The organism is Vibrio sp. TH_r3 (genome assembly GCF_033101115.1).
Classification (GTDB): domain Bacteria; phylum Pseudomonadota; class Gammaproteobacteria; order Enterobacterales; family Vibrionaceae; genus Vibrio.
The window spans coordinates 1-44,625 of sequence record NZ_JAWMPW010000027.1 but is presented as its reverse complement, the minus strand read 5'-3'; the positions used below and the strand labels follow the sequence as shown (position 1 = coordinate 44,625).

Annotated in this window: 37 protein-coding genes; 10 read left to right on the top strand and 27 right to left on the bottom strand. The window is 37.4% G+C overall.

Annotated elements, in window-relative coordinates; all coding sequences use genetic code 11:
* Positions 1–592 precede the first annotated feature (592 nt).
* From R3X26_RS16470 to R3X26_RS16400, 15 genes are all read right to left on the bottom strand, one after another.
* Positions 593–1,597, bottom strand: coding sequence for a glycosyltransferase (locus R3X26_RS16470; protein WP_317718427.1), 1,005 nt, complete (start codon positions 1,595–1,597; stop codon positions 593–595).
* The gene (locus tag R3X26_RS16465; RefSeq protein ID WP_317718426.1) at positions 1,590–2,519 is read right to left on the bottom strand and encodes a hypothetical protein; all 930 of its coding nucleotides are present in this window, start codon (positions 2,517–2,519) and stop codon (positions 1,590–1,592) included. The genes R3X26_RS16470 and R3X26_RS16465 overlap by 8 nt, the downstream gene beginning before the upstream one ends.
* Before the next feature lie 13 nt (positions 2,520–2,532).
* Positions 2,533–3,456 carry a glycosyltransferase family 2 protein gene (locus R3X26_RS16460; RefSeq protein WP_317718425.1) on the bottom strand — a complete coding sequence of 308 codons (924 nt, stop codon included), beginning with the start codon at positions 3,454–3,456 and terminating at the stop codon, positions 2,533–2,535.
* The gene (locus R3X26_RS16455; RefSeq protein ID WP_317718424.1) at positions 3,446–4,021 is read right to left on the bottom strand and encodes a hypothetical protein; all 576 of its coding nucleotides are present in this window, start codon (positions 4,019–4,021) and stop codon (positions 3,446–3,448) included. The genes R3X26_RS16460 and R3X26_RS16455 overlap by 11 nt, the downstream gene beginning before the upstream one ends.
* Before the next feature lie 11 nt (positions 4,022–4,032).
* Positions 4,033–5,313, bottom strand: coding sequence for a hypothetical protein (locus R3X26_RS16450; protein ID WP_317718423.1), 1,281 nt, complete (start codon positions 5,311–5,313; stop codon positions 4,033–4,035).
* Positions 5,306–6,214, bottom strand: a complete 909-nt coding sequence (locus tag R3X26_RS16445) for a glycosyltransferase family 2 protein (RefSeq protein ID WP_317718422.1) — start codon at positions 6,212–6,214, stop codon at positions 5,306–5,308. Before R3X26_RS16445 ends, R3X26_RS16450 begins: the two co-directional genes overlap by 8 nt.
* On the bottom strand, positions 6,196–7,434 hold the full coding sequence (locus tag R3X26_RS16440; RefSeq protein ID WP_317718421.1) for an oligosaccharide flippase family protein: 1,239 nt from the start codon (positions 7,432–7,434) through the stop codon (positions 6,196–6,198). Before R3X26_RS16440 ends, R3X26_RS16445 begins: the two co-directional genes overlap by 19 nt.
* 1 nt (position 7,435) lies before the next feature.
* Complete coding sequence (locus tag R3X26_RS16435) at positions 7,436–8,365, bottom strand: NAD-dependent epimerase/dehydratase family protein (protein WP_317718420.1); 930 nt, start codon at positions 8,363–8,365, stop codon at positions 7,436–7,438.
* A 10-nt stretch (positions 8,366–8,375) separates the two neighbouring features.
* A complete protein-coding gene (gene rfbC, locus R3X26_RS16430) occupies positions 8,376–8,927 on the bottom strand; it encodes a dTDP-4-dehydrorhamnose 3,5-epimerase (RefSeq protein WP_317718419.1) in 552 nt (183 codons plus the stop codon).
* 4 nt (positions 8,928–8,931) lie between these two features.
* Positions 8,932–9,813, bottom strand: a complete 882-nt coding sequence (rfbD, locus tag R3X26_RS16425; RefSeq protein ID WP_317718428.1) for a dTDP-4-dehydrorhamnose reductase — start codon at positions 9,811–9,813, stop codon at positions 8,932–8,934.
* Positions 9,813–10,700: a glucose-1-phosphate thymidylyltransferase RfbA gene (gene rfbA / locus R3X26_RS16420; RefSeq protein WP_317718418.1), complete on the bottom strand. Its 888-nt coding sequence runs from the start codon at positions 10,698–10,700 to the stop codon at positions 9,813–9,815. The genes rfbD and rfbA overlap by 1 nt, the downstream gene beginning before the upstream one ends.
* Complete coding sequence (gene rfbB, locus R3X26_RS16415) at positions 10,700–11,797, bottom strand: dTDP-glucose 4,6-dehydratase (RefSeq protein ID WP_317718417.1); 1,098 nt, start codon at positions 11,795–11,797, stop codon at positions 10,700–10,702. The genes rfbA and rfbB overlap by 1 nt, the downstream gene beginning before the upstream one ends.
* 255 nt (positions 11,798–12,052) lie before the next feature.
* A complete protein-coding gene (locus tag R3X26_RS16410) occupies positions 12,053–13,036 on the bottom strand; it encodes a Wzz/FepE/Etk N-terminal domain-containing protein (protein ID WP_317718416.1) in 984 nt (327 codons plus the stop codon).
* Between the two features lie 141 nt (positions 13,037–13,177).
* Positions 13,178–15,781: an SLBB domain-containing protein gene (locus R3X26_RS16405; protein WP_317718415.1), complete on the bottom strand. Its 2,604-nt coding sequence runs from the start codon at positions 15,779–15,781 to the stop codon at positions 13,178–13,180.
* Between the two features lie 62 nt (positions 15,782–15,843).
* Positions 15,844–17,163 carry a capsule assembly Wzi family protein gene (locus R3X26_RS16400; protein ID WP_317718414.1) on the bottom strand — a complete coding sequence of 440 codons (1,320 nt, stop codon included), beginning with the start codon at positions 17,161–17,163 and terminating at the stop codon, positions 15,844–15,846.
* A 364-nt stretch (positions 17,164–17,527) separates the two neighbouring features.
* On the opposite strand from R3X26_RS16400, the gene R3X26_RS16395 reads away from it, so the two are divergent.
* The 4 genes from R3X26_RS16395 (at position 17,528) to R3X26_RS16380 (ending at position 21,987) form a co-directional block, all read left to right on the top strand.
* Positions 17,528–17,833 (top strand): hypothetical protein, encoded by a 306-nt coding sequence (locus R3X26_RS16395; RefSeq protein WP_317718413.1) that lies wholly within the window; start codon positions 17,528–17,530, stop codon positions 17,831–17,833.
* A gap of 204 nt (positions 17,834–18,037) precedes the next feature.
* Positions 18,038–18,739, top strand: a complete 702-nt coding sequence (locus R3X26_RS16390) for a YjbF family lipoprotein (protein WP_317718412.1) — start codon at positions 18,038–18,040, stop codon at positions 18,737–18,739.
* Between the two features lie 3 nt (positions 18,740–18,742).
* Positions 18,743–19,588 (top strand): capsule biosynthesis GfcC family protein, encoded by an 846-nt coding sequence (locus R3X26_RS16385; RefSeq protein ID WP_317718411.1) that lies wholly within the window; start codon positions 18,743–18,745, stop codon positions 19,586–19,588.
* 2 nt (positions 19,589–19,590) lie between these two features.
* Complete coding sequence (locus tag R3X26_RS16380; RefSeq protein WP_317718410.1) at positions 19,591–21,987, top strand: YjbH domain-containing protein; 2,397 nt, start codon at positions 19,591–19,593, stop codon at positions 21,985–21,987.
* A gap of 109 nt (positions 21,988–22,096) precedes the next feature.
* Here the strand turns inward: R3X26_RS16380 and R3X26_RS16375 are convergent, their stop codons facing one another.
* The 5 genes from R3X26_RS16375 to R3X26_RS16355 form a co-directional block, all read right to left on the bottom strand.
* Positions 22,097–23,002, bottom strand: a complete 906-nt coding sequence (locus R3X26_RS16375; RefSeq protein WP_317718409.1) for a helix-turn-helix transcriptional regulator — start codon at positions 23,000–23,002, stop codon at positions 22,097–22,099.
* Between the two features lie 269 nt (positions 23,003–23,271).
* On the bottom strand, positions 23,272–24,015 hold the full coding sequence (locus R3X26_RS16370) for an EAL domain-containing protein (protein ID WP_317718408.1): 744 nt from the start codon (positions 24,013–24,015) through the stop codon (positions 23,272–23,274).
* A gap of 14 nt (positions 24,016–24,029) precedes the next feature.
* Positions 24,030–24,365: a helix-turn-helix domain-containing protein gene (locus tag R3X26_RS16365; RefSeq protein ID WP_317718406.1), complete on the bottom strand. Its 336-nt coding sequence runs from the start codon at positions 24,363–24,365 to the stop codon at positions 24,030–24,032.
* 739 nt (positions 24,366–25,104) lie between these two features.
* Entirely contained in the window at positions 25,105–25,848 is a 744-nt protein-coding gene (locus tag R3X26_RS16360; RefSeq protein WP_317718405.1) for an EAL domain-containing protein, read from the bottom strand.
* A gap of 16 nt (positions 25,849–25,864) precedes the next feature.
* A complete protein-coding gene (locus R3X26_RS16355; RefSeq protein WP_317718404.1) occupies positions 25,865–26,197 on the bottom strand; it encodes a hypothetical protein in 333 nt (110 codons plus the stop codon).
* 482 nt (positions 26,198–26,679) lie between these two features.
* Here R3X26_RS16355 and R3X26_RS16350 point away from each other — a divergent pair, with 482 nt between their 5' ends.
* Both R3X26_RS16350 and R3X26_RS16345 read left to right on the top strand, forming a co-directional pair.
* Complete coding sequence (locus tag R3X26_RS16350; protein ID WP_317718403.1) at positions 26,680–27,552, top strand: patatin family protein; 873 nt, start codon at positions 26,680–26,682, stop codon at positions 27,550–27,552.
* A 265-nt stretch (positions 27,553–27,817) separates the two neighbouring features.
* On the top strand, positions 27,818–28,294 hold the full coding sequence (locus R3X26_RS16345; protein WP_317718402.1) for a hypothetical protein: 477 nt from the start codon (positions 27,818–27,820) through the stop codon (positions 28,292–28,294).
* Between the two features lie 95 nt (positions 28,295–28,389).
* Here R3X26_RS16345 and R3X26_RS16340 read toward each other — a convergent pair whose 3' ends face one another.
* Complete coding sequence (locus R3X26_RS16340) at positions 28,390–29,304, bottom strand: LysR family transcriptional regulator (protein ID WP_317718401.1); 915 nt, start codon at positions 29,302–29,304, stop codon at positions 28,390–28,392.
* A gap of 182 nt (positions 29,305–29,486) precedes the next feature.
* Between R3X26_RS16340 and hisC the strand changes: the two genes are divergently transcribed.
* From hisC to R3X26_RS16325, 3 genes are all read left to right on the top strand, one after another.
* On the top strand, positions 29,487–30,590 hold the full coding sequence (hisC, locus tag R3X26_RS16335; protein WP_317718400.1) for a histidinol-phosphate transaminase: 1,104 nt from the start codon (positions 29,487–29,489) through the stop codon (positions 30,588–30,590).
* 19 nt (positions 30,591–30,609) lie between these two features.
* A complete protein-coding gene (locus R3X26_RS16330) occupies positions 30,610–31,380 on the top strand; it encodes a transporter substrate-binding domain-containing protein (protein WP_317718399.1) in 771 nt (256 codons plus the stop codon).
* A gap of 322 nt (positions 31,381–31,702) precedes the next feature.
* Positions 31,703–33,334 carry a diguanylate cyclase gene (locus R3X26_RS16325; RefSeq protein WP_317718398.1) on the top strand — a complete coding sequence of 544 codons (1,632 nt, stop codon included), beginning with the start codon at positions 31,703–31,705 and terminating at the stop codon, positions 33,332–33,334.
* Between the two features lie 26 nt (positions 33,335–33,360).
* Here R3X26_RS16325 and R3X26_RS16320 read toward each other — a convergent pair whose 3' ends face one another.
* From R3X26_RS16320 to R3X26_RS16300, 5 genes are all read right to left on the bottom strand, one after another.
* Positions 33,361–34,626: a HAMP domain-containing sensor histidine kinase gene (locus R3X26_RS16320; protein ID WP_317718397.1), complete on the bottom strand. Its 1,266-nt coding sequence runs from the start codon at positions 34,624–34,626 to the stop codon at positions 33,361–33,363.
* 106 nt (positions 34,627–34,732) lie between these two features.
* Complete coding sequence (locus R3X26_RS16315) at positions 34,733–35,401, bottom strand: response regulator transcription factor (protein ID WP_317718396.1); 669 nt, start codon at positions 35,399–35,401, stop codon at positions 34,733–34,735.
* A complete protein-coding gene (locus tag R3X26_RS16310; protein WP_317718395.1) occupies positions 35,395–38,550 on the bottom strand; it encodes an efflux RND transporter permease subunit in 3,156 nt (1,051 codons plus the stop codon). The genes R3X26_RS16315 and R3X26_RS16310 overlap by 7 nt, the downstream gene beginning before the upstream one ends.
* Before the next feature lie 5 nt (positions 38,551–38,555).
* The gene (locus R3X26_RS16305; RefSeq protein ID WP_317718394.1) at positions 38,556–39,800 is read right to left on the bottom strand and encodes an efflux RND transporter periplasmic adaptor subunit; all 1,245 of its coding nucleotides are present in this window, start codon (positions 39,798–39,800) and stop codon (positions 38,556–38,558) included.
* The gene (locus R3X26_RS16300) at positions 39,797–41,164 is read right to left on the bottom strand and encodes a TolC family protein (RefSeq protein WP_317718393.1); all 1,368 of its coding nucleotides are present in this window, start codon (positions 41,162–41,164) and stop codon (positions 39,797–39,799) included. Before R3X26_RS16300 ends, R3X26_RS16305 begins: the two co-directional genes overlap by 4 nt.
* A gap of 361 nt (positions 41,165–41,525) precedes the next feature.
* Here R3X26_RS16300 and R3X26_RS16295 point away from each other — a divergent pair, with 361 nt between their 5' ends.
* Positions 41,526–42,863 carry an MATE family efflux transporter gene (locus tag R3X26_RS16295; RefSeq protein ID WP_317718392.1) on the top strand — a complete coding sequence of 446 codons (1,338 nt, stop codon included), beginning with the start codon at positions 41,526–41,528 and terminating at the stop codon, positions 42,861–42,863.
* 124 nt (positions 42,864–42,987) lie between these two features.
* Here R3X26_RS16295 and glpT read toward each other — a convergent pair whose 3' ends face one another.
* Positions 42,988–44,355, bottom strand: a complete 1,368-nt coding sequence (glpT, locus tag R3X26_RS16290) for a glycerol-3-phosphate transporter (protein WP_317718391.1) — start codon at positions 44,353–44,355, stop codon at positions 42,988–42,990.
* Between the last annotated feature and the right edge of the window lie 270 nt (positions 44,356–44,625).

The following is a 44,625-nucleotide window of genomic DNA, read 5'->3' as shown; positions in this document are numbered from 1 at the left end:
AAAAATGATCTACAACTTGATCGTTTCTTAATAAAATATTACTTGACCTAAATCAGGTTTGCTACTCTTAGCTATTGGACACAGAGTAAAAAGCTACCTGCAATAGCAGGTAGCTTTGACACGGCCCCCTAAAAGGGGGCTACTGAGAGTTAAGTTGGATTCTAGTAATCTCTTAGCGCTCTGCTTTACACATAAGTCAAAGTGTCGCACTTAGATTTAACCAATTAAATATCAATATTGCTCAATACCTTTCAACATCAGAAAATAATTGCTACTTTTAGCTTTATTGCCTTTCGGGCTTAGCCCAAAAGGACGATCACCACCTTCTGAAGAAGGTGGTTTAATAATGACAATAAAAAATTCTTTATAAATCAATGCAACTCATGATTTTTCCCTGCTTGTTCACCGAGTTGCCGAAACGCACTCCAACCGATGATATGTCGGATCTCATACCGTGGAACATTGAAATCGGTGAAGCTGACTAAGGCTTCACTGGTTCATTAATCGCTTACGCAGTGAACAACCTTAGTTTTCGTCGGGTGCATCTCTAGACCACAATCAAGGAAACGTTGTGATAGTTTTCTATTTTTTCTTAATGACTACTTAAATAAATCTTATTTAAATTAATTATATATTTATCATATGAGTATTTATCGCTAATGGAATAACAATAGTCATCAAAGTAGGAAGGGGAACTTTTTAAGACATTTGAAATACTTTCAATTTTATTAGCTATTTGAATTGAAGATTCACCTTCAGTAATCAATAACTTCTCATTATTGACAACAGATGAAAGTCCGGACACATCAGACGATAAAGTTACTTTATTTAAACTGGCGGCCTCTACAACAACCATACCAAAACCTTCCCACGAAGACAGTAAAATACAGAAATCAGATAGGTTAATATAATCTGAAACATTATCTACATTTCCATGAAAGTTTATCTGTTCATTCAAATCCAATTCGCTACATAAACTCATACAGGATTTTAGAGTTGGGCCATCTCCTAGAAAATGAAACTTATAATTTGAAGGAAGATATGCTACGGACTTGATTACTAAATCTTGTTTTTTTTGTTTTGAAAATGATGCAATCATTACAACGTTGACATCATCTTTTTTATTTTTAAATCTAGCTTTTTTATATTTAAATCTTGAGAAATTAGGAACTACCTTAAAGTTATCATTGCCCCCCAACCATTCACACAAACTATCATGAACAGAGTCAGAAATACAAATTACATTTTTTGCCCTGACGTAAAGCACTTTCTCTATATATTTAAAAAATTTAAAATCCCTCCTCCTATTATAGGTATTATGTTCATGTATTATTACCTTATCTCTTGGTATTATTATCGAAAAATAAAAGGCTGGAAACAAGTGAAAATGGAAAAAATCATACTTATATCGATTAAACACCAAAAAAAAGAAGAATCTAAAGTATGCCAATAGCTTATCGACAATATTAGATGTCTCTCCGTTGAAAATAGTAAACTTTTCATGATTGGCTTCATTGCATAAGCAGTCTACGATTTTTTCTGCACCACCATAAATATAAGTTGAATTGATACAGTGTAAAATTCTCATATCACTCATAATCGGTAGCTCTTACTACAGATTTTGTTGCACCATGCTTTAAAGCTCTTATAATGGTTTTAAAAACATCAAACAATGATTCATCTGAGTTTTTATAATAAAAAAACAAACCCTTAGAAAGCGAATGCAAAGGGTAAGTAACAATTGAGACTATATAGTTTTTCATATTCATTTTTTTAATATATAACATTTTAGCCCTTACAGCCCAGTAAATATGAGCTGACGAGAATCTGTCATGTGAACCATTTTCGTTATGTATTAACCTGACATTTTTTAACAACCTCTTTTCTATATTATGTTCCGACAATCTCTTATTCAGGAACCATTCCTCTCCTCTAAAGAAGAAATCACTTAAACCAGAAATTATAGAGTGATTAATTGACTTACGAGTGAAGAACATGCAACAACCACTAAGGTGTTCTGTTTTGACTTGAGTATTGTCTGGAGATGACTCAAAAATATCAAGTGAATTATGATGGTTCACTATCCAAGGCAGAGAACCAAAACTGCCTCCTAACGACCATGGTGTATTATCTGGGTTATATATACTAGGACCAAATACAACACCATCATTAAGAGATATTTCTGACTCTAAATTTTCAAAGAAATTTTCTGTGAAAATTACATCATTATTAGTCAAAATTAAAACATCATACTTACTATCATTTAAGAAACTATTAAATGATAACTTCCAAGTTGGAGCAAGCCCAATATTTCGATTAGGCTTTAATATTTTTATTGAGAGATTTTCTAAATCATGTTCTTGAAAAAATCCATTCTCATCCAAACTATTTGAATTATCAAATATTAGTAATTCAAAATTAAACTCATTCTCGAACTTTGCTTTTTTGTAAATTTGTTCGAATAACAGAGATGTATCTTCATTTGAGTTATAGTTTGCTGTAGATATTAAAAAGTTCATATTTTAAAAGTTCCTATTCATAAATTTTTTTTGCTAAAACCGATTTTACTAAACCTCTCATCAATGACTTTGAAAGATTAATTTTATTTCTAACTAAAAATATTAAAAATAAGAATTTCCTCTTACCTTTTAAGTTAATAAAACTATTAATTAATTTGGCTTGCTTGTGTGTTAATTTGGATTCATAAAAATTATAAAAATCAACGAAAAGCTGAAATGACTTATTTTCTACTATAAAATCTATGTTTAGAGACTTTTTAAATAGAGATGTAAAATCCTTTCTATGATACCCTTTTACATTAGATCCGTGTTGCCTATATAAAAAAAGTGGTTTTGGCAAATAAAAAATCGACCCAAATGAAGCAGCAAATAACGTTGCAACTTGATCATGCATATGCCAAAAAAACTTATCGCTGCTTTCTTTTAAAGAGTTGCTTAATGCCTTATTCATTAAAATAGCACAACCCTGTACACCACCATTAGATATCAACATATCACCAATCGATGATATACTAAGTTTCTTATCTGTTATATTACCAGTTTCATTCAATTTTGAGTCTACTATCAACCCAGAGGAATAAACAATAGACGGTAAATTTTCATTAAAATTTTCTTCAGCAAAATTAACTAAAGTTTCAACCTTCTCTGGAAACCAGATATCATCTTGATCTGAAAATAAAACATAATCTGAATTAGAGTTTAACAATAAACTCTTAAAATTTTCACCAACACCTTTAGACATTTTATTATCTTCAATAATTTTAACTCTGGAATCTTTAGAAGAATATTCTCTTATTATATTAACTGTTTCATCAGTAGAGCCGTCATCTCGAATTAATAAACTAATATTTTTAAAACTTTGTCCTAAAATAGAGTCAATTTGTTCTCTTATGTAACCTTCGCCATTATAACTTCCTAGCAACACATCAACTTTCATTTATATTCTCTTTTAAAACTCTGGCAGGAATTCCACCTATCACCACATTATCAGGAAAACTTTGTGTGACCACAGAATTAGCAGCAACTACAACATTACTTCCTAAGTTTACTCCGGATAATATTTTGACATTATCACATATCCAACAGTTGGAGCCTAAAACTGTCTTTCCTTTTGAAGTAACTTTACGATATTTCGGAAGAATATCAAAATACTTCATTCCATAACTATGGCTATGATCTGTGATTAATACATCACTTCCAACTAGACAGCCAGATGAAATAAAGACTTCAACCGAAGATGCTATATGAATATTTGAACTAAAAGAGACATCATCCCCAATATATATTTTCCCATCCTTATGAGACTCAAGCCAAAAGAAGTTTCCCAATAAAACATTTTTCCCGAAAGTTATATTTTTAGTTCCAGAAAAAACGCCACTAGATCCAACTCTTAGTTTGGATGTGCTAAATGTATAAGAGTAATATAAATTTCTTATTTTTCTAAACTGGGATATAAAAATCTTAGATAATAAAATTAGTTTTCTTTCATTTCTTACATTCATTAAAATCAACTCTAATTTGGATGGTTATAAAACTTTCTCATTCGAAATATATCTATAAGAATAGAACAAAAAACCAATGACTTTAGATACGTAGGACTTATATATGCCACTATTTTTACATGCAGACCAAATGATATTATGAAGAGAACCATAAAAATTATAACCTTTACAAATAAACTTCTTTTAATTAAAAGCATCCTATATAAAATCAATGTGGTCATTAAAGTTATTAGCAATGTACCTAATAATCCAAACATTCCATATGCCGCATAATTTATTACAAATGCAGAGTCTGAGGCTTTAATTGTAGAATTAATAAAACTACCACCATCACCTATAAATATATTATCTCCTAGAATTAAGTTTTTGATCTCTGGTATAAATAAATGGTTATTAATTAGATCATTTGTGGATTGTGTTTCAAGTTTACCTTGAGCAATATTAATTAAAAATTCGAAAGCATATAGTAAACGGGACAACAAATATTCATCAACAGAAAGCATAACTATCGGAACTAATAATAATAATATTAATATCATTTTACCGTAGTTTTTAAATAGTACCCTATCGTTAAAAGATACTAATGTAAAAAAAAGAAAAGAAAAAATAATTCCAGTTCTACCACTAAAAGATAGCAGTATAGCCAAGGCGAAAGCTGAAGATAGAAATGTTATTCTTTTGAAAGTTATACTTTCGTTAAAATATATGGAACATAAACTAAGAAAAATAAAAGAGTAAGCTAAGGAACTATCCCATATTGACATTCCTTTCAAACCGACTGCTCTTGGACTATCAGAAGCCCATTCTTTCCAATGCCCATCGATCGCAGTAATATTTAAGTAAGTTAATCTAAAGTCCTGACTTATTAATTGAAAAAGCACAAAAATTGATAGCATTACTATAAAAATAGATATGTATTTGAAAGCATCTTTAATTTCAATTTTTCCAATCACTCTAGCAGTAATATACCCAAACATATATATAGATATTATTGCTGAGGAAATCACTTTAATTTGCCATAAAATAAAACCTTCATCACCCTTGCCTAAAACGGAAAAATTAATAATTGATACTATCAACAATGAAAACAACACAACTATATAAATATTAAAAGTCTTCATTTTTCTAACAAACAAAAAGAATTCTGCTAATCTATTCGTTTTTATTGAAATATAAATAAAAGCAATTAATGTTATATGTGCAACACTAATATTGATTATTGAAAGCTTGTAGGCACCACCTAACATAAGAAATAGAATCCCTGAAACTCTCAAAAAATCAAGATTAAACATTACATAACCACTTTAATGCTATTCTTATTTTCCCAATTAACACCACAACTATTGACAATGGAAGCCCATATGCTTGTCTAATATAGTTAAATGCATTTTCAGTATCGAATGTAAATTCGTTTCTGTTATCGATTATTGTTCGATAATACCACACTATTATAAACCTATAGTATAAGTCATACTTTATTTTTAATTTTGTTCTCTTATCAAGGTTTATGTCATTTCTAATCATATGTAGAAAATCTAGACAAAAACATTTAAATATATTGTACCCGCCTTTTTTATCTACTTTTAAATTTTGAATAACTATATCGTCATTAATCACATAAGACTTAGGAAGTGATTTGAGTAACAACGATGTATGTGGGAACATTTCATTTACTTGTCCTTCACTAGTATCCAACTCTTCAAAATTATCTCTCCAGATAGAAAACCCTGAACTCCATGTAATCAGATATGTAGCTTTATTTAAAAATAAGTTTCTATTATTAATCGTTATTATTTTATTAGGCTTTAGGCCTAACTCTCCATTTGTGAAAAATAACATTGGCTTTTCAACTTTATTCTTCTCTACCCACTCAACAAGTTCTTTAAATTGTCCACTAACAAATGTGCTATAATTATTGTGCAGTTTTAAAAATTTTCCTCGCCCCAAAGATAATGAAGTTATCGAGTTATAAAAGCCCATATTTTCATTTTTATAATATGTTACGTTAACACCCAATTTTTTCATTTCTTTGCAATAATTTTCTGTTTGATTATCATCTGAATTATCAGATATTACTATCTCGAATAAAGAATAGTCAACGTTATCATTAACTATAGATTTAATAACTTTTTTTAATAGTCCTATTCTATTCCTTGTAGGAATACATATGGATACTAATGTTGATTTTTCCAACTTCTTCTCACCTCGAAAACAAACATAGATAACACTACCAACTCAACAATAACTGCTGCCACACCCACGCCTAAGTAACTATAGCTCAAAGCCCCCACAATAATCATGGGCAAGCCAATTAATCCTGCCAATATATATGTGTACTTAAACCAATTTGATTTTCCATTTGGAATAATAATCTGTAAACCTAACATATTAGATAGCGCAACAATAGGCGGAATAAACAATAGAGCACCTAATAGTTTAACAACTTCTCCCATGTTTTCACCATATAACAAATCTACAATAAAATCTGAAGCTGCATATACAGCCAGACAAATAGATACTATTAATACAGATATAAAAGCAGAAACCTTATATATGAATATGAATGCTTTTCTTTTATCTGACACCATCAACTGATTAGATTTTGGAAACAATCCTTGAGAAATTGGATTTATTATACTTTGAATTGCTTGTCTCAACTTATCTGCAGCATTATATATACCAGCAGATTCTACTCCTCCAATAAATGCCAAAACCAGAGGTATACTAGTAGTATAAATGCTTACAGAGATTGTAGAAATAAATATATCTTTTCCTAATTGAAGTTGCTTCATCATGCCCTGTTTTGAAGGGGTTACTAAAGTAATGTATCCTTTACTCATCGATAGCATTACTGATGAAACAACCACAATAATTCCAATAGCACTCTGAATAATTATAAGTAAGTCCAAATCTCCTTCATCTTTTATTAAAAAAAACACTAAAATAAGCATCAATAATTTAGAAAGTCCATTTAACGTTGCTATCCAATGCATTTTCTCAACACCTTGAAATAACCATACAGGGTTTAGTGTTCTACCGATAACAATCCCAAATCCTAATAGTACCATTTCTAAATATAAATCAAATGTAGTCTTTATTAATAAGCTAACAGCTACAGTTAAGATTATTATTAGCAAAGCAATTAACTTAATTGTCATAATGTCTGAGAATATTTGAGAGGTATTCTTTTTTGAGTTTTGATTTAAACTTATTTGCTTCGTTGCTGTTAAATTGAATCCATAATCTAAGAAAATAATGACATACTGCAGTATAGCTAAGATTACAGTATAAAGTCCGTATATTTCAAGCCCTAAAACCCTTAACAATAGAGGAGTTATAAGCAAAGGAACTAAATAATTTAGACCCTGAACAACATATAGAGAAATAATATTACTTAGAACTTTGTTTTTCAATTTATTTTACACCTTCACTCTTTATATAATAGTTGGTCAGTTTAATTATTCCATCTTCCAAATTCACCGTTGGTTTCCACGATAATACTTCTTTAGCTTTATCAATATTTAAACAGCTATGATTAACATCATAGCCACGTGATTTTTTATACACTACTTTTGTTTTTTTATTTGATGATTTAAATATCAACTCAACCACATCATTGATAGATGAAGCAACTGAAGATCCTATATTTATCACTTCATTCTGATATTCAACCATTAAGCATTTATATAAAGCTTCAATTAAGTCATCGATATATATAAAATCTCTGAATATATTGCCATCTCCCCATATTTCTATCACTTCTTCATTAATCAACTTATTAATAAAAATCGGTATTACCCCTTGTTTCTTGCTTGGGTCTTGATAAATACCATATGGATTTGATATTCTTATTGAACATGTTTGCATTCCATGTTTATTATTGTAAATACTTAGGTATTTTTCTATCGCTAACTTAACTACTCCATAAGAACACACTGGTTCACTTATCATCTTCTCACTTATATCACCAGAGTGTTTATCTCCATATACAGTCCCTCCAGATGAAGAAAATATAAATTTTTTTACATTATTTTTAACAGCTAAATCAAGTAATTTGATTGTTCCTATTAAATTTGTCTCTATATCATACGAATAGTTTTTTTCTGCACTATGAGGGGTTGTCGTTGATGCCAAGTGATATATAACATTCACATCTTTAAAGAAAACATTGTGTTCTTCTTTCAGTTCAATAAAGGATCCCTTTAAAAACTCTACTTTTTGAGAAACCCAGTTTGGCTTGTGAATATCTAATAATTTCACATTCAAACCTTCATTTAATAGCTTTTCTATTAAATGCCGACCAATAAAACCAGAACCTCCTACAACTAAAACTGTCGTACTCATTGCATTATCCTCATAAATATACTGCGTCATTAAAACAACAACCTTTTTGATCTTTTGAGGAAAGCAAAAGTACCTCACCTTTCGGTATCGGCCAAAGGATATTTAACGTCTCATCACTCCATAAAATGGATTCTTCATATTCTGAGTTATAGAAATCAGTACATTTATATACAAATTCAGCCTCATCACTCACCACATAGAAACCGTGAGCAAATCCTTCCGGAATCCAAAGCTGACGTTTGTTTTCAGCAGATAAATATTCTCCTACCCATTGACCAAAAGTCTTTGACTCTTTTCGAATATCTACGGCTACATCATATACTTCACCAGAAATCACGCGTACAAGCTTACCTTGAGTATTCTTTGCTTGATAATGCAAACCACGCAAAATACCTTTCTTCGATTTTGAATGATTATCTTGCACAAACTGTGTCGGTTTACCCGTTACTAGCTCCTCGAATTGCTTTTGATTCCAGGTTTCCATAAAAAAACCACGTTCATCACCAAACACACTTGGTTCTATAATTTTCACATCAGGAATACGAGTATCGATTACTTTCATTTTATTAGCCTATATACGCTTGAATGTTATTTAGTGCAACTTTCCAATTACTTGCTTTAACCGAGAAACCTAGAGTGATCTTCTCATTACTTAAACGAGAGTTACTTGGACGCTTAGCGGGGGTTGGGTATTGATCGGTGGTAATACTCGTTATGCTTGGTTTATTTGCGAGAACTCCTTGTTCAACCGCAACATCAAAAATGGCATCAGCAAAGTCAAACCAACTGACGTGAGGTAAACCTGAGTAGTGGTAAACACCGTACTCAACCGTTTCACCTTGAGTGATACGCTTTGCAATTTGAATCAATGTACTTGCAATATCCCCCGCATAAGTTGGTCCACCAAACTGGTCACCGACAATACTCAAAGCGTCTCTATTTTCAGCCAAACGCAGCATGGTTTTGACAAAGTTATTGCCATTTTCACCAAACACCCATGCTGTACGAAGGATAATGTGTTTTTCACACGCCTCGGAAACAGCGAGCTCACCCGCTAATTTACTTTCCCCGTAAACTCCTTGCGGGTTAGTCGCATCCGTTTCTGTATATTCACCTACTTTATTGCCTTCAAAGACATAATCGGTCGAGATATGCAGCATTGCAGCACCAACGCTCTGCGCTGCTTGTGCGAGATATTTTGGACCATCACGGTTTATCGCATAAGAAAGTTCGACTTCTTCTTCAGCCTTATCAACCGCGGTATGAGCCGCGGCATTGATAATGATAGTAGGTTTAAATTCCGAAACCACTGCACTGACTGCCTTCTGGTTGGTAATATCAAGATGCTCTCTATCCAAACCGCGTACTGTGATATTTCCGTTATTGGCCAACTGCTGAGTTAAGCAAGAGCCCACTTGACCATAGCAACCAGTAATGAGTACTCGCATCATTTTACCGCCTTGTTCTGAGTTTCGTTCATCAAGCGCGTTAAATACTGACCATATTCGTTTTTCATCATTGGCGTAGCGAGCGCCAGAACTTGCTCATCATTCAACCAACCATTACGCCATGCGATTTCTTCCAGACAAGCGATTTTTAATCCCTGCACATTCTCTATAGTTTGTACAAAAGAGGACGCTTCTTGAAGACTTTCGTGTGTGCCGGTATCTAACCAAGCAAAACCACGACCTAATAACTCTACGTTCAAAGCGCCATCATTTAGGTACATTTCATTTAGCGTGGTAATTTCCAATTCACCACGATGAGATGGCTTCACTTGCTTGGCCATTTCCACCACGCGATTATCGTAGAAATACAAACCCGTTACTGCGTAATTGGACTTTGGTGCTTCCGGTTTTTCTTCAATTGAAACGGCTTTCATCTCTTTATCAAATTCAACCACGCCAAAACGCTCTGGATCTTTCACTTGGTAGCCAAACACGGTTGCACCTGATTCTCTTGAAGCGGCGTTTTGCAGTGTTTTAGAAAAAGACTGACCATAGAAGATGTTATCGCCCAGTACTAAACACACGCTGTCATCACCAATGAATTCTTCACCAATAATAAACGCTTGTGCTAAACCATCAGGGCTTGGTTGAATCGCATATTCCAGGTTGATACCAAAATCTGAACCATCACCCAGTAGACGTTGGAACCCTGCATTATCTTCTGGCGTTGTGATAATCAAAATATCTTTGATGCCAGCGAGCATTAATGTTGAAATTGGATAAAACACCATTGGTTTGTCGTAGATAGGCAATAGTTGTTTTGATACACCACGAGTAAGTGGGTACAGGCGAGTACCAGACCCCCCCGCTAAAACAATCCCTTTCATTATTTACTTTCCTTAGATTCTGTTATTTCTACACCCAAACGCTCACGTTGATAGCTACCGTCTTGCACGTTTTGACACCATGCTGAATTATCTAGATACCATTGCACCGTCTTACGAAGACCGGTTTCAAACGTCTCTTCTGGCGTCCAATTCAGTTCACGCTGCATTTTGCTTGAATCAATCGCGTAACGTCGATCATGACCTGGGCGATCTTGAACATATGTGATTTGCTCTGCATACTTTGACTCTTTCGGTACTAATATATCTAGAATGTCGCAAATCGTGTTTACGACTTCGAGGTTTTTCTTCTCATTGTGGCCACCGATGTTGTAGGTCTCACCTACTTGACCTTCCGTCACGACTTTATAAAGTGCGCGTGCATGGTCTTCAACAAACAGCCAATCTCGAATTTGGTCGCCTTTACCATAAATTGGAAGATCTTTTCCTTCCAAAGCATTCAAGATAACTAATGGGATCAATTTTTCTGGGAAATGATAAGGACCGTAGTTGTTTGAGCAGTTGGTTACCATTGTTGGTAAGCCGTAAGTGCGTAACCACGCACGCACAAGATGGTCGCTGGATGCTTTTGACGCCGAGTATGGACTCGATGGTTCATATGAGGTAGTTTCTAAAAACATTGGCAGGTCAGTGCCTTCTGGAACCTCATCGGGATGTGGAAGGTCGCCATACACTTCATCGGTCGAGATATGGTGAAAACGAAACTCTGACTTTGGCCTTTCTTCAAGCGTATTCCAATATTCACGAGTTGCTTCAAGTAGGGTGTAGGTTCCGACAATATTGGTTTCAATAAATGTGGCAGGACCGGTGATTGAACGGTCAACGTGCGACTCCGCGGCAAGGTGCATCACCGCATCTGGTCGATGCGCTTTAAACACTCGGTCTAATTCAGTACGATTACAAATATCGACTTGTTCGAATACATAACGCTCGTTTGAATCAACTTCAACAAGTGACTCTAAGTTCCCTGCGTAAGTGAGTTTATCAACGTTAACCACGCTGTCAGAAGTGTTCTTAATGATATGACGAATGACTGCAGAGCCGATAAAACCGGCACCGCCAGTGACGAGGATCTTCATAGTTTTCTCTTATAAATTTCTGTTTAGAACAACTCACGAATGTGAAGATAAAGTTTGTTTCTGAGGAGTTTACTCACAAAAATATCTCAGCCTTTTAAATAGCACTGAGACAATTTTTATTCATTTTGAGACAGTCTATTTTCGACTATCCCTTATAAAACCTAGATTTTTCTTATTTTTTAAAAACCGCCCCAATAGGCCCTCTTTTTTTTTTGAAAAATAAATGAACTCGTTGTTTCACTTTCAACCAACCAATTACTCTTCATCTTTCCTAAAAGCAAACCTAACCAGCACGATAGCGACACCAAGCATGCCCCCCAGTAACGTCGCTAGCACACATATTAGTGCGCGTTTGGGGCCGGCTTTTTCTTCAGGTATCACTGCCGGATCAATGGTTTTAAACGAGTATTCATCTTCTACTTCGGCAAGCATTAGGTTTTTAGTTTGTTCTTCCACTAGCTGATAAAATACTGACTGCATATCGGAAACATCAGTTTTCTCAATTTGTTGTTTCAAATAACCAATGTTACGTTTGGTTTCTGCCAACGATTTTTCTTTCATCCATGCGTTCAAATCTTCCACTAACCAAGTGGCCCACTGTTGGGCGACAATCGGTGAAAAATGAGTAACCGATAGTGTCACTAAACCTGTCTCTTTTGCGTCTGCGCTCGCGAGAACATCACTTTTAAATTTTTTATACGCTTCCCAGTCCGTTGGAACTACTGATTTTCCTTCCGGAACTTCACGTACCCACCTATTGATTGCTTGGTCGTATAGTTTAGGGTTGATAATCAATTCGCCACTTGAAGCATTCCATTCGGTACTGGCCATTAAAGGTACCAATAGATCGTGCTCAGTAATAAATGTATTCAAAAATTGACGTGAATTTAATACCGCTAATGCCATTGCTTTATTGTCGTTACTGCCTCCGCCTAAATTAATGCCAGCTAGCGATGCTAAGCCACCAAATTGAGACGCCATGGCTGCCATACCACTTTGTCCACCATCTGAAGAAGAAGCGAGCACTACGTCGGCCTTATAAGTATTCGGTTGCGACAAAGCGAACAGCACACCGGCAACAGCAAACACAAAAGTAACCAAAATAATGATTAATTTGCCTTTCCACAGCGCAATAAAAAGTTCTCGCAAATCTATCTCATCAGAGTTGTCTGATGGAAAATGTTGTCCCGCATAAACGTAATGGACTTGATTGGGATCTTGTAAGGTAGGTTTATTCATAAATAACTTTATTTAATGATCATGAGTAATATCGATTGTTCTTGGCACTTTTACCAAAAAATAATTTCACTAAAAATACATTTTTTATTGACAATGAACGCTACCCAACTAATAGATAGCCGTCCATTGAAATTGCACGTCTTAATCTTTGATTGCACTCCAAGCAACACCAATTTGATACAACACTTGAGTGGCAGACGTTAAGGTACTTAATCCATCGAGATAATCGGTATCGATAGGCACAATAATAGTGTCGCCAGGTTCTAAAGGTTTCTGTTTACGACTGAACCAGAACGAATTATTCGGTACCATAACTGAGCCATCGGCTCTAACAATATAAATTCTATCAGTATCCGCTTGTTTTTTAGTTCCCCCCGAAGATAACAGATAATCTTCCACGGTTTTACCTGGGTTATAAGTATGGTTGGCGGTGTATTGCACTTCCCCCATCACTGCTACTGTTGGGTTGATTGCAGGAATATATAACTTATCGCCTTTTTCAAGCATCAGGTTAGCCGACGGGTCGCCTTGCATGGCCGATTCTAGATCAACAATAAGTCGGCCAACAGCTTGCGTATTCTCCAACTCTTCGGCTACAGCCATCGCCTCAGGAGGTGATGTAGGGTAAGTCGCCGACGCACTTTGTCGTCTTAATGCCAAACTGGCAATTTCTTGCTTTAGTTGTGCATTAAGCATTTTTAAACGCTCCTGCTCTTGTCTACGTAAACTTACTCGACTAAAAATTGCGCCTTTAACATAAGCGAAACGAGTAAAGCCACCTGCCCGGTTAACCACATCTTGTAAGGTATCACCACGCTGGAAAGTATAACTACCTGGGAACTTTACTTCACCTTGCAATTCAATAACCATCTCTTGTTGCCAGTCTGGTTGCTTCTTGATAACCAAATGGTCAAGCGGTTTTAGCGTCACCGCTACTTGTCCATTTAGAGCCGCATTGAGAGCAAAAGAAGAATGAGAAACTTGATAGCTTTCTGCTGTTTTGGTTTTACGGGTAATTTCAGCTTCGGTTAAATAGGCATTATCATTCAACCCACCCGCGGCTTTAATTACCTGCTGCAAAGAACGACCTTGCGCTAATGGGTACGTACCTGGAAATTTCACTGCACCGGTCACTTCAATAATATTAGCGGAATGATGCAATGCAGCCTGTGCCTTCAAACGCTCGATAATTGGGTTAAGCAATAATTCGCGACTGGTTTGCTTAATATTGTCTGCTCGAGTAGTGCTATCTTTGTCTTGTACGTTCAACTCATTCATTGAATCAACCGACACTATGGCGCTGGTTGATGCATCAATAATTTCACGCTCTTTATCCACAATTCTATCATTACTGGTCGCTTTTCTATTTTGATTGCTGCCATACCAGTAATCGAGAGAAAGACCGTTATCAAAAACGAATATTTGATCGCGTTCCTGCAATGCTAAATTGTCCAGAGAATTCTTGTCGGCTAACGCGTTACCCAAATCAAACTGAAGAACAACAATTTCTCGGTTTGCGTTAATTTCTCTTACCACTAACGCATAATCTAAATCGGCATTTTGTTTAAGATCATTCTCTGCCGAGGTGATCACATCACTAATTTTCATACCAGAGACAAAACGTATTGCACCTTGCCTAACTACTTCACCTCTGACCGCTATGGCATTTTTCAGAGCATTGGTTGCAGCAGGAATGATCACTTCGTCGCCATCTTGAACGACTAAGTTACGACCAGTAGAAGTAGCAAGGTCAACGGTAATTTGTTCAGTACCGTTGTTTGAATAACGTTTTATGTTTACTTTAGATAAATATGCTCTTGGTGTCGCGCCACCGGCAATAGAAAGCAACTGAGCTAATGTGGTTTTACCTTTTAGCTCATAAATAGCAGGACGCTTTACTTGACCAGAAAACGACACGTTAGACATTTTGCTTGGGACAAATAAGGTATCACCCGCTAACAAGCGAACATCGTTTGATGCATCACCTCGTAGTAGTAAATCATATAAATCAAGTGTCGCGATGGTTTTACCCTGTCGTTTCAATTGAATATTACGTAACGATCCACTCTTATTGATACCCCCGCTGGCAATTAGTGCCTGAGTCAACGAAGTTAACCCATTGACATTATAAGCGCCTGGTTGACCAACTTCGCCCACTAAAAAAACTTGCATGGTGCGCATCGCGCCCATCGAAACCACTACATTGACACCAATCACTTTCTGTTTTATCAAATCAGAAATGTACGCTTGCGCTTGAGCGAAAGTTTGCCCAGAAATAGAAAGTGGTCCAAATGAAGGAAAATGTACGTAACCTTCTCTATCTATAATTAAATTAAGTTCCTGGCTCGTTTTACCATAAAGCCTAACAATAATCTCATCGCCCGGGGCTAGAATATAGTCTAGTGGTACCGGCATATTATCAATAACACTAGAGCCCATTGAGTTACCGGCAAACACATTATAGCCGAATGGTTGTAAACCAGCAGGTTTTGAACTTTGGTTTGCGGGTGCAGCGGGCACAGTGATTCTTTCTGGTGTACTGGGTTGTACAATAGGAACACTTGGTTGTGTATTTGAGCCCGTTAACGTACTCACATCAACACCATATTGACGAGCTAGCTGTTGCTGTTGAGCCTTGGGCAAATTTTGAAATTGCTTAATTTGAGCAGCGGTCGGCGTAAAAGCCAAGACGCTAAAACTCACGACACTGACTACTAAAGTAATAATGGTATTTTTTATAGGCATGTTAATTAAGTTCTGCGTAAGTTTCGATAAATAAAAAAATGAAAGAGTTGGCCTTATAATGACTAAAATCTAAACTCATAGCCAGTCCAAAGTGTGGTTTGATCATCTTCGGATGAAGCTGAACCTGTCGATTCGACATAACTTAACCCCACATGCGCCATTCCTGCTAAAGCGGGTAGTCGATAATTGACCTGGCTGATATTAGATTGCTGTTGCTCATAATCAGATTGGCGGTAACTAATACTGAGATTATGGTCATTGTGTAATTGCAAATACACAGCAACTGAATAACTTTCATCCATTGCATAGGTATTTGCCGAAACTGTCTCTGTTAGATCAGAAGTATGATGCTCGGTACTTTGTTGTGATTCTAAAACCACTCTTACCGTATTTAAACCAACCGCGAAGCTGCCTGTCCAACCCATTAACCAGGCACCAACTTGTGATAAGTCGTTACTGGAAGCTAAATCATTACTAGAAGCAAATTCGGCATAAATATTATGATAGAGCGCATTTTCGCTCGACAACGCTAACTTGGGTAATGTTAATTTGGCATCAACCGTTAATTGATCGTCTCTTTGACCAAAATCGCTATTATCAAACCATGTTTGATACGTTATACCGAAACTAAGCTTATCCAAAGGCTTGGTAGTTATTCTTGTTCCACTATGGTAATCAAGTGTCGCATGATCAGGCTTTGCTATAAAGCTCTCAACACTCCATATACCAAGAAGTTGACTTTCATTAATATAACTTGCACTAATATCTGGATTGCTATTTCCGTCAGAACTTACCGTTAAATTATGCTGCCAACCTTGTCCCCACCAACGTTCGAGATTACCAATAGATAAAAGCCATTCTCCGGCATTGAAAGAAATATAAGAATTTTGCCAACTGATCTCTTCATCATCGTTGTGTTTGGCATAGCCAGACGAAAGACGAAACGCAAAATCATTCTCTAAATACTCGTAGCTGGCCAATCCTCCCCATTCATTTTGACTAAACTGCCCATATTCGGACATTGTTGGCTGCTCGTTAGCCAGCATGAATTTAGCAGAACGATTGCCACGGTTTAACCGAGCAGAATTAAGGGTATATTGAAGTTCGTTCGCAGCGGTGGCAACAAATCTCGCCACTGAAGGCGAGACTTGACTAAGATCATCACCAAACAACGACCAACGCATAGGGTAATGGCCCATGGGAGAAGAGATAGAACCGGAATCAGACAATAGAACAATAGAAGAACGTAGGAAGGGGTCTTTGGCTTCTAACCAAGGTGACGCGTACAGTGCAGGAGAAAGCATCGCTAATATACAGCAAAGACTTAATTTTTTTTTATATATCGCTGTGCTTATTTTATCTGTTTTGATGCAACCTAACACTCTATTCACCTAAAAAACTCTCAATTATCGACGTTAATTTAATATACATTTAACTCTATGTATTATTTAGCTTTAAGTACGCTACCGCCCTTTAGTCTCAGCGCAAAACTCTATGGCGCAAAAGGGTCTGATTATTATTAATTAGTTGGATCTTTGAATTCAACCCAAGCAGCGCGCATTATCCATAACTATGCAACAATTAGCAAAAATATTTACTTTTATTCGCCTAACTCATACGCAAGAGCTATCACTTTACCTATATGCTGTTAAATGAAATTAGTGTTATATGATATTTTTTTTGTTATATTAATAGGTACTAATTGATAGTAATTAGTAAAACATCGATGTTTTAAAGGGAATAACTATGAAAAAGGGTATTACTACTCTAGTTTTAGCTTTATTTGCAAGCTCAGCTTTATTTACTGGCTCAGCAATGGCGGCTGGTGAGGCAGCTGGTGCTTCTTCTGCTGGTACTAGTAGCGGTGCTGCTGCTAGTGGCGGTGCTGCTGCTAGTGGCGGTGCTGCTGCCGGTACAACAGTTGCAGCCTCTGCTGCGGCAGTTGGTACCGCTGGTGTTATAGGTGCCTCTATTGCCACCATAGCAGTTGCTTCTGCTGTATCTACTGTTGCTGACGATAGCGTTGCTGGTACTACAACGGGTACAAACTAAGTTAACACTTAATTATATAAAAGCCATCGATTATTCGATGGCTTTTTATTATCTGCCTTTATAGTATAAGCTTGGCCCTTGGTTTTTGATGCAATTATTTACTTTTGTCACTATTTACCTTTTTAGTGTTTATTTTATAAAGCTTGTTACTTTGCATCGATAATCACTTAATCACTTTAACCTATTGGATGACAGTCATAACCCATGAAAATCCTCGATATTCGTTATATAGCGATACGTTTTATAACTTTAACATTAGCAACGGTTTTTCTGGCTGGATGCACACAAACTTACCAAGACATTTATTCCACAGCTAATGAACTGGCATTTGGTTTTAACGATGCTAATCAATCGGCACAAGAAATACTCGACTTACCTTACGCCAGTGCCAACATTAGGATTGGTGATGGTGCAGAGCTTTTTGTTGTATTAGCGCTAGTGGAACCATCTAGCCAACACACAGACCAAAACCAGTTGAAATGGGTGAGTTCCGATTCCAGTATGTTAGTCACAGAAAATGGTCGTTTGGTTAAAACACTGCGCTTACCCATTGACAACTTAGCCGGTCTCACTCACCAAAATGGTGCGGACCCCCTCTCTTTGCTTGGCGAAAAACCACAGCAACAAACCTGGCAAACTGTTTATGATTGGCAACCGGGTTATCGTTATAATTTTGACGCGACTATTGATTGGTATTTTGTTGAACAACAAACAATTCAATCCGCGGTTTGGACAAAAAAAACCAATTATTATCAAGAAGTTGTTTATATTCCTTCTTTAGATGCCTCATTTACCAATCATTTTTGGTTAGATGCCGTCTCCCATCAGGTAGTAAAATCTATCCAAGTAATTGGGCCTGATATGTTTAGCATCGATATGACCATTCTTAAACCTTATGCTGGATAAATCATGCTGAAATCATTGAATACCTTGTTGGCGAGCTTTGCTTTTATTAGTTTCTCTTCTTTTATAAGTTTTTCCTCTGCCGCCGAAACGCTTGAAGCTGAGGCTACCAGCCAATCACTCACGGTCACATTGCCTAATTATAATGTCACGTTATCCTATCCACAGGCTTCTCGATTAGATCAAGTGCTGCTAGATGCGAATAAGCTAAGTACTAATTCAGCCAAACAAACAGACGCGAATCATTACCCTAGCCCATTTTGGCTTGCTGCCCAGTTAATTGAACCAAAACGTAATGAAGAAATTGAAATAGAAAAATCTAAGATTTTAGAAAACTTACTATTTCTCACTCAAAATAGGCCAAAACTGGCCCTAAAAGCGGAGTCTATTCGCGATCTTGTCCAGCAAAATCGGTTTAATTACCGTTATTTCATTGCATTAGACAATGACTTAGTTCGACTCGAACCTGAGTTTAATCCGTCTTTGCAAGGAAATTATGCATTAATTACGCCTGTTCGTTCTGAGATGTTTTTTGTTGTTGGTGGAGAGCAAACGATTGTACCGGTTAAACAGCAAAACGACGGTGATCCGTTACACTACTTAAATCAAGTTGTGTTGCCTGAAGGCAGTGATCGCACTGCTATATATATTATTCAACCCGATGGACAAGTCAGCCACTTCTCTAACCCTATTTGGCAACGAAAAAGTGCTTATTTGGCACCTGGTGCTATTATTTTATCTGGGTTTGTATCCTTGCCAGATGAGTATTCACAGCTCAACCAACAGATTGCTGAGCTACTTCGATACATGCAACCTATTCAACCAAATATGATTAAACAAGGGAACCATTAGTCATGAATAACACAGCTTGTTTAATTTTTCGATCGTCTTTATTGTCTCGATTTTTTTTACCTTCTAAAACGATACGCTTAATTGGCTCGGTTGGTTACGGCCTTACTTTTGTTATTCCTTCTATAGCCTATGCAGATGCATTTAATCAACCGACTTTGCAAACCTCTCAGTCAGATTTTGGTGGCGTGGGTCTTATGCAAATACCCACTGGACGGGTTGCGCCAGAAGGTGAATTTAATCTTGGCGGTACCTTTAACCAGGATTACTATCACGGCTTTATCTCGCTGCAGTTAATGCCTTGGCTGGAAAGCACCATTCGCTATACCCAAGTTGAAGATATGCTGTTTAGTAGCAATTCGGAATACAGTGGCGATACTCGATACACGGATAAAGGTATCGACCTGAAGTTTAGGCTTTGGCAAGAGAGCAGCTGGTTACCTGAAACGTCTATTGGTATTCGCGACATTGGCGGTACCGGGCTATTTGATGCAGAATACGTAGCGGCCACCAAACGCTTTAATAACCTCGATTTCACCTTGGGTATAGGCTGGGGCTATTTAGGCACCCGAGGCAGTATTACCAATCCATTTTGTAAAGCTTCTGACAGTTATTGTAGCCGCGATGACACTTACAAAGACAATGGTGGTTCGGTTGACTATGAACGCTGGTTTACTGGCCCAGCGGCGATTTTTGCTGGGGTAGAATATCAAACCCCTTACCAACCCTTGCGCCTTAAGCTTGAATACGATAGCAACGATTACAGCCAAGATTTTCCTGTTACCAGAGGTGCAAAAGATTTAACTCCGCATACGCCTTGGAACGTCGGTGTTTTATACGATATTCCTGGTTGGGCCGATTTACGTCTTAGTTATGAACGTGGCGATACGCTGACGTTTGGTGTGAATTTACACAGTAATTTCAATCAAATGGGCACCAATTGGCGCGATAGTAAAAAAGTAGCGGTACAACCTAGAGCGACACGTTCTAGCGACAGCACCGATTGGCAGCAAGTGGCTAAGCAGATTAATGACAATGCTGGCTACGCACAAAATAGCATTTCTCAATCGGCAACCGATATTACCGTTAAAGGCGAACCAATTAAGTATCGTGACCTTGATATTGGCCATGAACGTATTGCAGCGATATTATCACAGCATCGTTCAGAAGAAGTAAGCACTTACACTTTTGTTGAACAGAACCGAGATTTAGATTTAAATATCACTCGTTATGACGCCGACAAGTTCGATGCTTACGCAACCCATCAGTACATTAATGCGCAGTTCTCGGATAGCAAGCTAGATGATAGTAAACTGGCTGACAGCAAGCTAACTAATAGCGAACTGGCTGACGGAAAACTAACTGACAGCAAGCCAGAACAAGCAGCCGTTAATAATGATGCGACAGCCACAGCAAGCCGCAACCAATCACAACCTTCGTCGACGTTACTGGCTTCTGATAACTCGCCTTTAAATTATGGTATTGCACCAAAACTGTCACAAAGCTTTGGTGGCGCTGAAGGGTTTTACTTGTATGCATTCGGTATTACCGGCAATGCCAGTTACCGTTTAACTAATAACATCGAGCTAAGCGGTTCGCTGTATTTAAACCTATTTGATAACTACAATAAGTTTAACTACATTGACAATGACCCACATATTGACAACTTTGCTGTTCCGCGAGTGAGAACGCTGTTTAGATCGTATGTGCATGAAAATGCCCTACGAATGAATCAGCTCCAGCTAACCTGGTTCGATCAATTGAGCGACAATATTTATGTGCAAGGTTACGGTGGTTATTTAGAATCCATGTTTGCTGGGGTTGGTGGTGAAGTGCTTTATCGTCGTTCCAATTCAAACTGGGCGATTAGTGCCGATGCAAACTTGGTGTCGCAACGTGACCCAAGCAGTTGGTTCTCTGTTTATTCCGACGATTACTACGAATTTGATTCTGGTTGTGACAATGGAGTTTACACCACTTCTTGTGCCGCTTATGTATTGTCTAAAGGTACAACTGGCTTCGTTAACTTTTACTATATGCCGAAGTGGGAATTTGCGCGCAATACCCAATTCAAAATCGGTGTAGGCCAATTTTTGGGACAAGATAAAGGCGTAAGAGCCGATTTCTCTAAGCAATTTGATTCTGGAATTATTGCCGGTGCCTATGCAAGTTATTCTGATCTAACGGCAGACGAATACGGTGAAGGGAGCTTTACTAAAGGTTTCTATCTTTCGTTCCCACTGGATATTTTAACGGTCAAACCAAGTCGCCAACGTGCCAACATTAATTGGCAGCCTCTGACCCGCGACGGCGGCCAAATGTTAAGCCGTAAATATCAATTGTTTGAAGTAACCGATTCACGCTCGCCATGGTTTAGTAAGCCTATATCTAAATCTAACTAATTGGCGCGCTTTATAATGGCTGCTTTTAGTTGGCTAGTTAATTAATTAGTAAATTATTTAGCTATAAGCAAAGCGGATACTGTTTAATAACAACATTATCCGCTTTGTGCTATTTGCTTTGCTTCTGATTGGTCTTATCCCATAACCAAAACAGTTCCCAAGGCAGTATTTGATCCAACCGATGCAGGGCTTTGATCCAGCGATAGCGACCATTCGACCAACGGATGCCTTTAGCAAAAGCGGGGCCTTTTTCAAACACAAAAGAATCGCGCTTGTCTGCGGCCTGAAAAATAGCCAGATCGTACATTTTCGATAACCCTATTTTTAATCGATTCTGCAAAAAGATATCTTTGTGAATTTTGTGTCGATACATAAACGCTTCTGTGCTGCTGGAATATTCCGACATAATATGTAAACACTGACTATTTTCTTGCAACGCATTGTGCCAAAACCCTCGCGGAGCCTGTTGCAATAGGTCGGAATAATTGGCAAGGCAAACATTTAACGGTACAATTTGATAAATAATATGGCCAATTATTTGCTCATTCACATCGAACATTTCACATAACTCGATACCTTGCATATTTTGTGTATTAAAGTTCGACGCGAGAGGTTCGTCGAAACAACGTGAATGAATAAGGCTGTAACGCTGTACATCTTGTTCAGTTAATCGGCTTATTTTGGTCTTAGTTGGATCTAAAGCGTCGATAAACGGCGTAGACAACCCCGGATGCTGTGGACTGAAACGCTTATCAATCATTGCTTCTAGTTGCTCGATGCGTTTTTGATTCAAGCTGGCAAACATTGCCTGTTGAATCGCATCCTGCTGATTTAACAAATAGAGTATTTTTACCGTTTTGGTTAAGTTCGGCGCGGTACTGCCCCTCTCCCAGCGGCTGTAGGTATTCACATCTAAATTGGCGAATAAGCTGTCTTTAGACAGTAATTCGACTACATCCCCCTGACTCATCGCCTGTGAGGCTCTGTAGTCGTTTAAAACCTGGCTAAATTCCATATGCACCGCTTAACCAATTCAGGCGTTTAAATTATTTCTACGCTATTACAATTGTTTATATAGTAACAATCGTTTATATAGTGACAGTCGTTTACATAATCACTGTCATTTATAAAATTACAATGGTTTATAAAATTACAATAGCTCATGAATTTACAATGGTTTATAAAATTACAATAGTTTATAAGTTTACAATAGCTTATAAATAGCAATGAAGACAAAATTAACTAAAATAATCAATACGCTGTAAGCTAAACCAGAACGGCGGATTAAATATTTAACGCGACTGATTTTCCAAATGTGTAGCCTTGATAACCTTGTAAGCGCGCCGCTATCTCTGCGTTACAAACACGATTAAATACCGCTTGCGATTCGACTCGTTCGATAATTATATTGAACTTATTGTTTGATATTTGTAGAAATGACTTCAACTGTTCATATTCATAATCGGTTTTTGGCGCTTCTATTTTTACATAATCGTATACAGACAATTCAGCTGCTCTAAAATCGTCTGCATACACATCATAATCGTCGGCAGCAAGGTTGACCTGATTGATAGACAGTTCAAGTAACCCTGACGAGATCTCCTGGCACGCCGAGCATATACTCAGCTCACGTTCGGTGACTTCTAGAACCAGTTCGATATTTAGATCTTTTAAATGATTTTTAAAATGAACAATTTGATTGATTACCACTCGGTTACACACACAACTTCGTTCAATATTAATAAATAATTTTTTATCAGTTAATAAAGATTGAAGCTCACCATTATTATCTGCTTTTAAATCATTCGTTATTCTTTGCAATAAATTTAAAAATAAGAACGGTGCATTAAATTCCACCTCAAAAATACGTAGTGCATCTGTGACAGATAATTGGCTAACATTAATCAAACACTCATAGCCGATAATACCTTTGTTTGAGTTAACAATCGATTCTAATTTATATCCAACATTAACCATAGATTTATAGCTAGTATTATTTAATTTAGTATAAACGTCTTTACAGCTCATCGTTATCGTCCTTATTAGGCATTGAATATTGTGTTATTTGGTGAAATCAATAAATAACCACGATTTCTGATACAAACGATATCGTACCCCTCGGGTAATAACTTCCTTACGTGATGAATGAGCTGAGGTACACTACTGTCCCCAACGATACTGCGAGGCCAAACGAACTCTTTTATATCTTCAACAGAAAATATAGCACCTGACGATTGAGAAGATAAAATACAGAGTAGTCTGTGATGAAAATTCGATAGACTCACCGTTTCTTTCAATTCAATCGAACTGATATTGTTATTTTTATTGTTGTTTTCTATGCATTCAATACAATTATCAAATAAACATTTATTTTTCATAACTCTCACCTTTGGATATAATTAATATTTTTTATTAGAGCTTGTATTTAATAATTATTATTACAAGATGGAATCATTGTATTCGTCTCGGCTAAATAATACATTAGGCAATCATGACAAAAAAAATAAACACGATGCCTAGTCTGTTTATCGATATAGAGTAATAAGAGTGAACGAGTAAAATTGCCTTAATAAAATCAATAACGCGCTACATGATAATAGTGCAAGAAAGCCGAAGTAAAACATACCTTTCTCATAAACCAATGTTGATTGTTGGCTCTCTCTTAAGGCTATATCGCTATTAGTAAATTTTTAATAGACCTAAGGCAAACTTTACCTCTGGGGATATAAGGGCTAAAGATATCAAAGACAGGCGCCTTTGATCGTTACAATAAAAAGCATATCGATTTAGATAACTCGAATGCTGTCAAATTGCTACTTGAAAGTGGTGAAAATATGGATACGAAAAATCACTAAGGTCATACCTGCAGGTGTGATTTTTGCTGAAGAAAGAAGACACCAAGACTCGATTAAAACCTTCATAGATTAGGATTAATATACGAATAGTGAGACAAATCCAATCAAACTGCTTTGACAATGGCTTACCTTAGAAATACAAAGAGATTGCTAAATTTCTTATTGAAAGCGATGCTGAATTGACTAGAAAAGTTAAGCACATAATTTAGAAAACCAAAGCATTGTAACGATCGTAAAAACAATTGATTAACAGCGCCAAGGATTAAATATTAATTGGTAACGGCTTACCAAACACAAATCCTTGAAATCCTCTCAAACTCGTAGCAATGCCTTTTTGGGTTACTCTCGTAAGCTCAGCTTGTGATTCGATTCTTTCTATCACGATATTAAGCGTACTTTGTGAATTTCTTATGAATGAATCCAATTGCTGGTATTGATTTTCATTTTTTGGTACTTCTATTTTTATATAATTGTATATAGACAGCTCTGAGGATCGAAAGTCTCCATTATAAATATCATAATCATCAACGGCTAATAAGACCTGGTTTTTTGATAACTCGCTTAATCCAGAATAGATCTCTGAACAAGCCCAACAAACACTAGCTTCACGTTCAGTCACTTCTAAAACAAGTTCAATATTCAATGTCATTAGATATTTCTTAAAATGAATAATTTCGTTGATAATTACTCTATTACAAACGCAACTTCTTTCTATATTAATGAATAATTTTCTATTTTTTAATAAGCAATGCAGTCCATCTCTTTGGTTGTTTTTTAAATCATATTTTATTCTTTTCATCAGGTTCATAAATAAAAATGGCAGGCTGAACTCTTTATAAAAGATAACTTTAATTTCTTCCAAAGTTAACCGACGGGCATTCACTAGACATTCATATCCTATGATATTTTTGTCAAAATCTACTATTGATTCTAGTTTGTAGTCCACGTTAACCGAAGACTCATAACCATCAACGTCTAAGGCTAAATACAGCTCTTTACAACTCATTTTTTAGTACCCCTTACTAAGTCTTACGAATATTACCATTCGGGGTAATTAACAAATAACCCCGTTTTCTAATACAAACAATGTCATACTCATCGAATAAAAATTTCTTGGCATGGTGTACTAGTTGAGGAACACTACTCTCACCGACTATACTATTAGGCCAAACAAATTCTTTTATTTCTTCGGTTGAAAAAACAAACCCCTCTCCTTTTGAGCCTAAAAAACATAAAAGCCTTTGATGTTTATTCGATGCTCCGCAATTTTCTCTTAGTTTTACTGGACTATGATCTGTATATTTATGATCATTTTTTATACATTCTTGGCAATCTTCAAAAAAACACTTTTCCATCACAATCCTTAATGTTGTTAACTATTAAAATCAATATACGACTTTTTATTCAATACGTATATTTAATAATATTTATTATTATGATATTTAATTAACAATATAAAAAACAGAAACAATATATATAATTGTAATACAATAATCATAATTATATATATTTTAATAAAAATAATTGGTTGTAATATAAGCTTATGATTAGAAATAAAAAATAACACATTAAAAAACTAGATGACTGCGTACTGTTTTATATTAAACATATTATTTAGTCATGGCTAATATATAAAAAATCTCATTAAAATAATAAATTTTATTATTTTAATGTTTAGGTTAAATTATTATATTCAACTGTGATTTATTTAATTAAGTCGACAATAGACGAACATGAATAGAGTGTAACTATTAAAAAGATAGGAGTAATCGATTTAAACTTAAGTCAAAGTTTGTTTAATCTAGCGACATAGTTAATGTACGAATTGGAACGAAACATGAAAAAAAATGCATTAATCGTTGAAGGTGGTGCAATGCGAGGAATTTTTGCCAGTGGAGTTTTAGACACTTTTATGGAAAAAGATTACCTACCTTACGATTTTACTATTGGTGTATCAGCTGGGGCTTCTAATCTTATTGGCTATCTTTCACACTCTCCGCAACGTAGCTATGAAGTCATCACCCAATTAGCTACGAATAAAGAGTTCTACAATCCGACACGTTTTGCTAAGGGAGGTAACCTTGTTGATGTAAAATGGCTGTTACAAGAATCGAATAGACGACATCCACTAAACTATCAGCAACTATTTGACAGTATTCCAATGTATGCAGCCGTCACAAATATAGATACAGGAAATGCTGATTACTACGAAATTAAACCAGAGACACTTGAAGACATTATTGAAGCAACAACTGCACTTCCTATCGTTTACCGAAAAACACCTTGTTTCTCTGGTGGCTGCTATACCGATGGCGGCGTAGCTGATTCTATACCGGTTAGAGAGGCTTATAGGCGCGGAGCTCGTGATATTACTGTTATTTTATCTCATCCTTTAAGTTACCAAATGAAAGCAACAAAATATCCGTGGTTGATGAAAAAGTTGCTATCTAAATACCCCAATATCGCTGAATCAATGCTGGTGCGCGCGGATAACTACAATCAATCTTTGAACTTCATTAGAAACCCACCTAAAGATGCAACCGTGCGGGTGATAGCGCCTCCGGAGACTTTTAAAGTTAAACGAATGACAATGAATAAAGACATTCTTGACCATGGTTACCTATTGGGTAAAAAAGCCGGCGAGGAACATTTATCGATAAAGAATGGGATATATGGTCTAGATAGTGAAAACTGTCACTTTTGTTTTTAGCTACACTGGCAGAATCGGACCAACAAGTTAAACGATTCTGCTCACTTTATACCTTACTCCGTTATTTCTCCATTATTACTTCACAATCCCAGTTCAAAGTTCAGGGTAAATTTAAATTTGGACTTAAACTTAAATGACCTCTACTTTTCATTCACATCAACCTTTTTTATCACAGTTAAAAGGCTCAATTTATCCCTCACAACAAACTATACTAAGGTGCCTATCTTCTCTAAATCGAGTGTTTTTACTGGGGTTAATATGGTGTGTGTCCCCTTTAGGCAACGCGGCAGGAATTGCTCATGTTACTTTTGATGTAGGGAATGGCGAAAGATATGAATCAGATGTTTTATTACCTAATATTGATGATGTGAAAAATTCGATGACGGAACAAGATCAATTGATCTATCAGTCGCTTCATTCGGTGACTATGCTGACTGAATTACAAAATATAGAAGAATCGACAGTACCTGTCACAAAGTTGGTCACTTATGGATTAACGCTACACAGTCAGCTTCTGGACTCTAGCCAAGACTTATATCGATTTACGCTTGAGTATATGGGGCAACCAACCTTATTATCATCAACGGATGTAAACACGATTGTCTTTAAAGGTTCACCTGAAGATATCATATATCAAGTTAATTTCACCCTAGAACGCGACGTACCAGTATGTAATCAAGTAACTAAAACAATAGTAAAGAATGACTCTTTTACCTCTACTTTGTGCATAAATTTGAAATAGGCGATATGTTGTATTTTATATTGTTTGACTTAATATCACAGAGTAATGATGATTAACGCTATTTGATTGTCAGCAAAATTTACAGTGTAAAATCACTATTGTGCGGTTAGCATTTCTAATAATTTAGGCAGTAATGGATGTTGAATATTTTTTGGTTGAACCAAAAAGTACCCCATACCGGTTGATACAACTTCATCGTAAAGTCTAACCAGACGTTTTGCTTTTAAATCCTGCTCGGCTAATTTGATATCACCGATGGCAATGCCAAATCCTTGAATTGCCGCATTCATTGCTTGATCTAATGTCTGAAAGTGTTGGTTATTTTTACTTGATATCCCTTTTATTTGCCAATGATTTAGCCATGTTTTCCAATCCGTTTGTTCTACATTTGCGTGTAGCCAAGTAAATTGAGCGATGCGTATTTCTAGCTCATTGGGTTCTAACGTCTCGACTCTTGGCGCGTTAATTTGTTGCATTATATTTGGAGTGCAAACTGGTGACAGCTGTTCTTGGAATAACAATTGAGATTCCGTTAGGGATGATTTTGATGCTTGACCATAAATAATAGTCGCGTCAAAGACATCAAAGTCAGGTGCAACAAAATGAGTAATGGTTGAAGTGAGTTCGACTTTTATATCAGGGTAATATTTTTGAAATTCCATTAATTTTGGTAGCAACCAAGAGGTGATGCAGCTTGGCGCGTTCAACTTGATTGTTTCCGAATGGCTGGACATATCTAACACGGCTTTACGTATACGGGCAATAATCTCTTCTGCATGTGGGATAAATGTTTCTCCTTGCTCAGTCAATGTTAATCCACGTGCTCTGCGATGGAACAATTGCGTTTCTAACCGTTCTTCTAACATTTTTATTTGTCGACTAACTGCACCTTGAGTGATATTTAATATTTCAGCCGAACGAGTTAAGTTTAACTGCCTAGCGGTGACTAAAAATATTTGCAAACTTTTAGTTGAAGGGAGTCGATTGGTAAAAGAAGGTCGATTGTGCATTATTAGCCTCAAGCTATGTTTTTTTCTCATAACTAGTATGCATTTATTTCGTTTTTTTCGACAGGCTTTTTTTGTTTGAATGGATTTTATGCAAAGCATTAGCCGGTTTTCGAATATTTTAGCAATTTAAAGGCATAAAAAATCAAGACTGAAATACATATCGACCAAAATAGAGAGGCATAATGACAACGTTAGTTGATAGATTAGCACCAGAGGCGATAAAAAAACTAATACCTTATCAGTCAGCTAGAAGAATAGGTGGCAGTGGACGGTTATGGCTGAACGCCAATGAACTGGAACAGCCTATCGCCTATAGCAGCATAGTCGATAACAATGACCAAAATACGCTCTCTGATTATAATCGTTATCCTGATTTTTTGCCTACTGATATTGCTACTGCTTATCAACAGTATTGCAACACGTCGGTTCCGACGCTTGCAGTAAGAGGTGCAGATGAAGCAATAGACTTGATCATAAGAACATTTTGTCAACCCGCTAAAGATAAAATCCTGATTTGCTCGCCAACTTATGCCATGTATGAATTTTGTGCAGATGCGTTTACAGTAGGCACGATTGATGTACCGTTGTCGCTGCCCTCTTTCACCTTAAATGTGGATGAAATCGCGAGCAAAGCAACAGAAGCCAATGTGGTTTTTTTATGTTCACCCAATAACCCGACGGGCAATTTATTAGCAAAAGAAACCATAATTGAAGTACTTGAGAAAACCAGTGATAGTGCGTTAGTTGTGGTGGATGAAGCCTACATTGATTTTGAAATTGAAAGCAATTTAGTTACATTAATTGAACAATATCCTAATTTAATTGTGATTAGAACATTGTCGAAAGCTTTCGGTTTAGCTGCGGTCCGTTGTGGTTTTATTCTGACCAATCCCGAAATAATGGGTTACTTAAAAAAACTTATTCCACCTTATCCGATGCCAGATTCATCATCGCATATTGTTCTGCAAGCTTTGTCTAACGATGGCTTGTTAAAAATGCGACAACGAGTAGATGAACTCAATGCGACTAAAGAAAAGTTTATCGACTCGATTCGTCATCTGAAATGGATAGAAACTATCTATCCATCGGCAACAAATTTTGTATTAATCAAAACTGATTCATCTATTAACTTGTTCCAATACCTTTTAGATCAAGGCATAGTGACTCGCAATCAAAGTCATGAGCCCGCTCTTTCTGATTGTGTAAGAATTACCATCGGAACACCGCAAACAATGCATGAAGTCACAACGCTACTTCTGCAACTAAACAACTCTACAGAACTATGATTCAAGGAAGGAAACACCAATGAAAAAATTACTGTCCGTTATCACTTGTGTTGCAAGTTTAATGTGTACTTCTGTTATAGCTAAAGAAGTCCGTCTAGCTTCCGATTTTACTTACCCTCCATTTAATTATAAAAACAGTGATGGCGTGCCTGTCGGTTTTGATATCGAAATTGCGGATGCGTTATGTGCGGAAGCTGAACTAGAATGTGTTTGGGTAGCGCAAAACTGGGATGCATTGATCCCTGGTCTCATCGCACGTAAATCTGATGTGATTATGGCTTCAATGAGAATTACCGAAGAACGTAAGAAAAAAGTACTGTTCACGAATAAATATTATCAAACACCAGCAGGATTTGTCGCGCCAAAATCTAGCGATTTCACTATGGACAAAGCAGGCCTAAAAGGTAAAGTAATTGGTGTTCAACGAGGAACGACAGCAGACCGCTATGTAACGGATATGTTTGATGATGTTGCCGAGATTAAACGTTATTCAGGTCAAGATGAAGTGTATATTGATATGGGTAACAAACGTCTAGATGTGACATTCGGTAATACCGATCAGTTATCATTAGCATTTTTAGAGACAGCCCTGGGTGCAGATTTTGAATTTAAAGGTGAAGTGGTCACTGATGAGGCTTATGTTGGTAAAGGAACGGCTTTAGCATTAAGAAAACAAGATACTAAATTAGCAGAAAAATTTAACCAAGCGATTGCAACTATACTAGAAAACGGCACATACGATAAAATTGCTGCTAAGTATTTTAACTTCGATATCTACGGAGAAAAATAATCTGACATACTCTATGCAGATTTGACTCTATTTTTGCTAATTATAACTGTGCATATCGGCTTTATTTGGCGGTATGCATTATTTTATCTATCAGTTTCAATGTCTACTCTCTACGCCACAATCTCATCATTAATCAGATAATTCTCCCAACGTTGTAACAAATAGATAAATTGCTCTCATTGTTAAGTTAATAAACTGTCAAAATTAGTAAAAACCCGCCAATTATGAACAAAAACTCATAAACCATTCTAAACTAACTATAATGAGTTAAGTTAACGCTCAAGTCGTATTCGCATATTCAATTTATGGTTAAATGTCCCAAATGCATGATGAACTCGTAAGTAACACCATTTTCTCAAAATGGTCATTGGAACCAATGTTTATTTTCGATGAGAATGGTATTTGTATCCACGTTAATGATGCGGCAACCCGTATTTTCCAGTATCAGCGACAAGAGTTTATTGGCCGCAGTCTGTATTTTCTAGTTTTTGAACAGGATATACCCTTAATAAACCAAACGATAAGTGACAGGCACACAGAACCTTATCAAATAAGATTAGTACGTAAAGATGGCTCTATTTTTTACGCTATGATCCAAGGCCAATATACGGTTTACAATGGTCAAAACGTACGTATAAGCACCTGCCGAGATATCTCTGAAATTAAAAAAGTTCAACAGCAATTAGAACAGCAAAACAAGATTTTAGAATCAATATTTAATAACAATGTTTCAGGCATAGTCGTATTAAATAAAGATAGAGATGTAGAAAAGCTAAACCAAGTCGCGGCGAATATTGTTGGCTATGATGACCCTAATGAACTAATTGGCATGAACATGGCAGATCTGCACATTTCTCAATCGATATATGATGAATTTACACACTTATATTCATCTTCGTTAATGAAACGAGAAAAATCGATCAGAGAGATCCAACTGGCCAAAAAAGATGGTTCTAGAATTTGGGTTCGCGTATCTGGCAGCTTAATTAGTACTGATGAGCCACCTAAACTAGAAGAAGGCATCGCTTGGGTAATTGATGATATATCGGAAATTAAACAAGCAGAAAAAAAGATGCTCGAGGCCTACAATGAGCTAGAGATAATCTTCCACAATGCTTTAGTCGGAATTTTAGTATTAGGCAAAGATCGAATTATTCAAAAAGTAAATCAAACCTTTGTTGATATGATAGGGTTTAGTGCACCTGAAGATTGGATCGGAAAATCATCTAGAGAAATTCATTTAAACCATCAGACATATACACAATTTGCAGAAAAGTACTATCAAGATTTAATTACTCATAAAACCGTTAAAACTGAATATCAACTTAAAGACAAAAACGCTCAACCAATTTGGGTCTCTTTATCTGGTAAAGCGATCGATTCAGCAACGCCTGCTAACTTAGATAAAGGGGTCGTTTGGGTTGCAACCGATATCAACCAACATAAATTGATGGAGAAAAAACTGACTCAATTAGCCAGAGAAGATTCTTTAACGTCGCTGTATAACAGAAGGTATTTTTTAGAACGCAGTACTCGTGAATTTAAATTAATGAACAGGTTTAATAAGAACCTGTCTTTGCTCATGGTCGATATTGATAATTTTAAATCAGTAAATGATACCTATGGGCATGATATTGGTGATAAAGCCTTAATCTTTTTCTCAAAAATATGCACCTCTATTGTTCGAGAGGTCGATATTGTGGGACGAATTGGAGGCGAAGAATTTGCTATTTTGCTGCTCGATTCCAATCTAGGGCAAGCAAATACCATTGCTAATCGTATTCTTAATGAACTTAAAGTCAAATCTACCTCTACCCCGGACATTCCGACCATTACCGCGAGTATAGGGGCGATAGAAATAGGCCAACAAGAAGAACTGACTTCAGCGATGATAAGAGCCGACAAATTACTCTATAAATCTAAAAAAGAAGGTAAAGATAAAGTCAGTTATTAATATGAACTCCAATAGTTAAAACCGTACTAAACCAGTTTAATTCGTGCGGTATAAAAATATTCATCGCGATGATTACTGTATTGCCAGCCATATCTGGCGGCTAATTTTTTAGTTAAACTCAAACCTAAACCAAAGCCGAGATCCGTTTCAGCATCCGTCGAAGAGTGGCTACTGTTTGTAACAGTGACGCTGCCTTGATTCTGAATCACAATGACTTTTCCATCCGTTGTGTGTTGAAAAGCATTACGAATAAGATTAGCTAAAACAATTCGGCAAGGTATTACAGCACTAGAGATAACATAATCCGATGTGTCGACATGTAACTCAATAGATTTGCCCTTGATCAAGTATCCTAATTCCGTTACCAGTTCATCGATCATATCTTGCAAATTTATTGTTTCACTTTGCGGCAAGTTTGAATCATCACGACTTAACCATAACAATGTTTCGGTTAGATGAGTCATAGTTTTTCCTGCACGGTCTATTCGCTTTAAAATCGCAATTTGTTTTGCACTACTCTGCTCTTTTGTACATACCTTTTGTAATAATTCTGTATTGGCTCTAATGACCGATATTGGGGTTCTGAGCTCATGGCTGGCATGACTTAAAAACTGCTGCTCTCTTTCAACACTTTGTTGAACAGAACTTAGACTCGATTGAATAATATCGGCTAAGGTATTCAATTCACCATACTGAAAATCGGGCGCCGGCTGTTTGAGGCTCTCTTCATCTAATGCTTTAGCCCAGTTTTTTAATGATTCTACAGGACGAGTGACTTTTCTTATCATAAAAAACAAGCCAAATGTGAAGGCCGCAATCACACTCATCGCCACAACAATAAGCCAGATTAAGTGCCGAATACGTTTTTCACCTTCAATGCCTTCTAGGTCATCCAGTGCCAAGAAGGATTTGGCAATATAACGTACTTCTCCTTGACGATTTAGTGCTTTCATAACGAAGTACATTTCTGTCGGAGGCGAGAAAAAGCCACCACCTTTTGCTTGCTTTGCTATTTTAGTAAGCTGCTCTGGCGGTTTATTATCAAACATCTCTTTAACTCGAGGTGGAATATCTTGCCAGCGAGCAGACACTTGATAACCCATCACATCTAGCAACTGTCCCTCTTGAACCCCTTCTACATTGGCAAAGTCTCGCATGGTTTGTGCTTGTCCTCTGTCCATGCCTTGAAAAAAGTAGTCAAGAGTCAACACGGAAAAGAACAATGTCATTACTGAAGCCAGTAAAATCATACCTGCGACAAATCGGATTTTAAGACTTGGTCTAATCTTCATTTGGTGTACGTTGTCCTTTATCTTTTTTGCTGATTTTTGGCATTATATTGCTTACCGTTAGATTATAAATCTGCAGTGGTTAGAATATAACTTACAGGCGGTTAGGTTATTTATCTTCAATTGAAAAACCAAAACCAGGAATCGTATGCAACAATGTTTTTTCTCCAGCTGAATCTAGCTGCTTTCTTAAATTAAAAATATGAACTTTCAAACTATTACTTTCCGGTTGATCATCACCCCATACTTCTCGGGTTATTTGTTCTCTAGAAACCGGATTAGGGCTATTTCTCAGCAGTAATTCCAATATTTTTATCGCCGTTGGTGATAATTTCAAAACTTGGTCATTTCTGTTTGCCTGCTTTTTTTCTAAATCTAGAGCAATATCCGCAACCTTTAATAAAGAGACCTGACCACTTCGGCGACGAGCTAACGCTTGAATACGTACAATCAGCTCTTCCATCGCGAATGGTTTAACCAAATAGTCGTCGGCACCTTTAGAGAAGCCGGTTAATTTGTCATTTAGGGTATCCATGGCGGTCAACATCAATACTGGAGTATCAATTCCTTGCGCTCGCATCGCTTCGCACACCGCTAATCCGTGCATTTGCGGTAAATTTAGATCCAGAATTATTACGCTGTACTGGTTCTTTTCAATGAGATTCAAGCCAACCACACCGTTCACGGCATGGTCGCATTGCATATCTTCAAGCTCTAGATAATCGACCACCGCTGTAGCGAGATCGATATCGTCTTCAACTAACAGTAAATTTAACACTCGTTTATCACTTCCTTTGACGGTGAAATTTTGTTGACTAACTTACCACAAATAGTACTAATTTCATGATTGATCAGTAACAGGGATGGTATTAGCACCAAAGTAATTAAGGTTGCAAACATGATCCCATAACCTAGTGCCGCTGCAGCAGGGATAAGAAACTGTGCTTGTACCGATGTTTCACCTAATAGTGGCGCTAACCCCGCGAAGGTGGTAAATGAAGTGAGTAGCACCGCCCGTAATCGCCCCGTACACGCTTCATAAATCGCATCTTTGACCTGCATATTTTTTTCTCGAACTAAGGTGTTAAATCGAGAGACTAACAACAAGCTGTCGTTCACCACTACACCACTTAAGGCCAAAACGCCATTTAGCGATAAAATACTAATAGTAAGATCATTAAATACATGACCTAATATAGCGCCAACAATACCAAATGGAATGGCCATCATAATCAATACTGGTTGAACATAAGATCGTAATGGAATAGCCAATAAAGCATAGATGGCGATCAGCGCGATAACAAACATACTACTCATTGAGTTTGTCGTTTCAGCTTGGTGCTCCGCTTCACCAGCAAAGTCGATTGATAATCCAGAATATTGATCCAATAAACTTGGTACTAAATCTGCTTTGAGTTGCTGTACCAGTTCGTTAGACGCAACAACTTGCTTATCAACACTCGCGGTAATATAAACCGCTCGTAGATTATCAATACGAGTCACTTCCGACTGCTGATATTCAGTGTAAACCTTAGCAACCGTACTTAAAGGCACAGCAGTACCGTCTTCAGTGCGAATACGCGCCTCCATTATATCGGCTAAGGTTTGTCTCTGTTCTTCCGGGTAACGCACTTTCACTTTTACTTCATCACTGTCGCGTTGAAATTTTTGCACTGTAGAACCACCAAACGAGCGCAAGATTTGTGAAGAGAGGCTTGATGTATCAATGCCTAACGACCGCCCTTGTTCGGTAAGTTCAAATCGATATTGTGGTTCGCCCGGACTCATGTTGTCATCGATGCCACTCACGCCTGCAATACTCTCAAGTTTCGCTTTCATCGCAGCACCTGCTGCGAAGACGGTTTCGGTATCCCACGCTTTTAGTTCAACTTTAAAGGTATCACCCATGGACTTTTTCGCTTCAATACTGAGTTTTTTAACGCCTTCTGGATTGCCTGCCAGCTTTTTCCATTCAGTAAGCAATTCATTTGGGTCGTAGACGCTATCACTGTCTAGTTCTACGGTGACTGTCCCGCTATCGTCACTTTCTGCTATAACTTGTAGGTTAAGAATTTCACTCTCTGCTTGACCATATTGAGCAATAAGGTTGGCATCGGCTGCGATCACGCTGCTTTCAAGCTGCAATAGGCCCGCTTCTGTTTGGCCAAAACTGGCGTCGTCGTACATGGATATTTCACCACGAACGGTATCGCCAGAAATATCTGGGAAGAATGAGACTCGCACTTTTCCGGTCATTGGCATGCCAACAACTAAAACAAAAAGAGATAAAAATAGCACCAAGACTGCATAGCGATATTCAAGTGCTATGCGAATTGCTCTGCGGTAAATTCGATTGCTAAACCATTGTAGCCCTGCATCTGCGCCATGCTGAACCTTAGACCAAATGCCTTTTTTGTTACCGCGATGAGTGTTTAAGTGAGCCAAATGGGATGGCAATATGAGTTTAGATTCAACCACAGAAAGTAATAAACAGATCATTACAACGGTGCCAAATTGGGCGTAAATTTCCCCCAAATGCCCTTCTACGTTGGAGATAGCGACAAAAGCTGCCACGGTGGTTAAAACACCAAAAATAGTTGGAACGGCAACTTTTAAAGTACCTCTTATGGTACTTTTTACGCTGTCACCCTCTTCACGTCGAGTGGTATAAATACTTTCACCAACCACCACTGCATCGTCCACCACAATACCCAACGCCATGATAAAACCAAAAGTGGTCATCTCATTGATGGTTAATCCTGCAAAGTTGTCGGTCATAAAATAGAGCGTACCGAAAAAAACGAATGGCAAACCAGCCGCAACCCAGAAGGCGACCCTTAAGTTTAAAAAAATTGCCAGAATAATGAACACAAGGGCAATACCTGAGAGCGCATTTTCCACCAATAAAGTAAGACGATCTTTTATGATGGTACTTGAGTCATACCAGGTGGTGAGTTGCACATTTTCTGGTAAATAATTGGCAGAATTCCATTTGTCGACCACTTGATTGGCCTGATCGACGATCTTGGTAATGTCTCCGTATTCGTCCATCACAATTTCAATTGCCATTCCGCTTTGCTGGTTGTAGCGAGACAAAGTGTAAGTGTCATCAGAAAACGTTTCTTGCACGTTAGCAATGTCACCCAGATAAATGTTGCTACCGTCTGATAAAGTAAGCAAACGAATGCTTGAAAACTCTTGCTGTTGATACGCTTGTTGCGAAACTTTAAGACGGACGACTTTTTCATCGTTACGCAAACTCGTAGTGACAGAACTGGATGATTCAGCATTGATCGCATCAGACACATCCGACAAAGTGAGTCCATAAGCCTGCAACTTCGCTTCATCGAGTTCAACAGAGATCATTGGATCGGCCGTGGCTTTGATCTCTAAATCACGAATAGCCGGTTGCGTAAGCAGATCGGTTTTTAAATTCTGCGCAAGATCTTGAAAGGTGGATCGATCGGCATCGCCATACAGTTGCACCCAAATTGCGTGATCTTGCCTAGTGGCTTTTTCTATTACGGGTTTTTCTGCATCCGAAGGAAAATCGTTAATAGCGTCTACTTTGGTTTTAATATCGGTAAATAGAGTATCTAATTGGTAGTCATTGGTTTTCTCAACCACAACATAGCTACCACTGGCATTAGAGGTTGATGTAATAGTGTCGATGCCAGCTAAGCTTTCAAGCGCTTCTTCTATTTTTATCGCAATACCTTTTTCTGCTTGCTCTGGGTCGCCGCTATCATAAGTGACCGCGATAGTTACTTTATCTGGCGCTAAACTGGGAAACGCTTCTTTACGTATTTCGTTTAACGAGAAAACACCCATAACAATTGTGGCAATAAGCAACAGGTTAGCCGCAACCGAGTTGCGAGCAAACCAGCCTATGATCCCTTCACTTGGGTTTGAGTTAGAATTCTGCATCGGGATTATCCTTCCACCTTAGGTGCTACCTGCATTCCTACCACGTAATTGCTCAATGGCCTTTTGATTATTTTTGCCGAATGGCTATTTTCTATTGGTTGTACATAAACCGAACTCGACTTCTCGAAGACTTTTTCCGCTGGTACTTTACTGAGCTGATTATTGTCGGTTAAATACCAAATATCGCCTTGTTGCGAGATCGCTGATGCTGGTAGTTTCCATGTGTTATCCAATTCCGCGCCTTCAATATGGGCTTGGACAAACGTTCCTGGAAGTAAAGCGACGGGTTGTTCGAATGGTTGATCAACTGCAACAATCAATGAACGTTGACGAGATGTGGTATCGACATGTTGTTCAATGCGTCTAACGTATCCTTGCCAGCTATTTTCACCATCGGAACTGTACAGGGTTACTGGCCAGGTTTTATTGTCTTGGTTGGCTACCTCATCGCTGGCTAAATCACTATTAGTCAGGTGTGGAAGAGATTGCCACTGCTTCATTGATAACGGAATACCAATTTCAACTCGATCGGTACTGTATAATTCGGCAAGCGATGTACCCGCTTGTACGTAACTACCAGGTTGAATATTGCGTTCAACAATTAAGGCATCAAATGGTGCTTTAATGATGGTTTTAGCCAGATCTTGTTGCGCCTTTTTAAGGCTATAGGTGGCATTTTCTACCGCTGCTTTCTGAACCGCTAACTGGGGTTCACGAAGCACTAAAGGTGAATTTGGTTCACCTTCGATCCCAGAACGTTGCCACTCTAACCGAGCTTGTTCTCCTGTTCTTTGCTCTTCAAGTAAATCTAATTTCGCTTGTGCTAAGTTTGACTTAGCCTCGGCAACGGCTTGCAAATAAGAAGTATTCTCCAACTGTGCTAAAACTTGGCCTTCTTTAACCAATTTCCCAGTTGCAAACTCATCTTTAATCTCGGTGACTCGGCCATTAACTTCTGCACTATAAGTCATGGCGTAATGCGCTACCGCTTCACCATAACCTTTCACAAGTGCTTTATAGGTGTCAGCTTCAACCTCAAGTACAACAACACTTGGCGCACTAGCAGACAGCATTTCTTGAGGTGCCTGTCCCTGTAACGAAGCGGCAGATTGGTCTGCTTGTTGAGGTGCCTGTCCTTGTAATGAATGAGAAGCTTTGACGGAAATTTGGGTTTGGTTGTAGGCAACCGCACTGGCTAAACATGCCAAGGATGCGAGGGTAACAAGAATAGGTAATGGTTTTAGTTTCATGAGGATACTCCTAAGCCTAACGCTAGGCCTAAATCAATGCGGTTGACTAAACGGTTATAAATCACTTCGGTTAGGTTGGCTTTAACGTCAAAGCCACTGGTTTGGACAGAAATGAGATCAGAAATATCAACCAGTCCTTCTCGATATTTTTCTTGGTAATTAGCATAACTTCTCTTAGCACTTTCTAAAGCGACTTCTAGGTGCTGTTGCTGTTCAGCTAATGACTTCTCTTGACCCAGTGCGTTTTCAACTTCATTTACCGCATTAAGTAGTGTTTCTTTGTAGATCCAGTAAGCGTTCTCTGTAGTTAACTCCGCGATATCAATTTGCGATTGTAAATAACCACCATCTAAAATAGGTGCGGATAATTGACCAAGTAAACTCCATAGAGGACTAGCAAACAGGGCGGATGTCGGTGAGGATGCGGTATCAGACAAAGCAACTGATAAACTAATTGACGGCAATAATGCTTTATATGCTGCAGTGGTTCTAAACTCTTCTGCTTCTAGGTCGTAAAAAGCACTTTGTAAGTCTGGACGTCTGGATAGATCTTGCTCAGGAAGAGAGACAAGCGGTGTAATCACTTGTGGAAATTCAGAACTAACGTTGAAAGTTTGCTCACCACCAACGTTACCCAGTAGTAACGCCAAACTTCTTTCATTTTGCGCCAATTGTTCAGTGTATTCAGCCAGTGTAGAACGTGTTGCGGCACTTTCTGTTTTTGCTGTGTCTAGGTCTTCTAGATCGCCTAAACCTGAACGATATTTTTCTAAAATCATTTGTTCGTTATCTTCGAGTAATTTTAGACGTAATAATTCGATATCAACCAATTGCTTCTGCAAGTTAATTTGTAACCAGGCACGCATAATATTGGCGGCTAACGTGTCTGTCGCACTTTGATAAGTGGCGATACTGCTAGCGATATCTTTGTCCGCAGCTTTGGTTTCATTGCCAATTTCATTCCATAAATCTAATTCCCAACTGACGGTTAGATCGGCGCTGTATTCTGAATCTGAGCCTTCTTCTTTACTGGCATCGTATCCTGCTGTCAGGGACGGAATTCTATCGCTATTGGTTTCATCTCGTTGTGCATAAACAATTTTCAGAGCCGTTAGAGTTTGTTGCAAGCTGGGATTATTTTTCATGGCTTGCTTAATAAGGGTATCTAACTCTGGAATGTTCATGAGTTCGGTCAATTGAACCACTTCAATTGCGTCGGGTTGTTGGGCACTCCATGCTATTTGTTGTTGAAGAGATTGCTTGGCAAGCTCTTCAAAATCATTATTTGATGATGAACTGCAACCCATTAACCCCGTAATAGCGAGCACTAAAAAGCTACGATTCATTTTTCGATAAGACAACATGTTACGCCTCTCCTGTTAATAATTGCGTCAGGATAAAAGAAACATGGTTAAGAGAGGGTTAAGAAAGCGTTACTAGGCATTAATTAGTTATGTTGTTTATGAAGAACTAACATATTTTTATGCGATTGAAGATACTGAATGACTGTTTCAATGTGATCTTGATTGCAAAAGAAATTTTTTATCAGCGAATAGCAAGAGCTTGAGCGTTTATTATCCAACAGCAGAGTTATATAATATTATTATATTTTAAATGTGTTCGAGTAAGAGCGGTATCTAAGATCTTGAACGGAAGGTCGTTTTTCTATTCTATTCCTTACTCAAAACCGTATGTTTTCATCTCTTCAGACATAACTAACAATTTATGAATTTTTCTAAAAAAGCATTATTACATAACGCCTCGCTTGCATGGCCAATGACCTGCAACGCAATATTATTACAATCGGTTGGTATTATTGATTTATTATTAATTGCGTCACTTGGTGAATCGCCAGTTGCGGCTTATGGAATTGCTGGTGCGATTGTCACTTTCATCATTGGCATTCAGTTTGCCATTGCGAATGGGACTCAATTAGTACTCTCAAGAGCAGTCGGGGCTGGTAATAAAAATAATATCGGTTTAGTAATGTCGTCCGCTTGGGTCACCAATCTTAGCTTCTCAATTGCAGCGTTGATCAGTTTAATTTTAATCAACGATTGGCTGATTGATTATATAGCCCATGACCCAATGGTTGCGGCAGATGCCAAAAGCTACGTAAATATATCTTTATTGTTGCTGCTGTTTTCATCAGCCTCACAAGTCGTCGTCGTGTATTTTAATTCAACTAAACAAACTCGCATTCCTTTATATGGATTTATGATCGAGATTCCGTGTAATGTTATATGTAGTTTTATCCTTATTTACGGCACATGGGGTGCGCCTGAACTTGGGCTTGCGGGTGCAGCATGGGGAAGTGTCATCGCTATTGTTATTCGTTTTATTTACCTAGCGTTTAGATTAAATCAAGAGAAAATAAAAGGCCACATTTCAGGGTTTAACATCATCAGTAAAGTTTCGATTATCGAGCATATTCAAGAAGTCGTTCCTATCGTTGCTAATTTTATCGTGTTGTTAACAGGAACATTGTTATTCCAAGTATTATTTGCTCAGCTATCCGTGGCGGCTTATGCTGCGATAACGCTAGTTTTACCATGGATTAAAATTGGCTCGATGTTCGCTAATACGTGGGCACAAGCCAGTACTATTCTAGTTAGTCAACATATTGGCAAAAAAGAACAACGGCAGATCCCGCCTTTTGTTGCACAATCTTTAGTGGTAACTCGCATTATTTCTCTGTTCATTGTGCTGATATTTTATATGTTTAGTGAAATAGCACCATGGATGTATCCAAATTTATCCTCAGAAACACTTATCGCCTTGGCAACCATCGCTCCAGTTTATATTGTATTGCCACTCATACGCACCAACAATATGTTCTGCGGTAATATGATCCGAGCGATGGGCGATAGTTATATGATTGTGCGCATCAACATTATCACTCAGTGGGTCATCTCTTTGCCACTCTGTGCACTAATGATTTATCTAGGCGCACCATTATACATAGTATTTGGTATTATATTGTTTGACGAAATACTAAAATTTCAACCATTTAGAAACACTTTGCGTCGACGTTTAGATAGATATGAACAGACAGGATTATAAGCAGTAAAAAGCCATTATTGGCTAACCCAACAATGGCTTTTTTATCTAATCGATTGGTTTATTTTACATAGGTATGTTTAACACATTGTTCATTAATACCTAACCGAACTAATTAACCTCAGCATTATTGTGCTAATGCTTCTTCTCTAAGTTTCTTCTCTTTATGGAATTTTTTCTCACCAAAATAGGCATAAAGAAGACAAAGAATCGAAATACCACAAGACGCCGTCAGTAGCATAAAGCCACCATCCCAACCAAAGTGATCCACCGTATAACCAAGTACTGCATTAGCGGCTACTGCACCACCTAAATAACCAAACAAACCAGTTAAACCAGCCGCTGTACCCGCCGCTTTTTTCGGTGCAAGTTCAAGTGCGTATAAACCAATCAGCATTACTGGGCCATAGATCAAGAAACCAATCGCAACCAATGCAGCCATATCGATACCAGGGTTACCAGCAGGGTTAAACCAGTATACAAAAACAGCTAGAGTAACCAGTAACATGAATAAAATTCCCGCGGGAGCACGACGGCCTTTAAACCATTTATCAGAAATCCAACCACAAAGAAGCGTACCGGGAATACCTGCCCACTCGTAAAGGAAGTAAGCCCAAGATGATTTATCTACACTAAAGTCTTTTGCTTCTGAAAGATAAGTCGGAGCCCAGTCAAGCACACCATAACGAATCAAATAGACGAATGCGTTAGCGATCGCGATAGACCAAAGTAATTTGTTGTTGAACACATACTTAAAGAAAATTTCTTTCGCGGTCATCTCTTGTTCATTGGAAGGATCATAATCATCCGGATAATCATTTTTATACTCTTCAATTGGTGGAAGACCAACAGATTGTGGCGTGTCGCGCAATGTAATCCAAATAAAAATAGCAACTAATGTGGCAAAAAACGCAGGTACGTAGAATGCGGTATGCCAATCATCATTAAACAGCCATAAACCCAAAATAAACATTGGGCCGATAAGTCCACCACCAACATTATGTGCAACATTCCAAACCGAAACTAATCCACCACGTTCTTTACGAGACCACCAATGCACCATGGTTCGGCCGCATGCTGGCCACCCCATACCTTGAAACCAACCATTTAAAAACAACAAAATAAACATGGCGGCTATACTTTGCGTTGCCCAAGGCATAAAGCCAAAACAAAACATGACTGCCGCGGAAGCAAGTAAGCCAAAACTTAAAAAGTATCTCGGATTGGAGCGGTCTGAAACATTACCCATCAAAAATTTAGATAATCCATAGGCAATAGAAACGGCAGAAAGTGCTACCCCTAACTGTCCTCGAGTAAAACCTTGTTCAATAAGAAAGGGCATCGCTAAACTGAAATTTTTCCGAACCAGGTAATATCCGGCATAACCGAAAAATATGCCTAAGAAAAGTTGCCATCTCATGCGTGTGTAAGTGGAATCAACTTGATCGCCAGAGAGGCGTTCAATATGCTCCTTTGGTTTGAATATACCAAACATTTCATTATCCTTTTTCATTTTTAGATGATTGGGCGTGCAGACTACGAAACAAAGAATGCGTGAACGCGCATTTTAATGTCATAAAATAATTATAAAAGAGATATCCATACATTTTTTTAAACATTCTTTTACATATTTTAATATATGGTATTTAGATCACAATTAAGCATAATGTTCTAATTAACTCCATTAAAACCACTTAACTATCGTTTCATTTTTATTTCTAATTTATTACAACAAAATAAAAACAATAAATATCAATTACTTAAG

Bases quoted from the DNA above. Each gene is read 5' to 3' on its own strand.
- R3X26_RS16470 (WP_317718427.1), bottom strand. From the start codon at position 1,597: ATGAGTGATATGAGAATTTTACACTGTATCAATTCAACTTATATTTAT.
- R3X26_RS16465 (WP_317718426.1), bottom strand. From the start codon at position 2,519: ATGAACTTTTTAATATCTACAGCAAACTATAACTCAAATGAAGATACA.
- R3X26_RS16460 (WP_317718425.1), bottom strand. From the start codon at position 3,456: ATGAAAGTTGATGTGTTGCTAGGAAGTTATAATGGCGAAGGTTACATA.
- R3X26_RS16455 (WP_317718424.1), bottom strand. From the start codon at position 4,021: ATGAATGTAAGAAATGAAAGAAAACTAATTTTATTATCTAAGATTTTT.
- R3X26_RS16450 (WP_317718423.1), bottom strand. From the start codon at position 5,313: ATGTTTAATCTTGATTTTTTGAGAGTTTCAGGGATTCTATTTCTTATG.
- R3X26_RS16435 (WP_317718420.1), bottom strand. From the start codon at position 8,365: ATGAGTACGACAGTTTTAGTTGTAGGAGGTTCTGGTTTTATTGGTCGG.
- rfbC (WP_317718419.1), bottom strand. From the start codon at position 8,927: ATGAAAGTAATCGATACTCGTATTCCTGATGTGAAAATTATAGAACCA.
- rfbD (WP_317718428.1), bottom strand. From the start codon at position 9,813: ATGCGAGTACTCATTACTGGTTGCTATGGTCAAGTGGGCTCTTGCTTA.
- rfbA (WP_317718418.1), bottom strand. From the start codon at position 10,700: ATGAAAGGGATTGTTTTAGCGGGGGGGTCTGGTACTCGCCTGTACCCA.
- rfbB (WP_317718417.1), bottom strand. From the start codon at position 11,797: ATGAAGATCCTCGTCACTGGCGGTGCCGGTTTTATCGGCTCTGCAGTC.
- R3X26_RS16410 (WP_317718416.1), bottom strand. From the start codon at position 13,036: ATGAATAAACCTACCTTACAAGATCCCAATCAAGTCCATTACGTTTAT.
- R3X26_RS16405 (WP_317718415.1), bottom strand. From the start codon at position 15,781: ATGCCTATAAAAAATACCATTATTACTTTAGTAGTCAGTGTCGTGAGT.
- R3X26_RS16395 (WP_317718413.1), top strand. From the start codon at position 17,528: ATGAAAAAGGGTATTACTACTCTAGTTTTAGCTTTATTTGCAAGCTCA.
- R3X26_RS16390 (WP_317718412.1), top strand. From the start codon at position 18,038: ATGAAAATCCTCGATATTCGTTATATAGCGATACGTTTTATAACTTTA.
- R3X26_RS16385 (WP_317718411.1), top strand. From the start codon at position 18,743: ATGCTGAAATCATTGAATACCTTGTTGGCGAGCTTTGCTTTTATTAGT.
- R3X26_RS16380 (WP_317718410.1), top strand. From the start codon at position 19,591: ATGAATAACACAGCTTGTTTAATTTTTCGATCGTCTTTATTGTCTCGA.
- R3X26_RS16375 (WP_317718409.1), bottom strand. From the start codon at position 23,002: ATGGAATTTAGCCAGGTTTTAAACGACTACAGAGCCTCACAGGCGATG.
- R3X26_RS16370 (WP_317718408.1), bottom strand. From the start codon at position 24,015: ATGAGCTGTAAAGACGTTTATACTAAATTAAATAATACTAGCTATAAA.
- R3X26_RS16365 (WP_317718406.1), bottom strand. From the start codon at position 24,365: ATGAAAAATAAATGTTTATTTGATAATTGTATTGAATGCATAGAAAAC.
- R3X26_RS16360 (WP_317718405.1), bottom strand. From the start codon at position 25,848: ATGAGTTGTAAAGAGCTGTATTTAGCCTTAGACGTTGATGGTTATGAG.
- R3X26_RS16355 (WP_317718404.1), bottom strand. From the start codon at position 26,197: ATGGAAAAGTGTTTTTTTGAAGATTGCCAAGAATGTATAAAAAATGAT.
- R3X26_RS16350 (WP_317718403.1), top strand. From the start codon at position 26,680: ATGAAAAAAAATGCATTAATCGTTGAAGGTGGTGCAATGCGAGGAATT.
- R3X26_RS16340 (WP_317718401.1), bottom strand. From the start codon at position 29,304: ATGCACAATCGACCTTCTTTTACCAATCGACTCCCTTCAACTAAAAGT.
- hisC (WP_317718400.1), top strand. From the start codon at position 29,487: ATGACAACGTTAGTTGATAGATTAGCACCAGAGGCGATAAAAAAACTA.
- R3X26_RS16330 (WP_317718399.1), top strand. From the start codon at position 30,610: ATGAAAAAATTACTGTCCGTTATCACTTGTGTTGCAAGTTTAATGTGT.
- R3X26_RS16325 (WP_317718398.1), top strand. From the start codon at position 31,703: ATGCATGATGAACTCGTAAGTAACACCATTTTCTCAAAATGGTCATTG.
- R3X26_RS16320 (WP_317718397.1), bottom strand. From the start codon at position 34,626: ATGAAGATTAGACCAAGTCTTAAAATCCGATTTGTCGCAGGTATGATT.
- R3X26_RS16310 (WP_317718395.1), bottom strand. From the start codon at position 38,550: ATGCAGAATTCTAACTCAAACCCAAGTGAAGGGATCATAGGCTGGTTT.
- R3X26_RS16305 (WP_317718394.1), bottom strand. From the start codon at position 39,800: ATGAAACTAAAACCATTACCTATTCTTGTTACCCTCGCATCCTTGGCA.
- R3X26_RS16300 (WP_317718393.1), bottom strand. From the start codon at position 41,164: ATGTTGTCTTATCGAAAAATGAATCGTAGCTTTTTAGTGCTCGCTATT.
- R3X26_RS16295 (WP_317718392.1), top strand. From the start codon at position 41,526: ATGAATTTTTCTAAAAAAGCATTATTACATAACGCCTCGCTTGCATGG.
- glpT (WP_317718391.1), bottom strand. From the start codon at position 44,355: ATGTTTGGTATATTCAAACCAAAGGAGCATATTGAACGCCTCTCTGGC.